Annotated in this window: 57 protein-coding genes and 2 pseudogenes (2 of these 59 only partly in view); 24 read left to right on the top strand and 35 right to left on the bottom strand. The window is 46.1% G+C overall.

Features of this window, described 5'->3' with window-relative positions; genetic code table 11:
• The 6 genes from AC6I8U_RS23510 to urtA form a co-directional block, all read right to left on the bottom strand.
• Positions 1 to 693 carry the 5' portion of an urease accessory protein UreD gene (locus AC6I8U_RS23510; protein ID WP_498018751.1) on the bottom strand. The gene continues 207 nt to the left of window position 1, outside the view, so the window shows 693 of its 900 coding nt (coding positions 1-693); its start codon is at positions 691 to 693; its stop codon lies off the left edge, out of view.
• Positions 690 to 1,385 (bottom strand): urea ABC transporter ATP-binding subunit UrtE, encoded by a 696-nt coding sequence (gene urtE / locus AC6I8U_RS23505; RefSeq protein WP_128648711.1) that lies wholly within the window; start codon positions 1,383 to 1,385, stop codon positions 690 to 692. Before urtE ends, AC6I8U_RS23510 begins: the two co-directional genes overlap by 4 nt.
• A 1-nt stretch (position 1,386) precedes the next feature.
• Entirely contained in the window at positions 1,387 to 2,238 is an 852-nt protein-coding gene (gene urtD / locus AC6I8U_RS23500) for an urea ABC transporter ATP-binding protein UrtD (RefSeq protein WP_498018750.1), read from the bottom strand.
• Positions 2,235 to 3,422 carry an urea ABC transporter permease subunit UrtC gene (gene urtC, locus AC6I8U_RS23495; RefSeq protein WP_498018749.1) on the bottom strand — a complete coding sequence of 396 codons (1,188 nt, stop codon included), beginning with the start codon at positions 3,420 to 3,422 and terminating at the stop codon, positions 2,235 to 2,237. Before urtC ends, urtD begins: the two co-directional genes overlap by 4 nt.
• A gap of 9 nt (positions 3,423 to 3,431) precedes the next feature.
• Positions 3,432 to 5,057 carry an urea ABC transporter permease subunit UrtB gene (urtB, locus tag AC6I8U_RS23490; RefSeq protein ID WP_498018748.1) on the bottom strand — a complete coding sequence of 542 codons (1,626 nt, stop codon included), beginning with the start codon at positions 5,055 to 5,057 and terminating at the stop codon, positions 3,432 to 3,434.
• 109 nt (positions 5,058 to 5,166) lie between these two features.
• Positions 5,167 to 6,456: an urea ABC transporter substrate-binding protein gene (gene urtA, locus AC6I8U_RS23485; protein WP_128648709.1), complete on the bottom strand. Its 1,290-nt coding sequence runs from the start codon at positions 6,454 to 6,456 to the stop codon at positions 5,167 to 5,169.
• A 387-nt stretch (positions 6,457 to 6,843) separates the two neighbouring features.
• Between urtA and AC6I8U_RS23480 the strand changes: the two genes are divergently transcribed.
• Positions 6,844 to 8,220: an MATE family efflux transporter gene (locus AC6I8U_RS23480; RefSeq protein ID WP_498018747.1), complete on the top strand. Its 1,377-nt coding sequence runs from the start codon at positions 6,844 to 6,846 to the stop codon at positions 8,218 to 8,220.
• A gap of 15 nt (positions 8,221 to 8,235) precedes the next feature.
• Here the strand turns inward: AC6I8U_RS23480 and AC6I8U_RS23475 are convergent, their stop codons facing one another.
• Positions 8,236 to 8,715 (bottom strand): hypothetical protein, encoded by a 480-nt coding sequence (locus AC6I8U_RS23475; protein ID WP_498018746.1) that lies wholly within the window; start codon positions 8,713 to 8,715, stop codon positions 8,236 to 8,238.
• On the bottom strand, positions 8,675 to 9,082 hold the full coding sequence (locus tag AC6I8U_RS23470) for a GNAT family N-acetyltransferase (RefSeq protein ID WP_498018745.1): 408 nt from the start codon (positions 9,080 to 9,082) through the stop codon (positions 8,675 to 8,677). Before AC6I8U_RS23470 ends, AC6I8U_RS23475 begins: the two co-directional genes overlap by 41 nt.
• Positions 9,083 to 9,209: 127 nt before the next feature.
• On the opposite strand from AC6I8U_RS23470, the gene AC6I8U_RS23465 reads away from it, so the two are divergent.
• On the top strand, positions 9,210 to 9,884 hold the full coding sequence (locus AC6I8U_RS23465) for a CatB-related O-acetyltransferase (protein WP_498018744.1): 675 nt from the start codon (positions 9,210 to 9,212) through the stop codon (positions 9,882 to 9,884).
• A 125-nt stretch (positions 9,885 to 10,009) separates the two neighbouring features.
• The gene (locus AC6I8U_RS23460; protein WP_498018743.1) at positions 10,010 to 10,420 is read left to right on the top strand and encodes a DUF6515 family protein; all 411 of its coding nucleotides are present in this window, start codon (positions 10,010 to 10,012) and stop codon (positions 10,418 to 10,420) included.
• A gap of 80 nt (positions 10,421 to 10,500) precedes the next feature.
• Here AC6I8U_RS23460 and AC6I8U_RS23455 read toward each other — a convergent pair whose 3' ends face one another.
• The 3 genes from AC6I8U_RS23455 to AC6I8U_RS23445 form a co-directional block, all read right to left on the bottom strand.
• Positions 10,501 to 10,674 carry a hypothetical protein gene (locus AC6I8U_RS23455; protein WP_156110927.1) on the bottom strand — a complete coding sequence of 58 codons (174 nt, stop codon included), beginning with the start codon at positions 10,672 to 10,674 and terminating at the stop codon, positions 10,501 to 10,503.
• Between the two features lie 108 nt (positions 10,675 to 10,782).
• Positions 10,783 to 11,100, bottom strand: a complete 318-nt coding sequence (locus AC6I8U_RS23450) for a hypothetical protein (RefSeq protein WP_498018742.1) — start codon at positions 11,098 to 11,100, stop codon at positions 10,783 to 10,785.
• 97 nt (positions 11,101 to 11,197) lie between these two features.
• Entirely contained in the window at positions 11,198 to 11,950 is a 753-nt protein-coding gene (locus tag AC6I8U_RS23445) for an MBL fold metallo-hydrolase (RefSeq protein WP_498018741.1), read from the bottom strand.
• 276 nt (positions 11,951 to 12,226) lie between these two features.
• On the opposite strand from AC6I8U_RS23445, the gene AC6I8U_RS23440 reads away from it, so the two are divergent.
• Entirely contained in the window at positions 12,227 to 13,261 is a 1,035-nt protein-coding gene (locus AC6I8U_RS23440) for an IS110 family RNA-guided transposase (RefSeq protein WP_498017721.1), read from the top strand.
• Positions 13,262 to 13,691: 430 nt separating this feature from the next.
• Here the strand turns inward: AC6I8U_RS23440 and AC6I8U_RS23435 are convergent, their stop codons facing one another.
• Together AC6I8U_RS23435 and AC6I8U_RS23430 are read right to left on the bottom strand one after the other, a co-directional pair.
• The gene (locus AC6I8U_RS23435; protein ID WP_498017778.1) at positions 13,692 to 14,705 is read right to left on the bottom strand and encodes an IS110 family RNA-guided transposase; all 1,014 of its coding nucleotides are present in this window, start codon (positions 14,703 to 14,705) and stop codon (positions 13,692 to 13,694) included.
• 109 nt (positions 14,706 to 14,814) lie between these two features.
• Positions 14,815 to 15,945, bottom strand: coding sequence for a 1-acyl-sn-glycerol-3-phosphate acyltransferase (locus AC6I8U_RS23430; protein ID WP_498018740.1), 1,131 nt, complete (start codon positions 15,943 to 15,945; stop codon positions 14,815 to 14,817).
• Positions 15,946 to 16,145: 200 nt separating this feature from the next.
• On the opposite strand from AC6I8U_RS23430, the gene AC6I8U_RS23425 reads away from it, so the two are divergent.
• A complete protein-coding gene (locus tag AC6I8U_RS23425) occupies positions 16,146 to 16,748 on the top strand; it encodes an AraC family ligand binding domain-containing protein (protein ID WP_498018739.1) in 603 nt (200 codons plus the stop codon).
• Positions 16,749 to 16,829: 81 nt separating this feature from the next.
• Here the strand turns inward: AC6I8U_RS23425 and AC6I8U_RS23420 are convergent, their stop codons facing one another.
• A complete protein-coding gene (locus tag AC6I8U_RS23420; RefSeq protein WP_498018738.1) occupies positions 16,830 to 17,324 on the bottom strand; it encodes a hypothetical protein in 495 nt (164 codons plus the stop codon).
• A gap of 32 nt (positions 17,325 to 17,356) precedes the next feature.
• Positions 17,357 to 17,869: a nicotinate-nicotinamide nucleotide adenylyltransferase gene (locus AC6I8U_RS23415; protein WP_128648701.1), complete on the bottom strand. Its 513-nt coding sequence runs from the start codon at positions 17,867 to 17,869 to the stop codon at positions 17,357 to 17,359.
• Between the two features lie 117 nt (positions 17,870 to 17,986).
• On the opposite strand from AC6I8U_RS23415, the gene nadE reads away from it, so the two are divergent.
• Positions 17,987 to 18,817, top strand: a complete 831-nt coding sequence (gene nadE, locus AC6I8U_RS23410; RefSeq protein ID WP_128648700.1) for an NAD(+) synthase — start codon at positions 17,987 to 17,989, stop codon at positions 18,815 to 18,817.
• A gap of 222 nt (positions 18,818 to 19,039) precedes the next feature.
• Complete coding sequence (locus tag AC6I8U_RS23405) at positions 19,040 to 19,285, top strand: HP1242/YdcH family protein (RefSeq protein ID WP_446568243.1); 246 nt, start codon at positions 19,040 to 19,042, stop codon at positions 19,283 to 19,285.
• A gap of 51 nt (positions 19,286 to 19,336) precedes the next feature.
• Here the strand turns inward: AC6I8U_RS23405 and AC6I8U_RS23400 are convergent, their stop codons facing one another.
• Complete coding sequence (locus AC6I8U_RS23400) at positions 19,337 to 21,157, bottom strand: MOSC N-terminal beta barrel domain-containing protein (protein WP_498018737.1); 1,821 nt, start codon at positions 21,155 to 21,157, stop codon at positions 19,337 to 19,339.
• Positions 21,158 to 21,354: 197 nt separating this feature from the next.
• Here AC6I8U_RS23400 and pyrC point away from each other — a divergent pair, with 197 nt between their 5' ends.
• The 8 genes from pyrC to AC6I8U_RS23360 all read left to right on the top strand — a co-directional run bounded on the left by pyrC (position 21,355) and on the right by AC6I8U_RS23360 (position 27,788).
• On the top strand, positions 21,355 to 22,383 hold the full coding sequence (gene pyrC / locus AC6I8U_RS23395) for a dihydroorotase (RefSeq protein ID WP_498018736.1): 1,029 nt from the start codon (positions 21,355 to 21,357) through the stop codon (positions 22,381 to 22,383).
• A gap of 110 nt (positions 22,384 to 22,493) precedes the next feature.
• Entirely contained in the window at positions 22,494 to 22,802 is a 309-nt protein-coding gene (locus AC6I8U_RS23390; protein ID WP_498019641.1) for a DUF1289 domain-containing protein, read from the top strand.
• 99 nt (positions 22,803 to 22,901) lie between these two features.
• On the top strand, positions 22,902 to 23,339 hold the full coding sequence (locus AC6I8U_RS23385; protein ID WP_498018735.1) for an acyl-CoA thioesterase: 438 nt from the start codon (positions 22,902 to 22,904) through the stop codon (positions 23,337 to 23,339).
• Between the two features lie 144 nt (positions 23,340 to 23,483).
• On the top strand, positions 23,484 to 23,744 hold the full coding sequence (locus AC6I8U_RS23380) for an acyl-CoA-binding protein (RefSeq protein WP_498018734.1): 261 nt from the start codon (positions 23,484 to 23,486) through the stop codon (positions 23,742 to 23,744).
• 19 nt (positions 23,745 to 23,763) lie between these two features.
• Positions 23,764 to 24,303 (top strand): glutathione peroxidase, encoded by a 540-nt coding sequence (locus tag AC6I8U_RS23375; protein WP_498018733.1) that lies wholly within the window; start codon positions 23,764 to 23,766, stop codon positions 24,301 to 24,303.
• A gap of 226 nt (positions 24,304 to 24,529) precedes the next feature.
• The gene (locus AC6I8U_RS23370; protein ID WP_498018732.1) at positions 24,530 to 26,542 is read left to right on the top strand and encodes an SDR family oxidoreductase; all 2,013 of its coding nucleotides are present in this window, start codon (positions 24,530 to 24,532) and stop codon (positions 26,540 to 26,542) included.
• Between the two features lie 26 nt (positions 26,543 to 26,568).
• A complete protein-coding gene (locus AC6I8U_RS23365; RefSeq protein ID WP_498018731.1) occupies positions 26,569 to 27,111 on the top strand; it encodes a DUF2505 domain-containing protein in 543 nt (180 codons plus the stop codon).
• 44 nt (positions 27,112 to 27,155) lie between these two features.
• A complete protein-coding gene (locus tag AC6I8U_RS23360) occupies positions 27,156 to 27,788 on the top strand; it encodes a TetR/AcrR family transcriptional regulator (protein ID WP_498018730.1) in 633 nt (210 codons plus the stop codon).
• 46 nt (positions 27,789 to 27,834) lie between these two features.
• Here AC6I8U_RS23360 and AC6I8U_RS23355 read toward each other — a convergent pair whose 3' ends face one another.
• The 5 genes from AC6I8U_RS23355 to AC6I8U_RS23335 all read right to left on the bottom strand — a co-directional run bounded on the left by AC6I8U_RS23355 (position 27,835) and on the right by AC6I8U_RS23335 (position 31,898).
• Entirely contained in the window at positions 27,835 to 28,776 is a 942-nt protein-coding gene (locus AC6I8U_RS23355; RefSeq protein ID WP_498018729.1) for an alpha/beta hydrolase, read from the bottom strand.
• 84 nt (positions 28,777 to 28,860) lie between these two features.
• Entirely contained in the window at positions 28,861 to 30,420 is a 1,560-nt protein-coding gene (locus tag AC6I8U_RS23350) for a wax ester/triacylglycerol synthase family O-acyltransferase (RefSeq protein ID WP_498018728.1), read from the bottom strand.
• Between the two features lie 81 nt (positions 30,421 to 30,501).
• Positions 30,502 to 30,873 (bottom strand): phasin-related domain-containing protein, encoded by a 372-nt coding sequence (locus tag AC6I8U_RS23345; RefSeq protein ID WP_498018727.1) that lies wholly within the window; start codon positions 30,871 to 30,873, stop codon positions 30,502 to 30,504.
• 30 nt (positions 30,874 to 30,903) lie between these two features.
• Positions 30,904 to 31,473, bottom strand: a complete 570-nt coding sequence (locus tag AC6I8U_RS23340; RefSeq protein ID WP_498018726.1) for a phasin family protein — start codon at positions 31,471 to 31,473, stop codon at positions 30,904 to 30,906.
• Between the two features lie 152 nt (positions 31,474 to 31,625).
• A complete protein-coding gene (locus AC6I8U_RS23335; RefSeq protein WP_498018725.1) occupies positions 31,626 to 31,898 on the bottom strand; it encodes a polyhydroxyalkanoic acid system family protein in 273 nt (90 codons plus the stop codon).
• A 103-nt stretch (positions 31,899 to 32,001) separates the two neighbouring features.
• Here AC6I8U_RS23335 and AC6I8U_RS23330 point away from each other — a divergent pair.
• Positions 32,002 to 32,155: pseudogene (locus AC6I8U_RS23330) on the top strand (ISAs1 family transposase); the annotation flags it as partial.
• A 350-nt stretch (positions 32,156 to 32,505) separates the two neighbouring features.
• Entirely contained in the window at positions 32,506 to 32,847 is a 342-nt protein-coding gene (locus tag AC6I8U_RS23325; protein WP_498018724.1) for a cytosolic protein, read from the top strand.
• Between the two features lie 153 nt (positions 32,848 to 33,000).
• Here AC6I8U_RS23325 and AC6I8U_RS23320 read toward each other — a convergent pair whose 3' ends face one another.
• The 8 genes and pseudogenes from AC6I8U_RS23320 to AC6I8U_RS23285 all read right to left on the bottom strand — a co-directional run bounded on the left by AC6I8U_RS23320 (position 33,001) and on the right by AC6I8U_RS23285 (position 40,707).
• On the bottom strand, positions 33,001 to 34,461 hold the full coding sequence (locus tag AC6I8U_RS23320; protein WP_498018723.1) for an alkaline phosphatase family protein: 1,461 nt from the start codon (positions 34,459 to 34,461) through the stop codon (positions 33,001 to 33,003).
• A 96-nt stretch (positions 34,462 to 34,557) separates the two neighbouring features.
• Positions 34,558 to 35,682: an ROK family transcriptional regulator gene (locus AC6I8U_RS23315; RefSeq protein ID WP_498018722.1), complete on the bottom strand. Its 1,125-nt coding sequence runs from the start codon at positions 35,680 to 35,682 to the stop codon at positions 34,558 to 34,560.
• Complete coding sequence (locus tag AC6I8U_RS23310; protein WP_498018721.1) at positions 35,660 to 36,355, bottom strand: hypothetical protein; 696 nt, start codon at positions 36,353 to 36,355, stop codon at positions 35,660 to 35,662. The genes AC6I8U_RS23315 and AC6I8U_RS23310 overlap by 23 nt, the downstream gene beginning before the upstream one ends.
• Entirely contained in the window at positions 36,310 to 36,609 is a 300-nt protein-coding gene (locus tag AC6I8U_RS23305) for a TOBE domain-containing protein (RefSeq protein ID WP_498019640.1), read from the bottom strand. Before AC6I8U_RS23305 ends, AC6I8U_RS23310 begins: the two co-directional genes overlap by 46 nt.
• A gap of 366 nt (positions 36,610 to 36,975) precedes the next feature.
• Positions 36,976 to 37,400, bottom strand: a pseudogene (locus AC6I8U_RS23300) (ATP-binding cassette domain-containing protein); the annotation flags it as partial.
• Positions 37,401 to 37,403: 3 nt separating this feature from the next.
• Complete coding sequence (locus tag AC6I8U_RS23295; protein ID WP_498018720.1) at positions 37,404 to 38,414, bottom strand: carbohydrate ABC transporter permease; 1,011 nt, start codon at positions 38,412 to 38,414, stop codon at positions 37,404 to 37,406.
• The gene (locus AC6I8U_RS23290; protein WP_498018719.1) at positions 38,411 to 39,313 is read right to left on the bottom strand and encodes a carbohydrate ABC transporter permease; all 903 of its coding nucleotides are present in this window, start codon (positions 39,311 to 39,313) and stop codon (positions 38,411 to 38,413) included. Before AC6I8U_RS23290 ends, AC6I8U_RS23295 begins: the two co-directional genes overlap by 4 nt.
• 47 nt (positions 39,314 to 39,360) lie before the next feature.
• Positions 39,361 to 40,707 (bottom strand): ABC transporter substrate-binding protein, encoded by a 1,347-nt coding sequence (locus tag AC6I8U_RS23285; protein ID WP_498018718.1) that lies wholly within the window; start codon positions 40,705 to 40,707, stop codon positions 39,361 to 39,363.
• Positions 40,708 to 41,121: 414 nt separating this feature from the next.
• On the opposite strand from AC6I8U_RS23285, the gene AC6I8U_RS23280 reads away from it, so the two are divergent.
• From AC6I8U_RS23280 to AC6I8U_RS23250, 7 genes are all read left to right on the top strand, one after another.
• Positions 41,122 to 42,042: a M14 family metallopeptidase gene (locus AC6I8U_RS23280; protein ID WP_498019639.1), complete on the top strand. Its 921-nt coding sequence runs from the start codon at positions 41,122 to 41,124 to the stop codon at positions 42,040 to 42,042.
• Between the two features lie 195 nt (positions 42,043 to 42,237).
• Positions 42,238 to 43,557, top strand: a complete 1,320-nt coding sequence (locus tag AC6I8U_RS23275; RefSeq protein ID WP_498018717.1) for a BamA/TamA family outer membrane protein — start codon at positions 42,238 to 42,240, stop codon at positions 43,555 to 43,557.
• A gap of 239 nt (positions 43,558 to 43,796) precedes the next feature.
• Positions 43,797 to 44,945: an L-threonine dehydrogenase gene (gene yiaY, locus AC6I8U_RS23270; RefSeq protein WP_394150241.1), complete on the top strand. Its 1,149-nt coding sequence runs from the start codon at positions 43,797 to 43,799 to the stop codon at positions 44,943 to 44,945.
• A 170-nt stretch (positions 44,946 to 45,115) separates the two neighbouring features.
• Positions 45,116 to 45,973, top strand: coding sequence for an AraC family transcriptional regulator (locus tag AC6I8U_RS23265; protein WP_498018716.1), 858 nt, complete (start codon positions 45,116 to 45,118; stop codon positions 45,971 to 45,973).
• A 317-nt stretch (positions 45,974 to 46,290) separates the two neighbouring features.
• Positions 46,291 to 46,512: a hypothetical protein gene (locus AC6I8U_RS23260; protein WP_498018715.1), complete on the top strand. Its 222-nt coding sequence runs from the start codon at positions 46,291 to 46,293 to the stop codon at positions 46,510 to 46,512.
• A 72-nt stretch (positions 46,513 to 46,584) separates the two neighbouring features.
• Positions 46,585 to 50,820, top strand: coding sequence for a phosphodiester glycosidase family protein (locus AC6I8U_RS23255; protein WP_498018714.1), 4,236 nt, complete (start codon positions 46,585 to 46,587; stop codon positions 50,818 to 50,820).
• 12 nt (positions 50,821 to 50,832) lie between these two features.
• Complete coding sequence (locus AC6I8U_RS23250) at positions 50,833 to 51,603, top strand: hypothetical protein (protein ID WP_498018713.1); 771 nt, start codon at positions 50,833 to 50,835, stop codon at positions 51,601 to 51,603.
• 55 nt (positions 51,604 to 51,658) lie between these two features.
• Here AC6I8U_RS23250 and AC6I8U_RS23245 read toward each other — a convergent pair whose 3' ends face one another.
• The 6 genes from AC6I8U_RS23245 to phhA all read right to left on the bottom strand — a co-directional run.
• Positions 51,659 to 51,814: a hypothetical protein gene (locus AC6I8U_RS23245; RefSeq protein WP_498018712.1), complete on the bottom strand. Its 156-nt coding sequence runs from the start codon at positions 51,812 to 51,814 to the stop codon at positions 51,659 to 51,661.
• Positions 51,815 to 51,826: 12 nt separating this feature from the next.
• Positions 51,827 to 52,507, bottom strand: a complete 681-nt coding sequence (locus AC6I8U_RS23240) for a hypothetical protein (protein WP_498018711.1) — start codon at positions 52,505 to 52,507, stop codon at positions 51,827 to 51,829.
• Between the two features lie 246 nt (positions 52,508 to 52,753).
• Positions 52,754 to 55,888 (bottom strand): efflux RND transporter permease subunit, encoded by a 3,135-nt coding sequence (locus tag AC6I8U_RS23235; protein ID WP_498018710.1) that lies wholly within the window; start codon positions 55,886 to 55,888, stop codon positions 52,754 to 52,756.
• On the bottom strand, positions 55,881 to 57,050 hold the full coding sequence (locus AC6I8U_RS23230; protein ID WP_498019638.1) for an efflux RND transporter periplasmic adaptor subunit: 1,170 nt from the start codon (positions 57,048 to 57,050) through the stop codon (positions 55,881 to 55,883). The genes AC6I8U_RS23235 and AC6I8U_RS23230 overlap by 8 nt, the downstream gene beginning before the upstream one ends.
• Positions 57,051 to 57,283: 233 nt before the next feature.
• Positions 57,284 to 57,619 carry a 4a-hydroxytetrahydrobiopterin dehydratase gene (locus tag AC6I8U_RS23225; RefSeq protein ID WP_042470984.1) on the bottom strand — a complete coding sequence of 112 codons (336 nt, stop codon included), beginning with the start codon at positions 57,617 to 57,619 and terminating at the stop codon, positions 57,284 to 57,286.
• On the bottom strand, positions 57,612 to 57,671 hold the end of the coding sequence (gene phhA / locus AC6I8U_RS23220) for a phenylalanine 4-monooxygenase (protein ID WP_394150233.1). 732 nt of this gene lie beyond the right edge of the window; the window shows 60 of its 792 coding nt (coding positions 733-792); the start codon falls outside the window, past its right edge — the gene reads right to left on this strand; the stop codon is at positions 57,612 to 57,614. Before phhA ends, AC6I8U_RS23225 begins: the two co-directional genes overlap by 8 nt.

The raw sequence follows: 57,671 nt of genomic DNA, 5'->3' as shown, positions 1-57,671 counted from the left end.
CAACTGGTAAAAATCTTCATCATCAATTGAAATGTAAAGAGTCCCCATCATTTGATAGCCAAGAAGACCTTTATCTTTCAATAGGTTATCTTCACCCCTAACATTCAAACCTTCTGTAAGTAAACGTTGCCCATCAAGGTAAATCTCTGTTTTACCTACTAAATGCCCTGAGCTAAATCCCTCATTTAGTGCAGGGCGACCAAAACAGTGCATCTCCCAGCCCAAAAACTGTGCATCCTTTTCGAGGTGCACTTGTGTATCCATTCGCACGTGCGCATCGGGAAAAAAGATGTTCTCTTGAGGCAACCACTCAAGGCGCGCTCCTTTTTCTACCGATAAAATCTGGCTCTGCTTAGCATACTTATTTTCAGAGCGGTAAAACTTGGTGGCACCTGGTGTGGTAATCAACACATTAGCGCCCCGTTCTGCCTTCGCTTTAATTTGTAACGTATCACCGCCTACTACACCGCCCGGAGGATGAAGCAGGTAGGTATGGCAGGGATTACCCTCGGGGTAGAGAGGACGCTGTATCGCGAGTGGTCCTTGCTGCGAACGGTGTTTGAGGACGGTTTTGTCACCTCGATTGACAAAACCCAGACTGAGTCTGGCTTTCCAGCCAAACTCAGTTTGTGCGTCAATTATTTGACCAAGACCCGCCTTCGGGTCTTGGGGGACTTCAAGGAGCGTGGTCATACTGTCAAATACTCCTTAATCAAGCCGTCATTTAGAGCTGCCATCTCACCCTCAGCCACTTGGCGACCTCGGTCAAGAATGCAAAACTGATCACCGACTTTTCTTGCAAACGGCAGTTTCTGCTCGACCAATAACACCGTCAGACCCAGTTTCTCATTGAGCATGCGGATGATATCGCCAATCTCTTGAACGATATTGGGTTGGATACCCTCTGTCGGCTCATCGAGGATCAGTAGTTTTGGATTCACCACTAATGCACGACCAATCGCGAGTTGCTGCTGTTGACCACCCGACAAATCGCCCCCTCGACGATGAAGCATCTCCTTTAGCACAGGGAAGAGATCGAAAATAAACTCAGGGATCTTGCGATCGCCCTTGTCTCGAATCGGTAGTCCTACTTCAAGGTTTTCTTGAACCGTGAGCATCGGAAAGATCTGTCGGCCTTGAGGCACATAGCCAATACCCATTCTAGGGCGTGACTCGGCATCGTGTTTTAGTAGCGACTCTCCATTGAGCTGAATATCGCCGCTCTTAACCTTGACCAAGCCCATAATGCACTGCAGCAGCGTCGTTTTTCCTACGCCATTACGTCCCATAAGCACGGTACATTTACCCTCGGGAATCGACATATCAAGATCCCACAAGGTGTGGCTTTCACCATAAAACTGATTGAGTGATTGAATCTGTAGCATGCTATTCCCCTAGATAAACCTGTTTGACCTCAGGATGAGACTGAACCTGATCCATCGTACCCTCTGCAAGCACATGACCCTGGTGAAGTACGGTGACGTGACTCGCGATTGAGCGGACAAAATCCATATCATGCTCAACCACGACGACCGAGTGTTTACCCGCTAGCGAGTTAAGCAGCTCTGACGTTCTGTCCATTTCTTGATGGGTCATACCTGCAACAGGTTCATCGACGAGCAGTAATTTAGGGTTTTGCATCAGCAACATGCCGATTTCCAACCACTGCTTTTGGCCGTGAGAAAGGTTACCCGCGGTCAGCGCAGCGTTATCTTTCAAATGAATCAACTCAAGCACTGACTCAAGCTTATCTTGTTGCTCACCTGATAATGTCGCGGTGTAGGTTCCCCACACTCCACGCACACCTGACATCGCTAACTCTAAGTTTTGCCAAACGGTCAGGCACTCAATCACGGTTGGTTTTTGAAATTTACGACCAATGCCTGCGTTGGCAATCTCCGACTCATTCATCTTGAGAAGGTTAATGTTGGAGCCAAGCCAAACTTGTCCGGTATCTGGCTTCGTTTTACCCGTGATGATGTCCATCATGGTGGTTTTGCCCGCCCCATTTGGTCCAATGATGCAGCGTAACTCCCCTTCCTTGATATACAGGTTGAGATCATTGATCGCTTTAAAGCCGTCAAAGCTTTTATTCACGCCTTCCACATAGAGCAGAATGTTATGACGTGTATCGACAAGAGGATGCTGTTCAGGTTTGAGAAACGAGAACACCTCATCACGTTTGGTGATCTCTTGCACCGAGCTTTTTAGCTGCTGAGCTCTATTTAACGTCGTCATGCGGTTGCCTCCTTGTCAGACTCTTGTGTGGACTTTGAGCGTTTCTTGAGTAGCGCGATTTTTTCGGAAACAAACCCAATCAAGCCTTTCGGGAAGTACATGGTAGACAGTACAAACAAACCGCCCAGCGCAAACAGCCATACTTCAGGGAACTCAACCGTAAACCAGCTCTTGGCATAGTTAATGACCAAGGCACCAACAATTGCGCCAAACAAGGTGGCTCGTCCGCCTAGCGCAACCCAAACCACGATCTCAATAGAGTTCAGTGGTGCAAATTCTCCCGGGTTAATAATACCGACCTGAGGGACATACAACGCACCAGCAATACCAGCGATAACGGCAGACAGTACGAATATCCATAGTTTGATGCCATCAACGTCATAGCCCATGAAGCGTGTTCTCGACTCCGTATCGCGAATCGCCATAGATACACGACCAAGTCTGCTACTGATAACCGTTCTACAAACGATATAGCTGATGACAAGTGCAACCCCAGTCACCATAAACAGCGCGATTTTGGTCGAATCTTGTTGCAGGCTATAGCCGAGAATGTCTTTAAAGTCGGTAAGGCCATTGTTACCACCAAAACCCATTTCATTGCGGAAGAAAGCCAGCATTAAGGCGTAGGTTAAGGCCTGGGTCATTATTGACAAATACACCCCTGACACTCTCGAACGAAATGCGAGATAACCAAATACATAAGCGAGTGCACCCGGTACCAGAACGACCATTAGGCAAGCAAACCAAAACTGATCAAAACCATGCCAGAACCAAGGAAGCTCCTGCCAATTTAGGAATACCATAAAGTCCGGCAATATTGGGTTACCATACACACCCCTATCACCGATTTGGCGCATCAGGTACATGCCCATGGCGTAGCCACCAAGCGCAAAGAAAGCGCCATGCCCTAAACTCAGGATCCCGAGGTAACCCCATACTAAATCCACCGCCAGAGCGAGCATCGCATAACTTAGATACTTACCCATCAGTGAGATAGTAAACGTCTCAACGTGAAGTGGGTGGCCTGCTGGCAATAGTGTGTTCGCTAGCGGTATCAAGACAACAGCAGCTAAGATAGCCAAAATCGTAAGCTGTCCGCCCTTATCTCCACGCATAGCCGATAGAACAAACGACTTAGACTGTGTGCCCGCCGAGTGTCCAGAAGATTGAATTGTTGATTGCATACGTTTTCCTTAACCTTCTGCCGCACGGCCACGTTGTGGGAAGAGTCCACGAGGGCGTTTTTGAATAAACAAAATGATGAACACCAATACCAAGATCTTGGCAAGAACAGCACCCGCCCATGGCTCGAGGATCTTGTTGAATAGCCCCAAGCTCAGCCCAGCAACCAAGGTTCCCCATAGGTTTCCTACGCCACCAAATACGACAACCATAAATGAGTCAATAATGTAGGCTTGTCCCATGTTAGGCCCCACGTTGGTTAGCTGAGATAACGCCACACCAGCAACACCTGCTACGCCCGAACCTAACCCAAACGTCATCGCATCAACACGCTCAGAACGAATACCCATGGCTCTCGCCATCGCTCTGTTTTGAGAGACAGCGCGAACTTGAAGACCGAGTGGGGTTTTCTTTAACACCATCACCAAGCCAACAAAAACCATGATGCAAAACAGAATGATGTATAAACGGTTATAGGTGAGCGACAACATTGGGTTGATGTTCAATGCACCTGACATCCAGTCTGGCGTGCTAACTGAGCGGTTAAGAGGAGAGAAAATAGAGCGAACCGCTTGCTGTAAAATAAGACTGATACCAAAGGTCGCCAGTAGGGTTTCCAGAGGACGACCGTAAAGGTGACGTATCACGCTACGTTCAATCGCGATACCTACCAAACCAGAGACAATAAACGCCATCGGAATGGATAAGATAAGTGCCATACCGATATTGTTTGGCATGAGCTGCTGCATCACGTAAGTGGTGTAAGCCCCAATCATGATAAGCTCACCGTGAGCCATGTTGATAACGCCCATAACACCAAAGGTAATCGCAAGACCAATACCAGCCAGTACTAATACTGAGCCTAAGCTCAAGCCAAAAAAGACGGTTTCTACACCCGAGTAAAATTTCTGACTCTGCTGATAACTATCAAGCGCTCGCTCAGCAGCGGCTACGACTAACTCGTCTTTATCTTTGCCGATAATTTGGTTTAGAGTCTGCAGAACGACAGACTGCTTGTAGCCGGACAAGGTTTCAATCGCAGCAACCTTATCTGAACTCGTGTCACCTGTCAGTGATTGGTCTATCGCCAATGCTAAGTTAAGGATGTTAAGAACATCCTCGTCTTGCTCAACAGTCTTTCGCTGCTGAAGTCTCTCCATGACTGTATCGTCGGTAGTTCCTAAGAAAGCTGTGACAGCGTTCAAACGAATAGATGCTTCAGGGTTCGATAACCCAAGCGACGCGATTTCTAGGCGAATCTTACCGCGTAATCTGTTGTTTACTCGCACCTTGCTAAATTGGCGTGAGGACTCAACGGCCATCGTAGTATCATCCCAAGCGCTTTTCGCAGTGGGTGATTTTTTGATGTTGTCTGAAATGTACAAAGCCTGATACTGCTCGCTCTTCTTGTCTTTGACATAGTAGAGATCGCCTTCAAGCCATGCGGTTAATACCGATTTGGCAACAAGCTCGGACTCGTTTTCAACGATCCAAGCCATTGCCTCTTCTTTTTGAGGGTTGTTTTTTCCGATGAGTGCTTGGGCAAATGTGCCTCGGTCACTAACGCTAGCCAACGCGAAGTGAGTACTCAAAACAAAGAACACCACGACTTTCAATATGTGAATTATGGTTTTCATGAAATGCGTCCTTTCGGCTGCCTTAAGTCTGACGTCAACTTAGGCAGAAATAAAAAGGCGCCTCGCCCTTATTTAGATGGAAATGGGAGAGGCACCAAATAGTGAGAGATTATTGTGCGCTACCTGAACACTTACCTGTTTCAACGTTAAATGCACCACATGAGAATGGCTTAGACCAGCTTGAATACAGCTTCGATGACTCAGGAAGGTAGTTAGACCAAGCATCACCAGCCACAAGACCGGTTGTTTCCCAAACTACATCAAACTGACCATCATCTTGAATTTCACCGATAAGTACCGGCTTAGTGATGTGGTGGTTTGGAAGCATCGTAGAGTAGCCACCAGAAAGGTTAGGCACAGAAACACCAATCAACGCATCTTGAACTTCTTCAGCGTCCGTAGTGCCAGCATTGGTAACGGCTTGTGTCCACATGTTAAAGCCAATGTAGTGTGCTTCCATTGGATCGTTTGTTACGCGTTTTTCACTCGCAATAAACTTCTGCCAAGTTTCAACAAACTCTTCGTTCGCTTCAGTATCAACACTCATGAAGTAGTTCCATGCCGCTAGGTGACCAACCAACGCGGACGTATCCATACCCGATAGCTCTTCTTCACCAACCGAGAATGCCACTACCGGAATGTCTTCAGATGAGACGCCCTGTGCGCCTAGCTCTTTGTAAAATGGTACGTTTGCGTCACCATTGATGGTCGATACAACCGCTGTTTTCTTACCTTCTGAACCAAACTTCTTGATGTCAGAAACAATAGACTGCCAATCAGAGTGTCCAAACGGCGTGTAGCTAATCATGATGTCTGACTCGCTCACCCCTTTCGACTTCAGGTAAGACTCGAGGATCTTGTTGGTCGTACGCGGATAAACATAATCGGTACCTGCTAGTACCCAACGCTCAACTTCCAACTCATTCATTAGGTAGTCAACAGCCGGAACCGCCTGCTGGTTTGGCGCAGCACCTGTGTAAAAGACGTTTTTCGAAGACTCTTCGCCTTCATACTGAACTGGGTAGAAAAGGATGCTGTTTAGCTCTTCAAATACTGGAAGCATCGATTTACGAGACACAGACGTCCAACCACCAAATACCACGTCCACCTTCTCTTTTTCGATCAGTTCACGCGCTTTCTCAGCAAACAGAGGCCAGTTAGAGGCAGGGTCTACAACCACAGCTTCAAGCTTTTTGCCTAATAGACCGCCTTTCTTATTTTGCTCTTCAACCAACATCAAAATCGTGTCTTTCAGTGTTGTTTCACTGATCGCCATCGTGCCTGACAGTGAATGTAGTACGCCGACCTTGATCGTCTCTTCTTCCGCCATCGCAAAACCTGATGCAAAAGCAAGTGACGCGCCCATAGCTGCAAGCTTGAGTTTGAACGTCATGTTCATGTTGGATATCTCCTTATTGTGAATAGTTATTCAACAGTGTGATTTCAAGAAGAGTGCCAATTTAGAAAGCATAAGTAGAAAGCGATTAAATCAATGATATTTATAAGGTTTTAGTTTTTCGCGCACCATTAAAATGCTCTAAGTTCAATTTGGTGCGCTGCATCTTGGTGCAAAGGACGCGCTGTTTTCACTAATTTGGAGATATGTCTCGCATAAGCACCGTTTTGAAGCATGCGTCTTTCGCAAAATCATAAGGTTAAGCTCGAGATGTCAAGACATAACGCCCAGACCACTCTGCGACACACATCACGGTTAACGTGAAAGTAATTCGTTGCATATACCATGGTAAATCAGTAGCTTAAAAAATAAACATGCAGGGAGAACTCTATGGAACAACCGCCTATAAGCAGCTTTATTCGAAAAGTCCTTTTATTAGGTATACCCATCGCACTGCAAAGCCTGCTTATGAGTAGCCTTGGCTTTGTCGATAGCCTTATGATCAGTCAGTTAGGGACGGAAGAAGTCGCAGCGGCGGGAATTGGAGCTCGTATATTCTGGCTTTCAATCGTCTTGGTGTGGGGGCTAGGATCCGGTATGGGGATTCTGTTGGCTCAGTATTGGGGCGCGAATGATGAGCAGGGGCTAAAGCGCTACCTTGCGCTCGGAACTGGCGTTACGCAAGGGCTTGCTTTGTTCTGTTTCACTTTGTGCTTTTTCACACCGCAGCTATTACCTAGCTTATTTGATCCTAGCGAAACGGTTCTAGCGCTTGCCAGTGACTATGTCCAACTACTTGGCATTGCTATGTGCTTATCAGGCCTTGGTATCGCAGCAGATACTGCGCTGCGTTCTATTGGTCAAACCCGCATCAACCTTTACGTTTCAATACTTGAAGTCGGTCTGAATGTTGCGCTCAACTACATACTGATATTCGGTCATTTCGGACTGCCTGCAATGGGGCTCATTGGCGCAGGGGTTGGCAGTGTTATCGCACGTTCAATACGCTTGGTAGTGGTACTGGTCATTATTTATAGATACTTTCCAGTATTGGCTCTGCGTTGGCAAAACGTCATCGATGCCCTCCAGCCTACAATGGTTAGAAAGTTCGTCACTATCACCTACCCCATCATGGGTGGCACCGTAATTTGGTGTGCAGGGAATTTCGCATTCAACATCATTTTAGGTCGTATGGGGCAGACTGAGTTAGCCACGATGGCTGTCATTACACCACTTGAATCGATTGGGCTGTCTGTCGCTCATGGTTTATCAAGTGCCACCGCTATCTTGATAGGTAACAGCCTAGGTGCTAATCAGTTTACGCAAAGTACCTTGTATTCAAGGTGGGCACTTAAGTCTTCCATTGCACTGGGTGCATTGTTGGGCGGCGCACTATTACTCGCCCAAGGCGCGATCTTATCGCTCTACGGAGGGCTAACCACGGATGTAACTGAGCTGATGGTGCTCAGCTTTCCTATTGTCGCGTTGAGTATCATGCTGCGTACCATCAACATTACCCTGATCATTGGTGTGCTACGAAGTGGTGGTGACAGTAAATTCTGCATGAACATGGATTTTGTCTGTCAATGGATGTGGGCAGTGCCAATCACGGCGATGGGAGCCATGGTGTTTGACCTCCCCTTCCCTATCGTACTGCTTCTCATGACCTCGGAAGAAATCGTCAAGGTTGTTCCAGCGGTCTGGCGCGTATACAGCGATCGCTGGGTTAATAATCTAACAGAGAATAGAGAGAGCTCGGCTGCATAGCCGAGCTTTTTAAAGCTAACCTATCTCAAAGGAAGTGACGCCATAGGTGCGGTCTAAAGAGATGCTTGGGGGCTGCTTGGTATACATTCTCGCTGTTTCAAAACAAGGTTTCATGTGGTAAGTCTTAGCCAGTTCAATCGCCAACTCATTGACCTCAGGGACATCAAGAAAAACCGGTTGGTCACTAGACACGCTTGAAACTAAACCAGCATACAACTCATGAGCTACGCCTTTGTTATCAGCAAACAAAGGACCAATCTTAAAACCGCTTCGACATGCCCTTATCACACCTAGCCCTAATAATTCACCGTTTTTGACGTAAGCTAACGAGCTACTATCCGACTGATTCAACCAGGCTTTATCGAATATCTTCCTACAGGCAGGAAAGAATGCATCGAGATAGTCTTCAATAGAGTCAAAGCTTAGCTCTTCTGTTTTAGTGATGCTGTCTCTTTCAAAAAGGCAGACTCTTCGTTTGACCTTCGTATCGAACATTTCTGTGTGATAAAGCAAAGCCAGAACGTTTGTAATTCTCCTGTTGATCAACAACACCATCAAGCGCGACGTTGCAACCATCCAGATACGCCATTCCATGGTCCCAAATTTGGAGACCAAACCCTTGGTGTCGATACTCAGGTTTAACAATATAAAACCCCAGAAAACCGAAGCTGGCATCATACTTCACAACAGAGATACAACCGATTGGTTCACCGTTAAGCTCACCCACTAAAAATCCATTTGGGTCTGCGTTGTAATAATGATAGGCATCTTTAAGACCCGGATTCCACCCTTCTTGCGCTGCCCATTCAACAGCCATGTCCACTTCATCTAACGTCATGGTTCTTATATTAAATTCGGTCATGAGCTTCCTTTTTTCTGACACTCTATCTATTAAACTAGTGACCTTGACAAAGATAGACAAGAATTGATTTGGGTATCGGTCGTTGCCGTGCTAGTTTTTGTGAGGAATCATCAAAAAGGACGGGGCAATGAATCCTTTCCCAAATTGGCTACAAGGTCAGGTCATTAAAGACACCATCACGAATCCGAACATAAAAGCGGGAGCGTATTCTTATTACTCTGGTTACTACCACGGTAAAAACTTCGAAGAGTGTGCTGTTCGTTATCTACTGGGCGATCCTCCCACGCGCGCCGCGTGGGAATCTGGCTTATACGAAGATATTGATAAACTCATTATCGGCAAATTTTGCTCAATTGCTTCAGGCGCTACCTTCATGATGGCTGGCAACCAAGGTCATAGGATCGACTGGGTATCGGCGTTTCCATTTTCTACCGATGAGTTTGGTAGCAAAGTAAAAGACGGTTTTGAACGATCAGGCGATACCCATATTGGTAATGATGTGTGGATAGGAAGCGAAGCTATGATAATGCCAGGAGTCACAATAGGTGACGGTGCAGTTATCGGTTCTCGTTCAGTGATAACCAAACATGTTGCACCCTACAGCGTCGTCGTGGGCCATAACACGGTAATCAAACAACGCTTTTCTGATGAACAAGTCCGCAAGTTGTTGGAAATGCGTTGGTGGGACTGGTCTATCGATCAACTCAAGGGTGCTATGGACTTAATATGTAGTCCCAACATTGGACCCTTGTACGACTATTACTTAGCAGAAATTAAACCAAGTCATACACCAGATAAATAGCATCGAGCTTCTCATTTAGCCCCCATCAAAATCACACGGGCTAATGACTTCTGGCTAACGAAAGCAGGCACCTTTCAATAAACAATGGCTCAATTTCCTAATTGAGTCATTGAACCTAGACAGCCATGACAATCAAAATTCCCCTAACTACACTACTTGCGTGTAGCCTGCTTTCTACATCTAGCCTTGCAGATCCTTGGCATAAAATCATCGGAAAGCCATGGAAAGAGCACAAAAAGAAAGAAGTGCACGTGATACATCATTATCCCAAACACCGGCTTCCAAATGACGCGGTTCTGCTAGCAATCGCCGGGGTTACGTATGCCTTGATCGACGGACACTACTATAAACAAGAGAAGGAAAAGTATGTTTTTGTAGAAAAGCCGCCCAAACGTCGCTATCGACCTGGAAAGATCGTAAGGAGACTACCTGAAGGTGCCACTGCAGTTAACAAACGCGGTGAACAATATTTCGTAGCAAGAGGGAATTGGTTCTTAGCTATCGACAATGGGAAATACGTTGTCGTCGAACCATAAGAGGTGAAGGGAAGGTATAGGCGATACTCACATATGCCGCTTTAGAGAGTATCGCTTACTTCAAATCCATGAAAGGCTGGTTACATTACCCAAGTTAGGCTTAGTAACAAAATCACTGCTGAAGTCGCTAAAAACATCGCTAGGATGGTCGCTATCTCAGCGGCAGTCGAGGTCGATGATACTGACGCTTTTTCGTTGTTCTCTTCTGCGTTTGATTTTTCAGTGTCCAATGTTGATAGAAGTGCTGAGTTCATTCTTCTCTACCTTATGTAATTACATTTCAAAAGACAGAGCGAATTTTACTCAACTTGTGAGCAAGGTCAAATATTTTTAGTAAGTTAATTACGAGATTTTCTCATGACTCAGATAAGTTTTGTTATGAGCTTCCCGGAATTGCTTGCTTGCCAGTAATGGTCAGTTTGCTGTCCAAGTAGGCCGACACCCATTCCAGCGCCAAGAATGGGCACTTTGATGTTAGACATAGAAATAGCGGCATACCCTTGCGCATAGGCGAGCTGCTCAGCCAGCTCTGGGTAGAGTTCACTTAAGCGATTCACAATTTGTACGGTAGAGGCATCTATTTCCTCTCTCATAGGCTGACGTTCTTCAACCGGAATAGAACTACTGCAGCCAGAAATCAAAGCGGTAAATCCTAGTACAAAGCCAACGCCATTTCGCATCAAAGATCCTTTCATTGTGTAAGTAAGTAGGTGAGTCGCAGGCGCACACTATACGCTATCGCGTTATTTACTTTTTGAAACACATCAATCGAGAATACTATTCTTGGATTTTATGGGCAGACTCAATAAAGCGTTCTCGTGCTTTAGCAAATACCGGATTGCCGTGGGCAGGTAGCAGTGTGGAATAGTTCAGTGATGCCTTCTCAATAAGCTCTTTTTTGTCTGGTTTTGCTAGATCGAGCCAACCTACTCCAAATCGACACGGACCAATAAATCCCATACGTGGCATCATCATTTTAGCGACCCAGTTAAAGTACTTGTCGGTTTTTGGCCAGTTTTGCATGCTATCCCCAGAGATAAGCACCCCCTCGTCTCGCTCCAAAAGAATGAGTCCCTCTTTTGGTGTGCACGAAGAAAACTCAAAGTAAGTCGCACCATCAATTGGAAGCGTTGAACCCTCTTTGAGGAGCCTGTCTGCTTTATAGTATTGATGACTCGTCGACGATTTATTAAAGCCTCTTACATAGGGTGAATCGACCGACCATAGCGTAGCACCAAAGGTTTCCTTGTAATAAGGATCATCGAAGCCATGAAATGCAGCAAGCCTGATCACATGTTTGACGTCACCAAGTTCGTCGAGCTGAGCAATACCTTTGTCATTTAACCGAACAGAGTTGATCAAGATTAGGTCGCCGCCCTGCTTGATAACAAGCATATTACGGCTAAACGTCATCGTTAGTGGCCCCCACTTGGGGTGTGGGACTTTCATCGCAACAGAGCCTGTCACGAGATAAATATTATCGAGAACCTGAGTCAGTTCTCCGTGCGGTAGTGGCTCTGGGTATGTCATCCTTGATCCTATTCGGTGAAGTGTTTGATTTCTATCGAATCCTTATACTTATTTAGAGTCTAGTTGCTCCTGGTCAACTCAGCGAACTTTCTCGCTAGTTCCCAAAGCCGTGCGCCAAGCACAAAAATGTATGGTCCGCCCCGTTATTGCAACTACAATTTAGTAATAACGGAGTTGGTTTGCGCTAATGATGAAATGGTCTCCCCCTCCCACTAACGGCGTCATATTGCGCCAAAATAGAACTAGTTCTATTTTATCGGAAATAAGGGGAAGACCATGATTAAGCGTAAAACAATAGGCCTCGATTTAGCAAAAAATAGTTTCTTCTTTGTGGTTTTGAACGAGCATGGAAAGCGGGTAACCCGAAAGAAGTTAAGCAGAAACCAGGTACTACCATACTTGGCAAACCTAGATCTGTCAGTCGTTGCTATGGAAGCTTGCTCCTCAGCCCATTACTGGGGGCGTGAGATTAGAAAACTTGGTCATGATGTTCAACTTTTGCCGCCTCAGCATGTTAAAGGTTATTTACGTGGTCAAAAAAATGATTACAACGATGCTCAAGCGATAGCTGAAGCCTCGCAACACGGAGCTATGCGAACGGTCGCGATAAAATCAATTGAACAACAGGATCAGCAAAGCATCCTTCATATGCGCCGACTTTTAAATGTCGAACGAACCAGGCTAATTAACCATATCCGTGGGCTTTTGAGTGAATACGGTATCGTCATAGCCCAGCGAGCCTCTACGGTTAAAAAAGAAGTCCCCAGAATACTAGAAGATGCTGAAAATGAGTTGACTAATGTGTTTCGCCAATTTCTTAACCGTCAATATTTGCGATTGCTTGATATCGAGAAAGAACTGAGTGCGTATCAGGATTATATAGAAGCCACTGTTAAATCGAATGATACTTGTCAGCGTTTAATTACAATGCCTGGTGTCGGTTCTATCGTAAGTATTTCCTTAACCTCTTGGATGGGAGATGGGTATCAGTTTAAGCGCGGCAGAGATGCTGCGGCAGCTTTAGGATTAATCCCCCGTCAAAACAGCACTGGAGGAAAAAATGTCTTACTGGGTATTAGTAAAAGGGGTGACTCCCACCTCCGCTCTTTAGTTGTTAACGGTGCAAGAGCTGTAGTTGCTCATGCTAAGAAGAAGACCGATAAGCTTAGTATCTGGATTAACCGCTTGGTTGAGCAAAGAGGCTTTAATCGAGCTGTTATTGCGTTCGCGAACAAAATGTTACGGATGGCGTGGGTAATTGTGACTAAGAAACAGGAGTATAAACCAATCGAAAAGTTAGCAGGTTGCTAACTCTTTAATCTGAAATTTTTAATATCACCAAATTTGTGTGATTAGCATTTAAGATGAGACACAGGTCAAACCGACGTACCCAAAACCTGACGAATACATCGGATATTAAGTCCGAGCTAATGATTAGTAGGATGGTACGTGCGAATGATTCATCAAGGTCCGAAGTTATAGCTTCAATATGAGAGACCGAATATATGACCGCTAACCTGTCCCTATCATCGAAATGCTGCTTGCGCAAATGGGGGAGACCATATATGTATTCGGAGTCCACGTTGGGAACACTAACTTCCCCGCTCCACGATGATATCCGCGCCAGATTATCCTTAAAAAAGCCGAAAGCATTAAATGCTATTTTTTGTGACAGGTTACTAATCTGGCCGATTGACCGTTTTTGTCATCACGTTCATTGGCGTTGCAAACTTGGTTATGGCTATGCAGCCTGAAAAGCTTGGCGGTGATACAACACCGCCCAAGCTATTCTCGCCAGCTTGTTGGCAAGTGCTACTAAAACCACATTAAAAGGTTTCGTTGCTCGAAGATTCACTAACCAATCTCCAAACACCTTTCCTGTTGTTTCTATCCTAGAAAGTACGGCCCGAGCGCCATGAATAAATAGAGTCCTTAGGTGTTTATTCCCTCGTTTACTCATGCCTAACAGCTTAGACTTTCCCCCTGTTGAGAATTGTCTAGGAACTAACCCAAGCCATGCTGCCATCTCTCGCCCTCCATCGAAATTAGAAGCGGAACTGATGTTCGCTACGCACAACGTTGCCGTTAAATCACCGACCCCTGGGATGGTCTTCAGCAACTCTGCGCTTTCATTACTTATAGCGATGCTTTTCAACTTTTGGTCTTGCTCAGAGACTCGGTCATTTAAGTACTTGTAGTGTTCATGAATCGAGAGAAGTTCAGCAATAAGACTTTGTGGCAACTCAACATCTTGTTCCGCTAACCATTGAAACAGTGTTTTCATCTTCGCATGCCCTCTAGGGAAGCTGAGTCCAAATTCGAGTAGCAATGCACCAATACGACTCATACATGCGGTTCGTTCTTTCACATAGCCTTCTCGTACACGATGAATAGCAGAAATAACTTGAGCTTCTTCTGATTTAACCGAGACAAATCTCATGGTTGGTCGACTGGCGGCTTCGGCTATCGCAGCTGCGTCGATGAAGTCATTCTTATTGCCTTTGACGTAAGGCTTTACATATTGAGGTGGGATGAGACGAACTCGATGCCCAAAGGCTTGGCACTTTCTTGCGAGCCAGTGAGCACCACCGCAGGCTTCGAAAGCAATCGTTGTGTGTTCGAGTGAGGATAAGAAACGCAGGAGTTGGCTTCGATTAAACTTACGGCGAATAACTTCCTTGCCAGAATAATTATTACCTACTGCATGAAAGCAGTGCTTACCTAAATCGATACCTAAAATGTGGATGGTAGACATATGGTTCACCTCGTTCTGAGAGCCTACTCTAAGCGTAGGGGCTTAAGAGTGAGGCGGACCATATAATTAAGCCGCCAATAAAGGCGGCTTTGCGAAAACTTGTTTGCTTCTATGCTGACAGTTTTTCTTGCTCAAGAAGAATATTCTTCACAGGGTTCGCATAACTATCTATCAAATATTGATGAGCACCTTCTGGTAGCAAATCCAGTTTCTCTTTCAGCATGACGCGAGTTGCTTCTGAGATAGTGTCATCTTCTAAGCCAGCAGCAAGCTTATTAATCGGGAACAAGGTGTAATGCTCATGGATCTGACGGTCGATTTCTTCAGCCAGTGCTTCTGGCGTTTCAAAATCTTGGTCAATGACATCACCAAACACCACTTGTACGCGATCTTTTCGGCCAACAATGCCTTGAACGATACTTTCAATATCTTCAAACTCGCCTTTCTCATAGTTGCCGTGAGTCGCTTTTTCATAAAGCTCTTTCGCTTTTGCAATATCACACGGGTCGTTTTCGTATGAGATAGAGACAGGTACGATTTTCAGTGAACGAATATACTCTGCAAACGGAGCCTTCTGTTTGCGACCTTCTACATGAAACATCTTCAAAATCGCTGGATCGGTAAAGTCATTACCGTCTTTAGCACGCCCTTCTTTTTGAGCAATCCAGATTGAGTTACCTGTATCTAATGAATGCTTGATATAAGAAGACAAGGTACCAAGTGCCTTCATCATTTCACGCGGCCCCTTTAGAGAGCGCTTAACAATGAAACTCTTGTTAAGACGCATTAGCTCTGTCGCACAGGGTTTCTTAAGTAGGTTATCACCGATGGCGATTCGCACAGTTCTGTGATTGTTCTCGTGCAAGCCGTAGTTAACCAATGCAGGATCCATCGCGATATCACGATGGTTAGACACGAATAGGTACGACGTATTTTTATCGAGTTTATCGAGACCTTTGTAGGTAACACCTTTTGTTGTTGCGTCCAAAGTTTGCTCTAGGTACTTTTTCACCTCTAGCTGAATGGTTTCAACGCTATCAAGCTTGGCCCACTTAAACTTTAAGTACACTTTTACAATTGGGCTCATCACCGCTTTAAACCAAGGAGCATGGTTAGAGAAGCGGTGCTGAAGGATCGCGTCGATAAATTCGGCGTCGTTGATCAGACGGTCGATAGCGGCAGGGATCTCTTCGTCATTGTATGGACGAATATCAATATATGGGTCGTTGTGTGTTGTCATGTCTGTTACATCAAATTAAAAGCTGCACTATTCTACGCTTAGTCCAAAAAGACCGCAGCTACCTTAGGTCTATTTTTGTTAAGGTCAGACCACAGTTTCTTCTACTCTTATTGCAATTACCAATGGAAATGTCTGATCTGTGGTTGGCATCATACGCGACTCAAGGTACTCTACGCGCAGATTAACCAGCGAAGACTATCATGAATCACGCCATCGACTTTCATACGACTCATTCATCATTACTCACTATTACGCCTCGTAAGAAGACGCTACATAATCAGTTAGTACATGTAGAGGAAGGAAAAGTTCTGCTAAAACTAGGCAAGAATGAGTACGCTTATAGCGCAGGTGACACTTTTTGGCTGCCATTTGACTGCCTATCAAGCCTGACTTTGCTGCCAGGTAGCGTGTTTAATACAGTGAAGTTTTCTGTGAGATTGGCGGACAAATTTCCGACTCAGGCAGGTCAAGTAATGCCTTCAACACTGATGTCTGCGCTACTAAATTCACTCAGTAAAACCGATGACGCTGAGATTAAAAAAGATCTTTTGCAGGTAATGCGTCACGAAGTTAAAACGTGCAAGCCGGTATTAAAGCAAGATAAGGAAAGCGCGGAGATCACCGCGTGGACACCAAACTCTACCTCGATTACGGGTGAGCTAGCATTGGTATTGCTTGTCAGAGAAGCACGGAAGCAAAAATTGTCTGGTAAAAAGAGCGAGGCGATTTGTCAGTCGCTATTCTCGGGCAACCAAGAGCATTTTAAACAGCTCACCACGACCTTGCTGGGTGAAGCACTTTAATAAAGAACTAATTTAATAAAGCTGACACAAAAATAGCGAGCTCTAGGCTCGCTATTTTTTAATCTCGTACATCCAGCTTCGTTAGAATGGCACTTCAACCTGCATCATCATGTCGCCTTGGTAATCTTGATGCCAGCGATAGTCCAAGCGCAGCCTTGGCTCCTTGCCCTTTTCACCAAAGCCTACACCAATGTGAAGTCCCTGAGCCATCAACCACTCTTGCATCGACATTTCATCTTTACGGCGAGCAATTTCTTCTGGTGCCCACAGCCCAATGCCAACAAAGTTGTTTTCATAGTTGCCTGTCAATACGGGCTCAGACTCCTGGGTAAGAAGCCATTGATCCCAATAAGAGTCTTGCAGCGAATTGGTCGGTTTCTCAGGTTCAATTAACCCACCTAAGGTAAACACCTGATTGCCGATATAACTGAATGGTTTAGTAATGAGAGAGCAAAACGACTCGTCTTCCGTCGTCTTTAAAACAACAGATTTATTCGAGTCACTTTCGCATAATGCGTAAGCGATGGGGCTACTGACGGCCACTGCTAAAGCAATACAAATCCTTGTTGCTTTCATTTATTTATAAATTATCCGTTTTGATTATATGGTCAATATAGCTTATTGGCGACCAAATGTTTAGCGACACTTACTGTCGTTAGGTGATCTACATTCAAACCTTGGGACAAACTGTAACGAATTGTTGTTGACCTGACTTTGACTTTCTCTGGGCATGCTAATAGCGACCAACGTTCGACTATTTTCTGTGCATTATAAAACTTTTCGAAACTGAACAAATTATCCGGCCCCAAAACGAAGGTAAGCTCGGCGTCTGGATAACGTTTCTCTAGTGCTTCTAAAACAGCAAAAGTCGTGACTGAAGTGTTGGGCTGATACAAGGCTTCTTCGATATCTGAGCGCTCTACATTGCTCTGCTCTAGGTCATCAATAAACATATCAACGAGTTGGCAGCGAACATTGTAATCCAGCATACTCTTGCCCCATGCATGAGAGATACTTGGTACCAGCAATACTTTGTCGAAATGGCTAAGGGAGTTAATAACACTCTTGTGCCCTAAGCTAGGTGGGTTAAAGGCACTACCAAATATCGCTATTTTTGTCATATGTATCTCAATAAATCGTATCTATGCATAGATTGAGTGTCACTGTAACTTTTTTTCAGTGATTTTCGTAGGTATCATACAAGAAAACATTTTTGCTTGCAGGAAAAGGGATCCCACATGGAACAACTTATTCGAGACGAGATGCGCGTGCTTCCGTCTATCGACCCACATTTTGAAATCGAACGCCGTGTTGCTTTTATCAAGAATAAATTGCAGCAGTCTGGATGCAAGTCTGTCGTTCTGGGAATCAGTGGTGGTGTGGACTCAACAACCTGTGGCCGTCTCGCGCAACTCGCTGTTAATCAACTCAATGAAGAAAGCGGTACAAACGACTACCAGTTTATCGCGGTGCGTCTGCCATACGGTGAACAAAAAGATGAAGACGAAGCTCAACTAGCACTCTCTTTTATCGAACCAACTCACTCGGTATCTGTAAACATCAAGGCTGGCGTTGATGGTCTGCATGCTGCGTCTCACGTTGCACTAGAGGGAACGGGTCTACTACCAACAGAAGCGGCAAAGTTAGACTTTGTAAAAGGCAACGTTAAAGCTCGCGCTCGCATGGTCGCACAGTATGAAATCGCCGGCTACGTGGGTGGCCTAGTGCTTGGTACTGACCATTCTGCTGAAAACATCACAGGTTTTTACACCAAATTTGGTGATGGTGCTTGTGACTTGGCACCTTTGTTCGGCCTAAGCAAGCGTCAAGTACGCGAAGTAGCGGCGACACTTGGGGCTCCTGAGCTACTTGTGAAGAAAACACCAACCGCTGACTTAGAGGAACTTGATCCACAAAAAGCGGATGAAGATGCACTGAATCTGACTTACGAGCAGATTGACGACTTCCTAGAGGGCAAACCAGTATCTCAAGAGGTGTCTGACAAGCTGGTGGCTATCTACAAAGCGACGCAGCACAAGCGCGAAGCGATTCCAACAATCTACGATTAATTCAGCTTGATCAAGCTCTTAAAGCCAGCAAAAATTTGCTGGCTTTTTTATACCTTGTGATTTACTTCTCTGAAATCAGATCTTGCCATCGGTCAACTTTTAATCGGCTAAAACTTGTGCCATTGTTATAGAGGCACAAGTGATAACTCGCGTGCAAACGCTTCAAGTCACTTGAGCTCATGCCCAAGCTAAAACTATTGTTCACCGATAAAAGGGGTTGCTATGTTAGGCGAAGATCACTCTCTTCTTAAGGAATTTCCAGAACATCAAGAAACGATTTTAGCGCTCACGAAAAGCGATCAAGGCTTTGCTGCAGACACTAAAAACTACAATGCTCTGGATAAAGAAATTCGTGTGTTGGAACTGAATGGTTCACCCATCGAAGATACCGAAATGCATCAACTTAAGCACGACAGAGCGGCTTTAAAAGACTCATTGCATCAACGTATCGTGAGTGCTTCAAAATAAGCATGTAAACAAAGCTGGTGCCAGTTGGACACTGGCACCCACAAAGTTTAATTAACTGACGAGTTCCACATCCGTTTTCGGCACTGAGCAACACGCCAACACCTTACCTTCCGCTATCTCCGACTCTTGTATTGCAGGAACATCTGGCTGATGCACCAATCCTGACTCCACCGTCACTTTGCATGCGCCACAAAAACCCGCTCGACAACTGTGTGCAATCGAAAGTCCAGCGTCCTCTGCCTGCTCTAACAGAGTTTTCTTATTGTTGCCTTCAAACACATTTCCATCAACGCTAATTTGCACCGCTTTGACTTGCTCTTCGGTTGCTGTCGCAACACCAAATGCCTCTTGATGATAATGATCTTCAGTCAGACCCTTTTTCATCATCAAGTTTTTCGCCTTCTGCATGAAGCCATCAGGCCCGCACACGAACACTTGTCGTTGATTCAAATCTGAGATGAGCTTTAGGTGAGAGAGACTAAAGCGCCCTTTCAGGCCTTCCCAATCTTCACTCGGCTGAGTCAGTGAGATCATCACTGTCAGTTGGTCGTGTTTATTCTCGAGTAACTTAAGTTCATCAGCAAATGGGATATCATCAATAGTCGAACATTGATGGAAAAACACCACGTTGTTCACTGCGTCCCTATCTGAAAGATCACGCAGCATTGACATCATTGGCGTAACACCGCTACCCGCAGAAAGCAGTAGTAACGGTTCGTGATCCTCATTCGCCATATGGAAGCTACCGTTTGGTAGATCGGCGGTTAGAGTGTCGCCCACTTGAAAATTGTCGAACAACCAATTTGAGACACTGCCGCCATCGATTCGTTTGACCGAAATAGACAGACGTCCTGGACGGGATGGACTCGATGATAGGGTATATAAGCGCTTAACGGTCTGGCCATCGATATCAAGTTCAATCGGAAGATGCTGACCGGCTTTATAGGTTGGCATCGCTCCTTTTTGTGGCTCGAGCCAGAAAGTCTCAAAGTTACGCGCGACATGTTCACGTTCTACGCAGACAAACTCCTGTTTCTGAGCATCGAGATCCTCGTAGAACTCTTTATCTTTATACTCAAGCACCTCAATTTCATCGCCCGCGCGTATCATACCTTCGTTTTTGGCCACTAAGTTCTGACCGAAGAATACGCCACCCCGTTCATTAGCGCGGAAACGAGAAAAGGTTTTTAACGGCTCTTTGCTTTCGCGGAACTCGCCTTTATCCACATCAACCGTTGTCAAAATACAGCGCTCACAAGGTTTTACTGCTTCAAACTCTACCTCACCAATTTTAATGCGCTTCCAAGAGTCCTCAATAAATGGTTCATCCGAGCCCACCACTAAGTTGGTTCGAAACTGCTCCATAGAATGCGTTTCACTACTGCGACGATTAAGCTCATCTAACGATCCTTGGCTGATAATAAGTAGTGGATAGCCATCAGCAAAGCTAACGTTATGACCTAGCTTCTCGCGAACACGATTAGATTGCTCACCAGTAAAAAGCAACTCGACACGCTGCTCAAGGACTTGGCTAAACCAATCGTCCGCTTCATCGGTCGTGGTATAAGCCGCGAAGTTATCGTTCCACACCGTCGCTGGCGTTTCTTGTAACTTGAAGCTGCTGTATTCCAGCTTCAACGGAGCCATACCTGGGTAGGTAAAGATGATACCGGTCGGCAGCAGACTCGAAGCCACCTTGACCATATTTGGGTACTTACGCGCAGTCACCATAGCACCATCTGAGAGCGCTACCATGAATCGGCGATCAAAACACAAGCCTTGTTTTTCTACCCAAGAAGAAGAGAGAGAAATTCCGCCAACGGATTTAACAGGATAAATATTGATTTGGGAAAGCAGAGGAGATTTTGACACGACTGAGCCCTTTTATTTTTGTCTTCCTAGTTTTGTGCTCAATGGTAACGTCTTTTTTCTCAATGTCCCAGAAACATAGTGAAATCTTACTCGTTTTCCTCTATCATCCTGTCGCCTAAACGTAAGCGATTGCATTCACACTTTTCGCTGCTGTTTAGGCTCCGTTTCAAGAAGAATCTAACTTGGTGGGAGCCCAAATGACTACATTGACTATTACTCGTCCTGACGACTGGCACGTACACCTTCGTGACGGCGACGTTCTTAAAGATACTGTTCGCGATATCAGCCGCTACAATGGTCGCGCACTGATCATGCCAAACACTATCCCACCTGTCATCGATACCGAAATGGCGCTAGCGTACAAAGAGCGCATCATGGCTGAGGAGCCTTCTGAGCAGTTTGAGCCTTTGATGGCCCTTTATCTGACTGACAACACCACTCCAGATGAGATTCGCAAAGCAAAAGCATCTGGTGCAGTAGTCGCCGCAAAACTCTATCCTGCGGGCGCAACAACAAACTCTGATTCTGGCGTAACGTCGGCAAAGAACATCTACCACGTCCTAGAAGCGATGGAAGAAGTGGGCATGCTTCTACTGGTTCACGGTGAAGTAACCACTCACGAAGTTGATATCTTCGACCGTGAGAAAGAGTTCCTAGACACGGTTCTTGCTCCTATCGTGAATGACTTCCCGAACCTTAAGATTGTTTTAGAGCACATCACAACGGCAGATGCGGCGAACTTTGTTAAGAACGCGAATGAGAATGTGGCAGCGACTATCACGGCGCATCACCTTCTTTACAACCGCAACCACATGTTAGTTGGCGGTATCAAGCCACACTTCTACTGCCTACCAATCCTTAAGCGTGGTACCCACCAGCAAGCGCTTATCGAAGCAGCAACCAGTGGCAGCAAGAAGTTCTTCCTTGGTACAGACTCAGCGCCACACGCAAAAGGCAAGAAAGAAGCCGCTTGTGGTTGTGCGGGTTCATACACCGCACACGCGGCGGTTGAGCTTTACGCAGAAGTCTTTGAGCAAGAAGGCAAGCTAGAGAACCTAGAAGGTTTCGCAAGCCACAACGGCCCTGACTTTTACTGTCTACCTCGTAACACAGACACTATCACGCTTGAAAAATCAGAGTGGAACGTACCAGAAACTATGCCATTTGGTAGCGACATCGTTGTGCCAATTCGTGGCGGCGAAACAGTAAACTGGAAAGTTAAGTAAGCGTTAAAAAACGCCCACTAACACTGGATATGCAAGGCTCCCTAATCAATAATGGGAGCCTTATTTTTTAAGCCCAATTGAGATTGCTGTTCATGTCCCAACAAGTTGTTATCGTCACTCCATGCCGCGCTGCCTGTAAAAATGAAGGCGGGATCTGCAGTGGATGCCATCGAACCATAGATGAACTTTCGCAGTGGCGTTTTATGGATAACGAGCAGCGTCAAGACAAGGTAGATCAACTCTCCGGGGAGCAATCCACGCACCAATGCCAGCAATGTGGTGAACCCGCCTATTGTGATATCTCAGCAGGAAAGTCATCTTGCTGGTGTTTCGAGATAGAAAAGCGTGATACCTCAAGTTTGCAAAAATCGGCGACATGTTTGTGTCGTAAGTGTTTGAGTAAGTTGCCGTTGAAATAGCTACAACCGTCAATCTTCTTGATGTACTCCTCCTAGGTTGTTGCAAGCTTGTTAAAAACCAAATAGAGTAAAAGCCCAACACAACAAGGATAATAACAAATGGAATCATTGCTTGAAGGTTTTCCGGTCATTACAGAAATCCCCGTCGCTTGGGGGGAAATGGACGCTCTTAATCATGTCAACAACGCGGTCTACTTCCGCTATTTTGAAACCGCACGCCTCGACTATTTCCGCCATATTAGTTTAATGGAAGATATGGCTGTCACCAATGTTGGCCCCGTACTCGGCGACACCTACTGCCGCTATAAACTGCCCGTCACCTATCCCGATACCCTACTGGTTGGCTCTCGTATTACCCATGTCAAAGAAGACCGATTCACAATGGAGTATCAGATTGTCAGTCACAAGCTTGGTAAAGTAACGACGACGGGCACGGCAACCATAGTGATGTTTGACTTTAACACAAACAAGAAAGGGCTGATTTCTGAGAAATTGATGACGGCGATTGAACTGACGCGAAATGGGACGGCCAGTTAGGTTTCTTGAATAACATGCTAAGGAAGGTTTGTTAGTTTGCTGGCTAGATCACGTGTTTAGGGTATTTTGTCAGCACTGGTTGCTGTACACTGGTCTAACCAGCACTGGTGTTGATCCTCAAATTCTCGAGAAAAGGACTTTTCCATGAATGATCTCTCCTCCCAATTCGAAGCGGCAGCCGAAGTCGTGAAAACGTTGAAGCAACGACCTGATGACGAAACTCTGTTGTCACTTTACGCCTACTACAAGCAAGGTAGTTCTGGGGATGTTCAGGGCAAGCGCCCCGGTTTTTTCGACTTTAAAGCTAGCGCCAAGTATGTCGCGTGGGAAGGCCTGCAGGGCATGCAACCAGATAAGGCTAAACAGGCTTACATCGAGCTGGTCGAGCGATTAACAAGCCCTTGATTGATCGAAAGGCGTTTTGATGCTTAGTAAACTCCAATATTTCGCTGCTTTGATCTGTGTTCCTTGGCAAGGTCGCGACGGAAATGCACACGATTTTAGTTTCGATACCATTGTAGGTGATGTACTGTCATTAGCTGACTACAAAGGGAAAGTCGTCTTGGTTGTCAATACAGCCTCAGAGTGCGGTTTTACCCCGCAGTACATGCAATTACAGGCCTTGTGGGAAAAATATCGTGACCTCGGGTTAGTGATAGTCGGGGTTCCGAGTAATGACTTTGGTGGTCAGGAAACAGCCTCCAACGCCAGTATAAACAGCTTCTGTGAACTTAACTTCGGGGTGACTTTCCCACTGACCGCTAAGACCAAGGTCACAGGTAAAGGTTTGCATCCTTTCTATGCTTGGGCCACACAGCAGGTGGGTTTACTAGGTAAACCTCGTTGGAACTTTCACAAACTCCTTATCAACAAAAATGGTCAACTGGTTGACTGGTTTTCATCGACGACCAAGCCCGACGCCCGAAAAGTAGTAAATGCGATTGAACGCGAGCTAGCAAAATAACCCAATAACTAGCCACACCATTGGAGTAACTCACGCCAAAACCCTCTGTCCCCACATCCCATTTCACAAATTACCAACTTAAGCATCTAGTTTCTGTCATTTATGTGCACCAGTTAACAACCAGTGGTCTTACCAGATTGCTATGCTTGAAAAGCAAAGGAAAATCAACTTTACCAGCGCAATTGGCATGGTTTACTTAATTTCTAAGGCTGCTCAAGGAATGAACATGAACTATTTTATCACTGGAGCCAGCGGATTTATCGGCTTAAATCTCTTACAACGACTAATCAAACGACCCGGAACCTTTTACCTTCTGGTCCGAAATGACGACAGCCAAATTAAGATCTTAAATGCGGCAAAACAACATGGGTTCCCTACAGAGCGCTTAGTGTTTGTCCAAGGCGATTTGACACAACAGAAGCTGGGAATCGCTCCTCAGTGGATCGAGCAACTCAATAACTCAGTGACACATTTCTTTCATCTGGCAGCCGTTTATTCATTCGAAGCAGACAGTGACACCATCGACAATGTCAATATCGATGGTACACGCCATGCGCTTCAGTTAGCAGAGGCATTGAATGTAGGCTGCTTTCACCATGTTAGCTCAATTGCCGTCGCTGGCCAGTATCGTGGCTGGTTCCACGAAGATATGTTCGAACAAGCTCATCCAGAGGGCCACAATTACCTAACCAGTAAACTGGCATCCGAGGCACTGGTGCGTGAGCAGCTTGAAATTCCATGGAAAATTTATCGACCGGGAGTGGTGATCGGAGACTCTAAAACCGGCGCAGCCATGCGTATCGACGGTCCTTACTATTTCTTTAAGTTAATTCAAAAAGTACGTGACTTGTTACCGCAATGGATGCCTATGTTGGGGCTTGAAGGGGGACGTTTGAATCTGGTGCCGGTCGATTTTGTCACCGATGCCATGGATCATATTTCTCATCAGCCAGACTTAGACGGCCAGTGTTTCCATCTAACCGATCCTGAGCCGTACAGGGTGGGCGAGATAGTAAACATCTTCGCACGCGCAGGGCATGCGCCGAGGATGGCAGTGCGGGTTGACCTTCGTCTCCTAGATCTATTGCCTGAAACACTACGCAAAGAGCTAAGTAATCAGCCTATATTAAAGCGCCTGGGTCACTCCCTATGCCAAGAGTTTGGGATCCCACCAGCTGTGTTGGCGTTCTTTACTACACCAACGCTGTTTGACTGCCGCAACACCCAGCGGGCCCTAGCGGGCAGTGATATCACCTGTCCTAGGCTCGAGGATTACGCGCCAACAATTTGGGATTACTGGGAGCGAAACCTAGACCCTGACCTGCACCTAGCACGCAGCCTAAAGGCACGACTAAAGGGTAAAACGGTAATGATCACAGGCGCCTCATCGGGCATAGGTAAGGCGACAGCCCTCAAGCTAGCAAAGGCAGAGGGGCAGTTGTTACTGGTGGCGCGTAACCCCCATAGACTGCAGGAAACAGTTCGCGAAGTCGAAGAGCTCGGCGGCAACGCGGCGGCCTACTATTGCGACATAGCCGATCTTGAAGCCGTGGATGTCACGATGCAAATGATTAGTCAACAGTTCGGCAAAGTCGATGTATTGATTAACAATGCAGGCCATTCTATCCGCCGCCCAGTAATAAACTCGCTAAACCGGTTCCACGATTATGAGCGGCTAATGCAGATAAACTATTTTGGCGCACTCAGGCTTATCAACGGTTGTTTACCGGGTATGATCGCCAATAGCGGTGGCCATATTATCAATATATCTTCCATTTCAGTGCTGACCAATCCACCGCGCTTTGCGGCTTATGCAGCATCTAAAGGGGCTTTGGAAAGCTTCACCCGTTGTGCGGCTCCCGAGCTCATTGATTACAACGTGCACATGACGACGGTCCATATGCCTTTGGTTGACACTCCAATGCTTGAGCCAGTTGAAACCTATCGTTCCGTTTCAACCCTCAGCCCTGAAGAGGCAGCTGAGATGATTGTTAAAGCTGTAGTCGAGCGACCGAAGCGCGTCGCAACTCGGTTAGGTTTGTTCGGTGCATTGGTACACGGGCTATTCCCAAAACTGGGTGAGCTAATCATGAATACTTATTTTCACATGTACCCAGACAAGCTAGATCAAAAATACCGTCCAGATCTGCCTGAAGCTGAGGCTGCTCATGAAAATCAGCAACAGATACAGCGCGAAATACAAACCCTATCTAGTTTTATCCGGGACATCAACCTGTAAACTTGTGTTGGTTAAACAGCAACATAATGAGTAAACCGATAACAGACGACCAAGGAGTGGGAATGAAACGAATCGAACTGGTCCATGCCTATGCGGCATCCCTAGATGAAGTGATCCGCTTTTTCAGCGAGACCGATCTGATTGAAGAGAAATACACAAACCTCGGAGCACACCATACCCAGATCTTGGAACTGGCAGAAACTGAAGATGGATTCAAAACCCGAACTGAGCGTCAAATTCCAGCTAAGGTACCGGGAGTACTTAAAGCGGTGCTTGGTGCTTCGAATCAAATTCGTCAGCAGGAGCAGTGGCATTGGCTGGACGACGACACCATCTCTTGTGATCTGGTGGTGGAAATTGTCGGCGTGCCAGTGACAGTGCTAGGTGAAATGCGACTTATTGCCTTTGATGACAATCAGCGCTGTGAAAACCGTGTCACCATCTCGGTATCGTCGTCACTACCACTTGTTGGTGGTACGCTGCGGGATTTCGTAGCCAAGGACATCAAGCGTCTTGCCGAAGCCGAATTTGAGTTTATCCAGCAGGAAATCGCCGTCAACGCAGCCTAGTCAGGAATCTACCCGCGTGAATTTAACTGATGTATGGAGGTCGAATGAAGACCAAGCCCAAGATCATTGAGACAAGCCGATGTCTGTTTAATCAGCACGGGGTTGAACCCATATCTAGCCTGCAGATCGCTACCGAGCTTGGGATAAGCCCTGGCAACTTATATTACCATTTTCACGGCAAGGACGAGATTCTTGCGGTATTGATCAACGAATGTGATCAGTTATTTTCTGAAGATTGTCAGGCATTTTTACATGACGTTGAGAGCTTAGAACACTATTGGGGGTTTCTACACCGTCTAATGGAGCATTTCCTGCGTTACAAATTTATCTTCCGAAGTCTAGATCACCTGCATTGTGACTCTCCGGCCCTTGGCCGGCGTATTCGTGCCCTAGTTCGACGACTCAAAGGACTGATTATGACCATGTTGGAGAGACTGTCCGACCTTGGCGTTATTAAAGTCAATCAAGCCGAACGGGCTATTCTGGCAGACAACCTGTTGCTAGTTGGCCTGCACTGGGCGCATTATCAAGCTCTGCAAGATCCTGGTATCGAGGAGCAAGCCTTGTTGCGAAAAGGCGTGATAAGAATGTTGACCCTCGTTTCTCCCTACATGGCGCCAGAACATGAGGCGGCACTCGTTCAGCATCAGCTCTGGGCTGAGCAACTCACGACCTAAATTGAAACCACGTCATCGACAACGAGCTCTCGTTCGTTAAAAAAGACTATTGCTCTGTTTTGTCTAAAGGATCTTCAGCGCTTATTGCATCATGTTGACGCAGAAACTGGGCAATGCTTTCAATCGCTTCTTCGGCCTCTTGGATTTGACTAAACAGCGGATAAACATGCGGCATACCTTTACCCACTATGAGCTCAACTGGGTGCTTAGCCTGTGTCAAATTATCAAACAGACGAGTTGAATCATCCAGAAGCACCTCCTCAGAACCCACCACGATCAGCGTAGGAGGGAGCTTTAAGTAGTCGGCATAGATGGGGGAAATCAAAGGATCCCGAGGCGGTGCACCATTAAGGTAACTGTTGCGCATAAGGAGCAATGAGGGCAGATCGAAAAATGGGTCGTCATTACGTTTCTCATAGGCGCTGTTTCCCGTCATCTCCATATCTGACACTGGTGAGAGCAAAACAGCAGCAGCGGGTAATGGCAGGTTATCCTGCTGGGTTTGCAACATAGTGCCAAGGACTAGGTTTCCACCAGCGGAATCACCCATTAGTATTATCTGACTACTGTTGTAACCTTCATTCAACAGAGCGCGGTAAACCGTGTAGCAGTCATTATGGGCAGTTGGATACGTGTGCTCCGGAGCCAAACGGTAGTCAACCATAAGACCTCGAGCAGAAATCTTATTACATACTCTGCCAATGAAGCTGCTGTGGGTATTTGGGCTGACAAAGCAAAAGCCGCCACCATGGAAATAGAGCAGCAGTGTGCTGTCGTCGGATTCTGGCATGTCGACCCATTCGCAGGGTATACCCCCCCAAGTACAAAGGGAGCGTTTCATTAGCTTGGGGGCGTTAACAAGCGCGCCATATTGGTCGATGTCAGTGATCAGCTCTCGCATCTCATATACATCGTTACAGCGAGCCATGCGCTGGCGCATAACGCGCTCCAGCACCTTATTGAATGCCCGGCTTTTCCAATGTGCCATTGTTTACCTCCCTTAACTGATTAGAGGAACCCGTGCTTTGTTCGAATTTTCAATCATATAGCTAAACAAGTCCGCCCTCTAATCCTACTCCTTGGCAGGCTCGGCCTCTCTGACTCTCCTGCGACGTTGCCGAGGAAGAGGTGATACCTTTAATTGCTTTAGTTCGGCAAGCAGCATCTCTGCCTCATATGCCAAATTTCGCGTGTGATCATCGGCCAGAGGGTTAAACAGACCAACATTCAACGCTGACATCGCGGTATCCAGTACATCTTTCTCGAGGGACGCCAATGCTTCTTCTAGGTAGTCAGGTATTTTTTCGGCATGAGGCAAACTAGAAGGACAACTGACCAAACCGAAATGCAGATGATCATCATAGCCGAACATGGTGATGTTAATGGTCTGCCCTGGGATCAGTAGAGACAGCGGATAGCATTCCTGCACTTCGGCACCGAAGAAGTAACGCCGCTGGGTTGGTCCTGGCACATTGGATATGATTAGATTGGTGGCAGGTGGAACCAAGTGGTTTATATTGAGCTTGCCACCTAACAATGCTAACCCGTTAACCAAAATAGAATAATTAATGTACCCCCCTGGTGACACCTCTTGTGCCTGATACTTCACATCACGTGTTGACTGCTGGATTGCAGCCAAGCGTCTAGTAGGCGTATCCTGTGCATAACCTAGTTCAACCAGACCAACCGCGAATTTATTGCCACCTCTATTAATCGCCCCCTCCTCCCGCAAATCTATCGGCATTAACGCGACAAGAGGCTTCTCAAGACAAAGTCGGTGGTTCTGAAGGTGACGGTTCAATGCAATATCACACACGCATAACATTACGTCGTTTAGTGATGCGCCGGTGAGGCGGCTAATCTGCCGAAATTGGCTAATTGGAAGTCGACCCAAACCAACAGCGCGCGATTTATGATGCTTCTGGTTAAATGGGGTTTTAGGTGCAGTAAAAGGAACTTTCAGATCTGGACGCTTACCGCAAAACAGCTTTGAAACCATACCGGTTCCCAAGCTGACCAAACCCATTGAAGCACTAAGCTGACGCCTCAGTTCACTGACTGAGCCAAACAACTGCGTAATCATCTGCTGGTTTTCTTCCTGCTGTCGCTTGTGAGATTTCTCCAGATCTTGCTGCCAGAATGGCGTACCCAGTATGTTGGGATCCTGTGAAGTGCAGAAATCAAACAGCTTACCGACCTTCATACCATCGGCAATGGCATGGTGTACCTTTAGGCAGAGTACCACCTGGTTATTCTCTAAACCACCAATCACCCACATTTCCCACAATGGCCTAAAGCGATCCAGTTGATGGCTGTGTATTCGTCCCACTAGATCCAGCAACTGCTCACGGCTACCTGGTTGTGGCAGCATCGACAAATGAACATGCTGGGTAATATCCAAGTCTTTGGTTTCCTTCCAGTTTGGCCATTCGGTCAACGACATGTTCAAGCATCTGTTGAATGGTGACTTGACCTCGCTAAAAGAGAGCAACTGACTGTATAAGTCGCATGCGAACTCTGCACTCTCGCAGTCTTTCGGTGGCTGCAAATGTACTAAGCCGGTGACATGCATTGGTGTGTTACCAGACTCAAACAACACGAACGCAAGGTCGATAAGAGAGAGTTGATTCATATACACCTGTCACCCCGAATCTATTAAACAAATGAAAAACGGTGGGGGCCATGCCCCACCAAACGGCCAGCCAGCAGCAGGCTATTCTTTTGCTTGCTGTTTCAGCATTGCTTCGACGATGGTGGTCAACTTCTCAATTTTCTCATCTAATCGATCAAGCTTGCTCCGGTCGATACCGCTAACACGATACATAACGTCATTCATCTGATCTTCGAGGTGAACAGCAGTTTTATCGCGAGTTAGATCGATCTTATCTTTCGCAGCCTGTTCGACTTCTTTACCACGTTCTACTAGTTCGTCAAACACGCGGTTGGTTTTGTAGTTCAGAGACTGAGCCTCTTCAACACTGCGACTATACATTCCTAGTCCTGCCAGCCAGATATTACGTGTCATAGACTCACCGCATTCAACGATTTTAGTGGCGGTTTGGTCAACTGTGCTAGATTTGCTCATGATGTCCTCCCAATGAACTCGTATGACGGGTTATTCCGCTTTTTCCGTTGTTGCCGCTTTTGACTTACGTGCCGGTTTATTAGCCGTCTGCTCCTCACTAGCCGTCGCTTTTCCCTTACTAGCCGCAGTTTTTCGCCTAGCAACTCCAGAGGTTGAGCGCGGTTTGGAAGTTGATGCTTTAACTGCGCTAGCAGATGTGGACGTTGTAGCATCTGGCTCATTTTCTTCCAGACTACTGCTCTGTTTTAGCAACAGTTCGACCTGTGCAGTCAATCTGTCCAACTTGTCATCAACGTTGTTTAACTTGAAACTGTCGATTCCGATAACTTTCTGTACCACTTGATGGAATCGCTCTTCCATTTCCACAGCGGCTTGGCTACGGCTGGTATACAGACACTCTTTCTGCTGTTTTTCGATGGTACGGCCGCGCTCTAGCAGATCTTCGAATACCGAGCGGCCACGACTCGAGATTTCGTTGACCTCCTCGGCGCTCTTGGCATAGGCGCCAAGCCCTGCAAGCCAAATGTTGTACATGATAGTTTCGCGCATGCTCTCGACGCTTTTGTCATCGTCGGCTGCTCGACGTGAGAAAATACCCATCTTTCCCTCCTTAAATTGAATAAGGCTAAACTCTTATTCCAGTGTCATGATAGGTAGGGAAGTTAGAGTTGGCTTTCTAATCGCTTGTCTGCGCACAATAAAAACGAAAAAAACTTGATGGGATTTGCGTTGGATCAATTTTTAAAAAAGAACTAGCTAAGTAGTTCGTCCAAGCGAAGGGATATGTGTTGTTCGATGGAGCAGGCAAACAGACTGGCTGCAAACCCGAGACGGATGTTCAAGCTCAGCTTGTCGGAGGCTGGCAGCAACCAACCACGAGCAGAACGGTGCTTAAAGTGCAAGTGCTCTTCATCCCAATGCCAACATAGGCCAAACTCCTTCTCCAACTCATTGGCCACTTGTTCGGCAACAGTTCTGACTTGGCGGTAGGATAATCCGTGATTACGTTCGATAAAAATCACCATAGTAAATCAGAGCACCTCTTCCTGCTTGGTTTCGACAAATCACTGTTGTTTATTATAATTAGCGCAAAGCGCGGAAAAGATCCAGCAGGCGTTATTTTAGGGTGAACAAAAGAGCAATGAGATTACAGCTATCTCTGAGCTAATAAAGATGCACGATATCAAGGGAACCCTAGTAACCATTGATGCTATGGCCTGTCAAACCAAGTTAGCCAAAGCCATTTTAGATCAATGGTGGAGACTACGTACTTGCCGTAAAGAGCAAGCTGCGATGGCAGTCAGAGAACATTGAGGCATTTTTGCGTTGCTCATCCCGTCAGCACTCCTCTGGACAGATATGCTCCGCATCTCTACATTTTTGCCATAGCCTACCTAGTCGTCATTCTCACAAAAGTGAGAATCTCCCCAAGTGCGTAATGTTCTGAAAAATAAGGCTAAGTCGCGTAAATTGCAATCAATGTTCGCAGTGGAAGATCCCCTTTTTCAAAGGGATGACGGCAATATATTGGCTATGGGCAAATGCGCGGTATCCCCCCTAAAGCCTCTACCCCCTACAAAGCTCCCCCTAGTTAGTGATAACATTCCCCTATCAGAATTACAGAGACTCTCTATGTTTATCCATCGTGTGGACGACATCGACTGGTTGGTGAACACCGCCTTTGAAGAGTTCAAAACTATGTTTATCGAAGATGCCAGTACTATCCCTTCTTGCTTTTCTACCAGCAGCGAATTGAGCCTGATTGAGCAAGCCAAGCGCACCTATGGGTATCTGCCCTCGCTTGACGGCCAAGTGACGGATACCGGGACGTTGCAGCGACCAAACAACGAAGACGATTTGAACCCACAGCTTGCCTGTCTCGTTGAGGGACGTGGTCGAGTGTTTATCTATCACGGCGGTTATGTGGCTTTTGTGGATGACGAGAAGACCTTTATTACTCGATTACTCGTTTAGACTAAAGACTATTAGTTTGATTAAAGTCTGTAAGCTAAGTTGGCAATCTACGTTCTCGTAAAAGAGCTTTTTCCAAGAAAAAGCTCTTAATATGAGTGGTCAAATGCGAGCTATGCGACGGCATCAAAGAAGCGATAACCAATCGGTGTATGTTTAACCTAGACCTAAATAGTGTGTATCACCTACCCAGTCTATCGTGAGTGAGTTTTTTACTCCTTCTAGCTCCTTTCTAACGAAAGTTGGTTGTTTACCCAAGTGTTGACAACCATCATCAAAAGCTTCTTTTAATAGCCGACCATTAGAGCCTTCCAGTCCATTTATACCTAATAACGACAGAATTGTAGGGGCAACATCTACCAACCCAGAAGGGGTGTGTACCTCTTCGCCTTTCAAAACGTTCATACCCGAAAGCATCAGTACTGAATTCACTTCATACGAGCTCAACCCACCATGCTGACCCGAACCGACTGCCGTGCTGCAAGTCGTCGCACCTACACCGGGTACTCCATATTTGTTGGGCTCACTAGAACTTGAGCAGACATAAAAGAGATCAGCAGAACGTGAGTGCTCAGAAAACGAATCCTCTAGTTTAAATGCCCCCTCAACGTCGACCAACGAGTTAGAGAAAACGTACTCAATTTCTGGGGCCTCATTCAACTTGTTCACGATTTCCTGCATTTTTGGCTTCCCAGATTCGGTCAATCGAAGCTCTCCAGAACGACCTTGCGTGAACACCACGTCCACGTCAGGCGTATCCGTAGTATTCGCATTTACACCAACCTCTGCTAGCAATGAACTCAAGTCTAAGTGCCTGTCAACACTAATATGTCCATGATCCGATAAAACAAAAAGTACGGTTTCATCTTTGGATTCGTCACTTTCAATCCACTCTACGATTCGCGCAAATTGGTCGTCACACGCTTTTAACGCGAGCTCAGATTCAACAGAGCCAAGGCCATGTGTATGAAATGAGGCGTCTGGCTCTGTTAGCCACAGCAACGCAACGTCTGGGTTCTTCGTTTTTAATACGTGTTCAATGAAGATATCGGTAAGCTTTTCAACGCTATTAACCTTTGGTGCAGCCTCGCTTGGAATATCTCCAAACACATCGCTAACTTCAACAACGGCCTGAGGGGTTAAAGCGCTTTCTGCACCATGCAAAGTATAAGTCCAATGCCCATTTTTCAAGGCTTCATTATTAGCTAAGTAAGCTGCCCCGGACGAACCTCCATGCACAGTGTAATAACTCTTTCCTCCAGCTGCCAGACAGTCTCCTAAAGCAGCACTTGTCAGCAAAGGCGTCTTTAAATATTTAGGGGCTGCATCAAGCCAATCAAAACTGTGGGTTTGAAAAAGCTCAAAACCCTCAGTGCCATCAGCTTTGGCCACGTTGAACTCGTTATTTACAATACCGTGTTGGCAAGGGTATGAGCCAGTAGCGAAGCTACTTGAAGCCACACGAGTGACGGTAGGAAACACACTACGACTCTCTTTAAACCACGTCGCGTTTGTTATCCCATGCTTGTATAAGTGCGGCATTGAGCGCTCTGAAATAAGATCAGGCCTCAGGCCATCAAAAGTGACGATAATTATTCGTTTTGCCTTATCTGGCATTGTTCTATTCCTAAGTTTTTATTGTTTTGCTCTAGTCCGAGAGTATCGATTCAAAGTTTGTAATGCATAATGTACTGGGGCGAAGCAACCTCTATTCTAAGTAAACATCGTTTGAACCAAAGGTAAATAAGCAGCGCCAAATGAAGGCGACTCTATCTCTGACTCTGATGTTTGAATAGGTACATCGAACACAACTTCTTGTTTGAGAGTCTCATTGGTTAACTTAATCTTGCTGACTATCGAATGAACTAGACTACGATTTAACCCTCCACCAATAACAATTCGAGGCGGGTCGATAATCGCAACAATCATCTCTATTAAGCGACTCAATGTCTCTGCAGCTCTTTCACACCAATCTTCAACACATGGGGAGTTGATGATATTGTCCTCAAGATCGTCATATCCATTCCAAAGGATCCCCTGTTGAGCTAACAGTTTTTGGAGCTTGTGCGTCGTAGGTCTACTCTCTTTATCAACAAGTAACGTAATTTCGCCTGCATGAGAGTTACAACCTAGCTTTGGCTGGCCATTTTCAATTGCGACACTGCCGATTCCTTGCCCCAAGAATAAGTAATAGAAATCCTGCCCCATCTTGCCAGCCCCACAAAAACGTTCTCCTATCGCTGCACTCACTACATCATTACCCACAAACAAAGGAACCGGAAAGGCTGCTTGAAATGCAGCATGAACATCCAATTGCCCCCAAGCTTCTAAATGACTTGGGAAAAGATACCGCCCTTCTTTATTCTTTATTCGAACTGGTAGAGATACTCCAACGCCAACAACATCATTCCAGTCCAACGAGGCGGCCTGCAGTAATTCAGAAAGGCACCTCTGACAAAGTTCAATCGTTTCTGTTGGCGTGAGGCTATCATCACTAACTGTCAGACTTCGCTGGACGACACCGGTTATATCTAACAAGGTGGCCGATATAAATCCATGCCCCACCATAACCCCTACACTGAACGCAAACTTTGCGTTAATGATGTAATTCACTTTCGGTTGGCCTCGTCCTGACTTAACGATCCCAGTCTCCGTTAGAACTGTCATGTCTACCAAGGTTTTGATTATTCGAGAGACAGATTGGAAGGTTAACCCACTGATATTCGCTATCTCGGGACGACTAATTGGCTTTTGGGCGCGATTGATTATCCCAAGGATCTTTTTTTCATTATCGCTAAACTCTATGTCTCGACTTCTATGCAATTTGGTTCTTCTCATTGATTTCTATGTATCGAAAACGACTTTCTTTGATTAGCCAATCGAGGGGGTGTCTTACCCATGTCTGCGGATCATTTGCAGCAAATGCATCCACTGCACGCAAGGAAACAATATGCCAGCCTTGCTCCTCGGCTTGGCGAATACACCGACTTGCATGCCAACACTGAGCAATCAAATTGGCTTTTCTGTGGTCTGTTAGTTCTAGTGCTTTCGATGCAACTTCGACAGTTGTCATGTAGTTTGCGTTCTCCGGCAACGTCACAGGAGTAATACGTGTGATAAGTGACGGGTTTGCTTCAACCACCAAATCCGCTATCTCCCACTGCAGTACTCCCTCTATCGTCGGATAGTCTCGCATTGCTTCCACCACTAGAGAGGCTAGTTCTTTATTCACTTCTCGCCCCTCACCGTAAGAGAAAGCCAGCAATGGAGATCTATCATCCAACACGCCATAAGAAGGTTGATAGTAAGTAAAATTATCAAAATAATAATCAAGGTACTGGGTGACAGATGATTCCACTTCAATAGCACGGTCTTCATAATGACTCCCCGCCTCGAGCAGCCAATCTTTTGAATTGGTCGACACTGTCCCACCAGACCAATGAACGGTAACTTGATGCTCCACCTCTAAGCCGCCTTCTCTGTGTGAACTGTCTGGTCTGCTAGTGAACACAAACGCAGCCCTGTAGTCGCACAGAAAAAGTGCACGTGCTCAGGCGACAATTCAAAACTTACCGTTTCGCCAATAGAGAATTCATTACTATGAGCAGGAATTACCGCTCTTAACTCACCAAATTCGGTATCCAATCGAAGCATCCATTCTCGACCAACAATATAGGCATCGCTGACGCGTCCAGTGTGGCCTTGGCTGCCGATGACTATGCCTTCTGGCCTAATTCCAATTTGGACGTCCGAAACATCATCCATTTCTTTAAGCAACTGAATCTTACTATTTCCAACGACTAGGGTTTGACCAGCCGTTCTACCCGTCAACAAGTTGATTGCCGGGCTACCTATAAATTCAGCAACGAAACGTGACTTCGGCCTCAGGTAGACATCATCGGGTGTACCAACTTGTTCCAAAGCCCCATGATTCATCACGATCACTTTGTTGGCCATCGTCATTGCTTCAAGCTGATCATGCGTAACCATCACCGTTGTAATACCTAATTCCGTTTGCAGCTTTTTTAACTCCTCGCGCATGGAGTGTCTTAATGTGGCATCTAGATTAGAGAGTGGCTCATCTAGAAGTAATAATTGGGGGCTCTTAATTAGGCCACGGGCGAGTGCAACCCTTTGCTGTTGTCCGCCAGAAAGTTCAGAAGGCATTCGCTCAAGCAGATGATCAACTTGTACTTTTTCAGCAACCTTCTGCGCCATTTCCCGTGCTTTTTCTTTAGGAATTGCAGGTTTAATATATCGAAGCGGAAAAAGTATGTTTTCCAACACGCTCTTATGCGGATATAACGCATAAGACTGAAAGACGACACTCAAATTTCGGCTACGAGCCGGGAGATTATTGACAACTTTTCCATCGAAGTGAATTTCCCCCCATTGCATTCATAAATTCCAGCCATGAGCATCAACGTTGTCGACTTACCGCACCCTGATGGCCCTAATATTGCGACAAAGTCACCATCATCAATAGTAAAGTTAATATCATTAAGGGTTTTGGTTGAACCCCAACGCTTTTCAACATTATTAAATTCAATTTTCATTATTTAACCTTTAGTGCCGCCGACTGAAATTTGTGACAAATATTTTTGACATGACATATAAAGTACAAGACTTGGTATTAAGTAAACGACTGCAACAGCTGTCAGCAAGCCATAATCAGCTCCCATAGAATCTTCCGCATAGAAGTTAAGAAATTGGCTCATTACCCAATGGTTACTATCGAAGATGAAGGAGGTTACAAATATGTACTCTTCCCATCCTTTCAAGAAGGAAAATACGCCAATAGCAATCACTCCGTTCTTAACTTGTGGAAGCACTACATCGATGAATGCTCTAATGCGAGATGCCCCATCAGTCATAGCGCTCATTTCAATATCCCATGAAACATTATCAAAAAAGCCTTTCATCAAGAAAATGGCAAAAGGTAACTCTAATGCAGTCGTGACTAACACAACTCCAAATAACGAATCCAACAAGCTTGACCAGTGCAGAAGAAGAAATATAGGAATAATGAGTGTTAATGCTGGAAATGCATGTAGCACTACTAACCCTTTCATATAAGCTGCACGGCCCGTAAAGTTAAATCGTGATAAATAGTAGCCCGCCATCGTCGCTATGGTGCAAACCAGCACTGTTTGACCACCGGCTAGAATGAAAGAGTTTTTCAAAGCCTCATAGACTGACGGCACGGTATTCGACTCTCGGAGAAACTGATAGCTCGTCAAGCTAATCTCACTGCCAACTCTTGATAGTATTCCCCATACAGCGACTACAACTATTGAAAGCAATACCGCACGTCTAAGTTGCTTACTCTCAATCAAATAGTTAGTTAGTAGAACGGCAAATAGAGCAGGTAAAAACACACCCATTATTTTTGCAATGGCAAAGCCGTTAACACTCCCCGTTTCACCAGATGTGAATGATACAAATAACATCCAGAAATAAGGAACTATCACCGGAATGGTCAGTAAACTAATTAAACATAGTACTAGCCACTGCCCTTTGTTTAACCTTGTAAATATGCCTTCAGTAAACGTTAGATTCCACGTATTCATTGCTTCACCTCAATCTTTGGTGCTTGAAGCAAGGTTTTCATATTTGTAAACCGCCACATAAGAAGCGAATAACCCACCCCAATTACTACTAAAACTAATGCTAATGTTGCTCCGTAACCATATTGCCCGGATTCAAACGCTTGCTTATACACATATAAGGAGTACACCGTAGAGTCATAAAATGGGCCACCATTAGTAATCAATAGCGCATACTCAAACGTGACGAGCAAAGACAACGATTGAAAAATAGTAACGAAGCTCAGTGGCCACCTAATAGCCGGTAAGATGATGTGCCTTACCATAGACAAACTCGAGGCTCCATCCACCCGCGCAGCATGAAATAGATGTTTAGGTATCGATTTGATTGCTGATGTAAAGATCAACATTCCCATAGAAGCACCGATAATACCGTTTGCTAAGATAATCGTTAGCATCGGTGAGTCTTGTCTCAAATCAATTGGCGTTTCGCCACCTATGGCAAACCACAACTGATTGATTAGTCCGTACTCATTTGGGTCCGCTGCCCATATCCATAAAAGCGCATAAATTACGCTGGGTGCCATTCGCGGTAAAAGCCACAAAGTGGTAAATATTTTCCCTATGCGTTCAGGTAGACACGCGATCGCTAAAGACAGAAGCAGGGCGAGACCTACGTTGAATAAAACGAGTGTGCATACAACGAAAATCAATGATTTACCAATGAGTTCCCACAAAAGTCGATCGCCGAATAATTGCTTAAAATTATTTAGACTGAACTTTTCAATGGAAAGATCTCTTCCCATATCAGAAAAAGCAATGACAAAGTTGACTACGATAGGCGCAACAAAGAGTAAAAAAAGTAATAGTGTCGCCGGTCCTAAAAAGAGGACAGCGTTTCGATCTACTGTTGGATTTTTCATAAGAGTTAATTATGGGAGCGAGTGAATGACGTCACTCCCAAAGTATTTTATTGAATGATAACGTCGTCAGACATTTCGATATTCATGCGTTCGACAATGAATTTAGTTCCATCTGCAGAGTTTAAACGTCCTGTTTCTACAGCCTGAATTCCTCTGAACAGAATATCGTTGTATTTCGCTAGTGAAGGGTGAATAGGCATAACCATTACCTCGGAGCTACCTAGAAGTTCTGAACCCGAGCGACTAATCCAAGCTTTCTGATAAGCTTCGGATTTTTGTTCTTCATTATGGATTGCCAGAAAGCCAGCCCCTGTAGCCAAAGGCGTGTAATTCTCAGCCTTTATAATTTCACCGATAAGACGTACCGATAGTTCCTCGTCATTTGCTTTAGGGCTTACCGTCATTACCAGTGGATGCGTCATGTTATATGGCTTCTCACCTTTTACTGCGGAAGGTACATTCATCCAACCTACATTCTCAAAATAGCTTTCTTCCGTATTCTCAGAGATCCCCATATTAATCATGTTTGGAACCCCCCAAATACCATGAATTTTGACAAACGCATCCCCTTCACCAAAAGCTCGATGTATGACATCCCAACTCATTGAGGTGTTGTTTCTAGGTGTTACCTCGTCATTGGCATTGGCTTCGATCCAAGATAAAAACGCTTGCAGAGCCTTTTGATCAACCACAAGTTTGCCACTGACTGGATCTTGGGGCTCAAAACCAAAGCTACGCATATTCATCAGAAAGTCAGGGCCAGTGTTTGGTCGATGTAACATGCCATATTTTACGTCACTTTTTTCAACGACTTCCTTTGTAAGCGCTGACAGATCGTGAACGGTGAAGTCGCCGTTATCCACTTTATGTGGGAGCGACTCGATATACTCGTTACTCTTGCCGATGTCTCTTAGCATTTGCTTATTAAAGAACACCATTCGAGCTTCAGGCAAAAACGGGATTCCCCATCGTTGCTGCTTATAAGTCACAGTTGGCCATATCCAGTCAACCATATCTCCAAACAACTGTGGATTTGCATCAATTTCTTTATCAAGTGGAATAACAGCATCAGACTCTGCAAGAGAGGCAATCCATTCATGGGCACCGACATAAATATCTGCCCCACGATTAACTGAGTTAGAACGCAGGTATTGGAGTATGTCCTCATCCCATCCTCGAGCACGATTCAGTTGCATTTCTACATTTACTCGACGCTCATCGCCCTCTGCCTCTAGTTCTCTATTAAGACTCTCGGCTGCTTTTGCTACCGTAGGTTCCATTTGGGATAAATTTTGATCCGAGCGCATCCACATTTTGAGATCTATAACCTCTGCAAATACGGTAGGGGCAATCAAGCAGCTTCCAAGAATAGAAGCAATTAAAGAACGTCTCATTGTTACAACCTCACAGCTAGAACAGTCATTTAGAATGGTATGCATCGTAGGTTTTATTTATTTCAATTTTATTTAACTCACGTTAATTAATTAATTGACGTTCGATCTTCCAATGAATAGCTTCACGTAAAAACAGAACAACTCATAAAATCACTAAATACTAAATGGAAAGTAAACTAAGAAAATAATATAAAGTGCATAGTTCTAATTATTAATGGCTTCCCTTTCAGCGAATAGAAAAAATGTCGTCCAACGCACTAACACCATCGCCTTAAACGGTAGTTACTGAGAACTAGTACATCTCAGTTCTGATACCGGGTTGTAGTTTTGTCACAATCTTCACTTCTCTTCGATTGCCACTACGCTTCTTCGCCGCTATGCTTTCTCGCACATTAGATGTTGAGAATGGAAACCATGCAAAATAGCTTTCAATACCCAATCGGCACACCCGGTCAAAAATGGACAGACAAAGAAGTACAACAATGGCGTGAATCGACCTCGGTAAAACGACTCTACAGTGAAGACGTTCTGCCAAAGATCGACGCGCTTCGCGATGCGCTTGAGGTCGTACAGTACGGTGCACTGTCATACGACGAACAGCGTTTTCCTTTGTTCGCGTTGAAGACTAAAACTTGGGATCCGAAAAAGCCTACCATTCTGGTTACTGGTGGTGTTCATGGCTACGAGACGTCGGGCGTACACGGTGCACTTCAGTTCGCCAAAGAAAACATCCACAGCTATGAAGATATTTTCAACATTGTCGTTGCACCTTGTGTAAGCCCTTGGGGTTACGAGACCATCAACCGCTGGAACCCTAACGCAGTCGACCCAAACCGCTCGTTCTATAAAGATTCACCTGCAGAAGAGTCTGCTAATGTGATGGCATTCGTTGAGTCGTTAGACACAGAGGTTTGGGCTCACGTCGATCTTCACGAAACCACAGACACCGATGAGAGCGAGTTCCGCCCTGCCCTTGCTGCCCGTGACGGCCTCGACTATATCGAAGACAATGTTCCTGACGGTTTTTATCTAGTGGGTAACACTGAAAAGCCGGCTGAAGCTTTCCAAAAAACCATCATAGGTTATGTCGAGAAGGTTACGCACATCGCCCCGGCTGACAGCAAGGGTAAGATCATCGGCTCAGATGTGGTCCAGCATGGTGTAATTAATTACCCTCTCAAAAAGCTAAGTTTGTGCACGGGTATGACTGACTGTGAATACTCAACCACAACTGAAGTCTACCCAGACAGCCCTAAAGTCACGGACAAAGAGTGTAATGATGCTCAAGTGGCAGCGGTTGTTGGTGCGCTAGAGTATTTGAAACAAGTACTTTAAACCAAATCGTAAGATCTAAGTCGTAAAACCCAAGCCTGACGCTTGGGTTTTCTGCATTTGACGAACAAAACACCATTTTTTGTAAATCTCTCACCAAAAAACCGACAAAGTCACTAATAGTTATTTTCTCGCATCAAAAATAACGCTAGGCTATAGAGATAATTACAATCATAAGTACAAGGAAGTCGTCTTCTTATGAGCTTTCGCAGAGGTTTAGCGGTTGTTACTGCTTTGACTTGTTCCGTTGCCACATCCGTGGTTGAGGCAGCGACCCCTACTAGCGTCAAATCGCGCATTGACCGTCAAGAAACACCTGACCAGATCCGTGAATCTATGGTTCTTCCTTACCTATTTAGCACCGAGACCATGGGGCTAAACGTTGGTGTGGGCGGTATGATCAAAGGTATCCACCAAGATCAGATGACCATAGGCGGAACCGTGTTTGGTGGTGAAACCAGTCATGCTATCGCTGGCGGTGTATGGAACTACATGATTCCAGGAACCGAGCGGGTATTTTTAAGTGCTTATGGTATGTTTGGTTACTACCCTCAGCAACGCGCCTACACAACAGGTCCAGAGACTTATCCCCCAGGCTCCCCGTTACCAGGCAGTAATGATTCTTCCAACACTCAGTTTTTCCAAGCCGATGGCGCTTCCAACTGGTTCGACATAAAAATGGAATATGTGCTGCCAATTGGGGCGACAAGGAATGACGGTCGCGTAGACTATAAAATCCGTAATGGTTTGCTCGTTTCTGAGCCTTCTGGCGGTAAGGAATGGAATCCGCTGGAAAGTGGTTCAACGATATTCGTAGCGCGTCAGTTCAACCGATATCAGTCGTTCGAGTTTAACGAAGGTAAGCTTGATGGCACCATTCACGCCATGGAGTTCGGCCTGCTTTACGATAATACCGATTTCGCACCCAACCCCTCGTATGGTAGCCGACAGTATGTCGCCACCTCCCACGACTGGGGATGGTTTGAGTCTAAAAAGCAATGGTCTTTCCATGAGTTAGACATGAGCAAGTACTTCTCTCTTGGTAAGTCTGACTGGGCGTCACAGCGCGTTATTGCGTTAAACTTATGGACAGGTGTGTCGCCGACTTGGGAAGTGAACACTGACGCTCAAGGCAACCGTCGTGTGGAGGGCAATCCACCTTATAACGAAGGCGCTACACTTGGCGGCTTCACCCGTTTAAGAGGCTACGACAACAACCGTTTCCACGATAAGGCCGTGCTCTATGGCGCAGCAGAATATCGTTACACCCTTGCCTATAACCCACTTAAGAATGTGTCATGGCTAAACTTCCTCCGTGTAGACTGGATACAACTCGTAGGCTTTGTAGAAGTCGGTCGAGTTGGGTCGTCTTATACCGCGAATGAACTGCTTACTGATCTTAAATATGATGCCGGTGGCTCAGTTCGCGCGTTAATGGCTGGCTTGGTGGTGCGTGCAGATTTGGCGAAATCACCTGAGAGTACGAACTTTTGGATCATGGTCGACCATCCGTTCTAACGACTCAGACATATATATCAAAATAAGGTCTCAATCATCGAGACCTTTTTTGTACCCCAAGGAAATAAATATTAACGACCTACATCACATTGCCCCAGCAATTTAAAAAATCGACTATTTCTATAAAACCAGCGCTAGTTTGCGCATTGCAACCACTGTTAACCTGAGTTCAGAAGATAAAGTAAGACCTACACAAAGGTCCCAAATTGATAATTTTTAAAAGTTAAACGAGGTAGAACATGTCTAACGCATTCTATATTCCATCTTTGAACCTTATGGGTGCTGGTTGTCTAGCTGACGCTGTGAAAACGATTGAAAGCCACGGTTTCCAAAAAGCCCTGATTGTGACAGACGGCGTTCTAAACAAAATTGGTGCAGTCAACAAGCTAACAACGCTATTGGATGAAGCGCAGGTTGCTGCTGTGGTTTATGACGAAACGAAACCAAACCCAACCATTGAGAACGTTAACGACGGTCTCGCTCTTCTTAAAGAGCACGGCTGTGATTGCGTTATCTCATTCGGCGGCGGTTCACCACACGACTGTGCAAAAGGTATTGCGCTTCTTGCGACAAACGGCGGTGAAATCAAAGACTATGAAGGTGTAGACGTTTCTAAGAAACCTCAGCTTCCTCTAATTGCTATCAATACAACGGCGGGTACAGCATCAGAGATGACTCGCTTCTGCATCATCACTGACGAAGCTCGTCACATTAAGATGGCTATCGTGGACAAAAACGTCACGCCAATTATCTCAGTGAATGACCCAGAGCTAATGCTAGCGAAACCAGCTTCACTTACAGCAGCAACCGGTATGGACGCACTGACTCACGCTATCGAAGCGTACGTGTCTATCGCAGCAACACCTGTTACCGATGCATCCGCTATCAAAGCCATTGAAATGATTCAAGCTAACCTGCGTGAAGCGGTAGCAAACGGCGACAACCTAGAAGCACGTGACAACATGGCGTACGCGCAGTTTATGGCTGGTATGGCGTTTAACAATGCCTCCCTTGGTTATGTTCACGCTATTGCTCACCAGTTGGGTGGTTTCTACGACCTGCCACACGGTGTTTGCAATGCAGTACTGCTGCCACACGTTCAACAGTACAACGCACAAGTTGCACCAGCACGCCTAGCTGACGTGGCTCGCGCGATGGGCGTGGACACAACTGGCATGAGCGATGAGCAGGCAGCAAACGCAGGTCTAGACGCTATCCGCCAGCTATCTAAAGACGTAAACATTCCAGCAGGTCTAGAAGAGCTTGGTGTCAAGCGCGACGATTTCGACGTACTTGCAGAAAACGCTCTGAAAGATGCATGTGGTTTCACTAACCCGAAACAAGCAACCCATGACGAGATTGTTGGCATTCTGGCAGCGGCTCTATAACGCATTTAGAAAACTCTAGTTTCGAGTAAAATCCCAAAACTGCAGGTCAATCGTTTGCCTGCAGTTTTGTTTTATAAATGGCGAGGGTTTAACTAGCACAGATCAATGTCGTGCTATTTTCTCCTGTCTATTATGGGATGCACCACCGTAATAGGAGTAAAACGCCACTCATGCACACGTTAAGCAACTTTAGTCGCATCGCAGAGCGAGAGTATGCACTGAATGCAGGTCAAATTAACTTACTTTATTACGATCTCCCAAAAGACTTTCACGACGAATATCGCTCCTATGAAGCCCCTCGCCTGTGCACCATCCTAGAGGGCACCAAATCGGTCAGAGTTAACCAATCTGAGGCATTTGATTATCAAAGTGATGAGTTCGTCTTATTGCCACCGAATTCAAATATTCACATGAAGATGCCGGAATACACCAAAGCCTTGGTGTACGAGTTCAATGAACCGCTCATCGAGAAGGTCGCGCAGCGAGTTTCTGACTGCCTAGAGTTCGACACCGCACAATCGTTAGATCCGCAGAGCTTTGTCGTTAATCCCATTGAGAAGCGGGTTGGCGCCCTGCATGAGAGAATGCAAGAAATTCTGCGCGAGCAAGAAGCTGGAATGGACTTTCTGATTGAACTCACGGGGCAAGAGTTAGTGTTTGAGCTACTTCGAAAAAACGCCTGTCACAGCATCATCAACGGCAATCAATCACACCCTATTAAGCGTGCTATCCGACTAATGAGCTCGCCAGAAGGCATGCAACTATCCCTGTCTCAAGTTGCAGAAGAGGTGGGGTTGTCGCTTTCCAGTTTCTCACAGAAGTTCAAATTGATGACGGAACAGAATCCAAAACAGTACTTAACGCAGCTGCGCTTAAAAGCGGCAAAGCGCCATTTAACCTCGATGTCTGTTACCGACGCTGCCTATGAAACGGGCTACGACAACATCTCGCACTTTATTCGTTTGTTCAAAGGTGAGTTTGGGCAGACGCCCAAGCAATTTCAGCGATCTTTAACACATCTCAATTGATCTCAGGTGCAAACGATTCACTCAAGAGTCGTTTGTTCACTAGAATCATCTGAAAGCAATAGTTATTGAATGTAAGGCTATATTTCACCACACGCCCATCTAGTCTATACCTAAGTAACTTATTATTGTTTTACTTTACAGTGGGTTACAACGTGGCAAGTAGAAAGCTGAGAAACACTAGGCCTGTTGCGGTGAAATAAATCCGACACATAAGCTCTAAAAAACTGTCATTAATGGACATTACTCTGCATCGCAATTTTTTCAATGTAGAGAGTAACTTAATGTCGTTATTACCACATACTCCTCCAATGAGGAGTATGCTTTCGATCAGTTTGGTCTCGGCGCTTTTGGTGGGTTGTAACACCAATACCGAAGACCGTGATTATGTCGATGGCACACCAGGTCGAGAAGACTTCGTACCTAACATTATTGAGGTACCGAGTGACTTAGTCGATAGAATCAAACCAGCCATTCCTCCCCGTGTCATGGACGTTACCGCCCATCCTAATGAGCAAGAGCCAACAGAAATTACCGACTAACACGAGTATCACGTTAACGACGACCTAACACTCACTCGCGGACTGCTAAATCACACTCGTGACTCTGCCATCATGACAATGGATTTTCGAAATGGCTCAGGAATCGAACTGGTGCCCATCGAACGCTCTACCGGTCAGTTCAGCATGGAAACGACCACAGATTCCGTGAACTACCGAATTGACCAAGGCGACAATATCATTGGCGCCATAAACGCAGACCCATACAACATGGTCAACGGTTGGAACCTAGGCGTTGTCACGATGGATGGCCAAAATTTTACCGGTTGGAATGTATCCAGTGAGGCGGTGATTATTGTTAATCACGATGATTCACTGGAAATTTGGGAAAACACTCCCGAGTTTGAACTGACGTGGGGTATCAATAAGCAATATCAAGGTCTAGTCTCCAACGTCTTCTATTTCGATAAAGAAGGCTATACCAACCACAGTTATAGCCAGGATAACGGTAGCTTAAACGTTTATCCGGGTGATCGTTATCGTGGCACCGTCGACCTAACGCAAAGCTATGGAGCTTTGGTCAAACCCCAAATCAACGATGTATCGATTACTGCTAACGATGATGGTTCAGCTATTGCGCAGTTCGCACCGTTCGAAGGCGAGATTGTTGAAGTAGTCAGTGGTGAACGCAACTATACCGTTCCCTCAGGCCATGTCTTGGTGACAACAGAAGAAGAGCAGCTGTTTGTTGGTGACCAAATTTCTACTGCATTCAACACCGAAGATCCGCGTTGGGTAGACGTAAAACATGCACTCGGAGCTGGCTTTAGAAATGTCATGTTGGTTAAAGATGGTCAATTGCATACCGATAACAACGAAGAAGCAATCAGTGGGCGTACCGCCTTTGGCATCAAAGCAGATGGCACGGGCTTTTTCTTAGTCGCTGACAAACCAATTGGTACATTTAGTGATGGCATCACGTTGAAAAAGCTTGGTCAGATTATGCAAGCGTACGGCGCGGTTGATGCGGTAAACCTCGATGGCGGTGGTTCCACCACCATGACCATGCGTATGCCTGGAGAACGATACAATCACGTTATCAACGTACCATCAGATGGTTTGGAGCGTGTAGTTGCCTCTAAGTGGGGCTTAAAGCTCGACCCTTTAAAAGCCTCTTATAACGACGGTATCGCCGTTTTCCCGAAAGAGATGACAATTCTAGCGGGCACAACTTACCGCCGCTTCAAAGCCGTAGGCTATGACGGTGACTCACTTCATGAGTCTGGCGAGTCTGTTGAATTCGGTATCAACGATTCTGCTATCGGTCTTATTGATGTCCGCTCTGGTGCATTTAAAGCGGCGTCAAGCGAAGCTGAAGGCTTTATCGTTGCAAACCTTGGTGAGAATCCTCTAAACCAAGATCACCTGAAAGGCGTAGCGAAAGTTAGCGTCGTCACTCATATCGACGAAATGTACTTTGGAAGTGACAAGATTACGCTGGGTCGCGGTGAATCAACACCAATACTGCCAACGCTCATTTCTGGCGACAAGGTAGTCACCTATGAGCCCGCGTCTCTTAGCTATGAGCTTAGTAATACTCATAGTGGTCGAATCGACCCTGAAACGGGCATCTTCTATGCGGCTGATGTTCAAGGTGGCGAAGTCTCTGTAACCGTTATCTACAAAAAAGGTAAAGAATCACTATCTGCGAACATCGACATCAGTATTGGTCTGCCGCCGATAGTGCTCGAAGACTTTGAGGGCGATATTTCTCATTTCACCGCAACGGGTGCACGCGCTCGATTGGTTGAAATTGAGCAAGTCGATTCACCTGTTTTTGATGGTGACTATTCTCTAGAACTATCATGGGAAGCTGATCCAGCGCAGCCAGGAACCTTCGGTGCTTACCTTGTCGATGAGCATAAAATTACTGAACTGCCAGGCTACCCTCGCCAACTTGGTGTGAATGTTTATATTCCAGAAGAGTTAGCAGGAAAAGTCTGGTGGGTGCGCGGACAACTCCGTGATGGTGAGGGCGCTGCGGTTGGCATCAACTACAACAACGAAGGTGAAGCACTACCAAACCGCGGTTGGCACTTTATGACCGCAGATATCCCACAAGGTTTACCTGAGCCATTGACGTTCGATCAACCATTCCGATTCCTAGTGCTTCAGACGGCTGAGCGAATCGATACCAGCGTTGTATTGGACAATTTTACTGCCATTTACGATCTCGATACTGACCTAGCAGGTCCATCGGTCATCGTGACTCCGGCAGAAAACGAAACCATCAACAGCAAAAACACCACGCTTCGTCTGCAAGTATTTGACCCATCAGGTGTAGACTTCGACCATATTGAACTTTCACTGAATGGCGAACCAATTAGTGATGCGGAGATCCAAAACAACGGTGAAGACGCTTTCTGGGTCGAGCTAAATAACCTTGATGATGGCTGGCAACGCATTGACTATCGAGTGTTCGATAAAATTGGCAATGCTTCGACAGGCGACACGCTATTCAACGTAGACACCGGTGATTCTCGCATCTTTATTGGTGGCGAGCATGACGTCATTTTTGCAGGCGGTACCTTTAACCTACCAGTGGAAGTGGTGAAGCCAGAGACATTCCGAAACTTCACATTAACGCTGAACTACGACACAACTAAAACGTCACTTAACGTACTCGCGGAAGATATGGAGTTCGACAACGTCACTGAGTATCCAGGCTTCTGGCAAGGCACATTTAGCGGCTTCTCTGAGAACGTACATACCTTAGCGCAGATAGAACTTACTGTTGATGGATACGTGCAAAACAGTGCGGCATCACTGGTTGTCAGTGGTGAGCTAGATGGCAAAGACTTCAACTACCCAGTATTGAAGAAAGACATCGGCGGCAAGTTCGTTGTCATGCAAGATCACGTTATTGCCAACCAACAAACGCGTATCTTCATTGCCGATGCCAATGGTGAAGCCGCACCGGGCGTCGATGTTGAGCGAGTCTACTATGACGTTGCGAACGATGAAGTGATCGGCACCGAAGCTATCGGCACAACCGATGACTATGGCTTGGTTCGCTATCTACCAAGAGATGAAGACGACTCTAGTGTTGAACTCATTCTTCGCGCTTATGATCAAGACGGCGCATCGTTGATGTCGACGGTTATGTCTCTGACGGAACAGCTTAGTACAGCGCCTCGCCATGTGTTCTTTACACCGGGTGTTGATTCCAGTGAAGTACAGGTGACATGGTTTACCGATACAGCGATGGATGCAACTTATGCTTACTACGGCAGGAATGGTAACCCTAATCAGCACGCGTCGATGACGGAATCGGAGATCCTGCCGTTCTTCTATGGTCCAGAATCCGGCGTTGTTCGCGTGCATCACGCTACCTTTACAGGATTGGAGCCGAACACGGAATACAGCTATTACGTTGCCAATAACTTTGCACGCAGTGAAACCTTCACGTTCCGCACCGACCGTCAGGATGATGAGGTTCGTATTCATCTGTTTGGTGACACTCAAACGACCAATGATTACAACGAAAACCACGGTTCACCGTTGGTCAGCGAAATCTTTGACAAGATGAGCGCTCAGCTTCCAAACCCTGATCTCATCATGCACGTGGGTGACCTTACCGAGGATATGAGTGATTACCAGTTGGTACGTCAATTCTTAGAAGCACTGGAAGGACAAGGCCGATTTGGCTCGGTGATGTTTGTTCCGACTATGGGTAATCATGAGGTCTATAACGAGGGTCGATACAAGTACGAGTCTATCTTCAAATCGCCAGCTAATGGTCCATTCGAAGCTCCGAACAAGCAATCTGTGTACAGCTTTGATTACGGTAATGCGCGCATCGCTGTTGTCAACACAGAACTGTTCACCGATGAAGAGTGGCAGAACATGATGAACTGGCTTGAAGACGATATGGCTTCTTCAAATCAAACTTGGAAAGTTCTGATGTTGCACCGTCCACCTTACGAGGGCAACAAAGATTCAGGCAACGAATGGTCGAAACGCTATGTGCCATCTGCTGTCGACAGAGCGGGCATCGACCTAGTTGTTGCCGGGCACGACCACATGTACTCGAGAAGCGTTACTATGGCAAGCGACAGACCAAATCCATCAGGCGCAACGTACCTCATAGCAGGCTCGGCTTCGATGAAGTTCTACGATGCCGATTTTGGTGGCATCGTGCCTTTTGCTGATGTGCTTTACGACGAGAATGTTCATACCTACACAACACTGCATATCCAAGGCGAGCAAATGGAAGTGCAAACGCGCAATATGAATGGTCAGCTTATTGATCGAGTGACATTAACCACACGTGAAAGTCGCGGTTTTTAAGGAGCACATACGATGAAAAAGAACACTATTGCACTAAGTGTACTGTCTATAATGCTTCTCGCTGGATGTAACGAAACCGAGTATAGGGATAACCCGATTCCGGTCGACGCCAACACGCGAGGCTTTTGGACACTGTCTTCCACTGAAGATTGCGAGCTATCAGACTACTGCTACGTTGATTACAGCGAATACAACAGCAAGCTGTATCCAATAGACAGCGGTGACAGAATGCTGACTGCTCTCGAGGCTAAAAATGCAGAAGTATCTGTGTCAGGACGTCTTGAGAATGCGATTAAGTTGGTGCCTTTTATGGACGACCAAGGTCAGATGGAAGGCCAACCCCGCTTGCAAACCGATCAGTATGGCGATTTTGAATCACGTCCTTTAGGAGACGAGTTTACGATCCAGATTAGAGCCACTGGGGAGGAAGGGTCCATTCTTTCACTATGGAATGATGACGGTTTGGGCTTGCATCTGGAAATCATTGATGATGTCTTTATGGCGACCTTTGAACAGCACCAACGTAAACTGTTCACCAACATAAAGGATGCTGATTTTCATGAACTCATGCTTCGCTCTGATGGAACGACAGTGACCTTGACTCACGCTTGTGAACAAGTTGCTGAGTTTACTCGAACACCAGGGCAACCCATCCTAAGCAGTGCACCTTTAAAGCTAACAGCCTATGAGATGCGCGGCGGTTACACGGACGCAAGCCAGTACATCGGAGCTATCGATATGATTCGAATCTCAGATCGCTTTGAATCCAACGTATTCTGCTAGTTAGAGACTTTTGCCTACTAAAAACGGCTCCCTAGGGAGCCGTTGTTTTACTTGATTATTGCTCTGCGTCATCAGCACTGCGTCTCGTTCTAGGTCCTAGTCTGCGAAACTCGAACCACAACCACATCGAGGCAGCGCCAATCAAGTAAGCCATGATAAAACTGCGATCATCCATGACACACATCCTGACGATGTCTAGTGTGTCTGCCACGATCTCACCCCATTAGAAGTAGTAGTTAGCTTGCAACCAGCCTGTGGTGTCTTTCTTCATATACTTAGTTTCAGCAGTATGTTCAACTTTAAAGCCCACCGAAACCACGTCTGTCAGCATATAGCCACCACCAACTTCCACTTGAGGTACCCACTCTTTAGCTTGTTGGACGTAAGTAGACTTAGGGTTGGCATAGAGCCAGTGACCAGCATCAAAAGCATACATTCCGTACAGACCAGCTTGATATACCGTTGACTTAAACGTCTCTTTACCCGCTTCATCCGCAGACGTTCGACCGACGGAAAGCATAGGGAAAAGCATTACGTTATCAGTAATCTGGAACTTATAGATCATCCCAGCTAATGCTGTTGTACTATTGCGATCTCCTAAAACATCTACGCTAAAGCCTAGCCCATCAGTGACATGGAAATAGCGACCACGGTAGTTATAGTCGACTTTACCGTCGGCAGTTTTCTTGTCAGCAACACCAAGATCCAATTGGAAGATGTTGTTACCCATACCCAACATGCCATTAAGCTGAGTCGCGTCACCTGAGCGAGATACACCAAGCGTCGAGAATGACGCAGTAGGATCGCCGTAGTTGATATCCTCAGCATCAGCTTGAGTAGAGTTTGACGCCCATGCGCCCGCAGTCAGCGCACATAGCGCCATACCAAGTATCGTTTTTTTCATGATATTACCTAATCAAGAAAAGTCCGTTTAATTAGGTCATCCGTGGTCATTAAAGCCTATGGTCAATTTGCCATGGGTGTTGACGTTGTTTTCTTGCGCTAACTTTAGGGAGTTGCTAGAAATGACTCAAAGCGGGTAATATTTAATTTTCGAATAGTTGGTGCTGAATGCGTTAAAAATAAAGGCGTGAAGGAAAGCCCTCACCGAGCGACAGATTCTGTGCTCGGTGAGGTTTATTGCGGGCAGTTAGCTAGATGGAGAGTTTTCAGGCTGACCACTTTTAGCTGGGAAGTAAAGGTGCTTGAGTTTAGTCAATACCTTGCCGATATCCTCTAGCATCACATACAAACAAGGCACGGCGATAAGCGTAACCACCGTGGCGTACATCACCGCGAACCCAAGAGCAACAGCCATTGGTTTAACGAATGCGGCTTGTAAGCTGGTCTCGAACATAATTGGCAACACGCCGAAGAACGTGGTGATTGAAGTGAGAGTAATCGCCCGGAAACGCGCGCACCCTGCTTCAACCACAGCCGTTTTAGCGCAATCACAGCGCGCTTTGATTTGGTTGACATAATCGGTCATTACTAGGGAATCATTGATAACAACCCCTGCCGCCGCGATTAAACCAAACGTCGACATCATCGACATATCCAAGCCATAGAAATAATGGCCCCAAATAGCGCCCGTTAGACTGAACGGAATCACAGACATAATAATGAACGGCTGAGCGTAGCTCTTAAGCGGCACTGCAAGCAGAATGTAGACCGTTATCATGCCAGCAATAAAGAAAACAATTTGCTCCGCCTTCTGCTTTTGCTGCTCTTCGATGGTACCACCAAGCTCTGTCGTTACGCCTGGGAACAGCGCTTTGATCTCTGGCAGCACATTGTCTTCAATGTTTTTGACCGCTTGATCCGGCTCTATCACCGACTCATCAATAGAACCATAGATATAAACTGTCCGGAAACCATTCTCACGTCGGATCTGGTTAATACCTGGCTTACTCTCGATATCGACGACATCTCCCAGCATCACCTTCTTGCCAGATGGTGTATTAATTAGTGCATAACGCAGTGATGAGAATGCCTCACGAGTGAGCTTTGGATAACGCACCATGACTCTCACTTCTTCGGTATTTCTCAATACACGTTGCGCCTCACCGCCGTAGAAGCTTCCCCCGACTTGCGCGGCCACACTAGCTAAATCTAGCCCGAGGTCGTAAGCGACAGGTTTGAGAGAAAGTTGTACTTCACGACTGCCAGTGTCCATTGATGAGCTGACATCAAATAGACCCGTTTGTAAACGAAGCTGTGAAACCAACTCCCTACCTGCCGCATTGAGCACATCCATGTCTGGACCATACAGCAGATAACCAAATTCATCGCCCCCATCACCTCCGGTCACATTGTCATTGATAATGATCGACTTGAGGCCAACAATAGTAGGCAGTTTTTCACGCCAACGCCGCGACAGCTCAAACGCATCGACAGGGCGAACTTCTTCATCCACCAGAGGTAAGATCAACATGCCTTCTGTGCGGCTTGTATTAATCGTCATCATATCTCTGATGACTGGCATGCCGTACTCTTCTTCGACCTCTTTATCAACGGCGCTGACCACTTTTTCTAAAGTTAAAAGCGCATCAATCGTCTGCTCATCGGAGACGTTACTGTTCATCTCTATTTTGATAATTGGAAAATCAGAAGGAACCTTCGGGCTCGGAATCATACGAACATGCCCCGAGGTCATCATAGCAACACTTACCAGCAATATACCGACAAACCCCGCCATTACTGACCAACGCCACTCAACGCAGCGGCTCACCAAGCGTTTGTATGGTCCATTAATCAGTCGGAAGAAAGCGCGGTTGAAACGTGCCCGATAACTGTTCTCTTTGACCGGAGTAAACTTGGTGTGCGCAAGGTGAGCAGGCAAAATCAGCTTGGATTCAATAAGACTGAATATCAAACAGAAGATCACCACGATAGACAGCCCATAGAAGAAGGCTTTTTCAGGTCCAGTGGAAAACAAGAATGGCACGAACACGGCAATCGTGGTTAATACACCAAAGGTCGCAGGTGTCGCTACTCTCTGCGCGCCACGCACGACATTCGTTACGCCTCCACCACTTTTCTCGACTTCGGTGTAAACACTTTCTCCTATCACTATGGCGTCGTCGACCACGATCCCGAGCACCATAATGAAAGCAAACAGAGTAATAATATTAATACTGACATCGAACAACGGCATCAACATTACCGCGCCGAGAAAACAGACTGGCAGCCCCACCATTACCCACATGGCTAGACGGAAGCGCAAGAAGATAGTCAGTAACACAGCAACAAGCACTGCACCTTGCAACAGATTCTTAAGCATCATGTCGAGACGGGCATTCAGGTAATACGTCATGTCCATCAGCGTATGGATTTGCACGCCATGTGGAAGCGTCTGGTTTCTTGCTTCAATGTAGCGTTGAACCGTTTCAGCGACCGGAACCATGTTCTGCGTTTTGGTCGCTTTTACCGTGAGGTAAATGCCATTTTCGCCTGAGAACTTGAAGTAGTGCTGCCCCTCTGTAAACGCATCTTTGATGGTCGCAATGTCTCCAAGAAGTACCTTGGAGCCATTCGCCCCTAACTTAACGGGAATCTGCCTGAACTCGTAACCATCATAGTACTGATTCTCGATGCGAATAGAGACCAAGCCTGTACTGGTTCGCACCTGACCTGCAGAGAAGTTAGCGGAATATTTTTGAATCGCAGTGACGACATCATCAAGGGTTAAATCATAGGTTCGAAGCTCATCGGGATGAATCTCGATGCCGATCTCATCGGGTGGTGAGCTTACTTCTACCAGAGACACATCATTGAGCTGCAACAGCTCTTTTTCTATCTGCTTTGATATGGTCTTGAGCTCCATCAAGGACGTATTCCCAGATAGCACCATACCAATAACGTCTTGCTTGAACTCTATCTGGGTAACCTTGATAGGCTCCATCGCCTTAGGAAAACTCGCGATCGCATCGACCCGCTGTTTTACTTTATCCAACACTTCCATCAGGTTGGCTTTCGTATCTATTTCGAGCGTTACCTGCCCACCGCCACGATACGCGTCGGTGACGGCTTTTTTGATTTCGGTGACGTCTTTTAACGACTCTTCCACTTTAATCAGTATGGTTTCTTCAATCTCTTGCGCTGATACTCCTGGGTAGGATGCCGTCACGCTGATGTAGTTAATTTCAAAATTTGGGAACATCTGACGTTGGATCAAGAAGTAACTCACCGTACCCATGATCAGCACAAACGCCATCAGCAAGTTGGCGGCGACCGAGTTATTGGCAAATAAGGCGATAATGCCGCGTTGAGCTTTGTTACTCACTGGCTTCTCCTTGCTGCGCAATTGCCTCTACTTCATCGTTAGAACGAATCACTGTCATACCAATTTGCGGGAATTCAGGCACAGTTAGCACCACCTCATCACCGTTTTCAATGCCCGAATCAATGAAGAAGTTAGCTTGCTCTTCGCGCAGTACATGAACCGTTTTTGGAACGAGTTTGTCCTCTTGATCAACCACCCAGACACGCTCGTCGACCACCAGCTCTTGGGGAACTTTGAATAGATTCGCAACCTCTCTACCATTAAAGCGAACCTCTACATAGGAACCAAATGGAAGTGGAGTAACGCTCGTTTTCAGACCATAAGGATCAGCAATACGAATCACCATATTCGCCATACGTGTTGCACTGTCTACTACGCCCAAGTCACGAACAATCTGCCCATCTCGTACCGTTTCAACACGACCTTTAGCGATGATCTCTGCTTTAACACCAACAATGTCGCGCGGCAAGAAGGGCGCATCAAAGCCAGCAATAGGCACCATGACCTCTGCATACTCAATGTTGTTGATGTCAGCGACTTGCGAACCCGCCGTAATATATTGACCCACACCTATATTACGAGAGACCACTAGCGCGTCGTACGGAGCAACAACCTCGGTATTTTCCAAATCACGCTTTGCTCGTCTCAGCCCCGCTTGCGCAGATTTGACTCTGGCTTCTGCGCTAAGAACTTGTGGAATTCGTAGGTAGAGATCAGAGACCTGAGTATCTTTGATCTTTTTCGCCTGACGCTCTGCCACGTTTGCTTTGGCGCGCTCTTCAATCAACGTGGCCTGTGCCTGCGCTAACTCTGCTTCAGCTTGAAGTACAGCCGCTTGGTAGTCATCCTTTTCGATGGTGAATAGTACCTCGCCACGTTTTACAACACCGCCAGAAACAAAGTTAGGGTGCCAACTCGTCACTTCACCAGACACCTGTGTTGAAAGCGCTGTGCGCTCCAAAGGCACCACTTCACCAAAGCTTGAGATCTGAACCTGGTGAGCTTCTGCCTGCATGATCTGCGTCTTAACACGCGGGGTGGTATCGAGTTCTTTTTGCTCTTCAATCTCCGGAGCGGTTTCTTGAACCAACATGTAGCCCCCACCAGCGACACCGAGGATGGCGAAAGGAAGTATCCATTTAATACTGCGCTTGAACATAATTTCCCTTTTGTAGATCTCTAGTTATTGTTCTCTAGCCTCAAAGTATTGTACGCAAACTCACTAACATTAACTGTAAGGATTCATCATCTTTTTTGACCAATATCGCTTTCTTGTTACGCTATCCCCTTACAGGGTTACCTATCAAATTATTTGTACACCTAAAACGCAAAAATCCCCGCTAAGGCAGGGATTTTGATTAGTATGACTGTAGCAACTGGTCGAAAAAATAGATTCTAATCAACCATCATCGCATCACATTTCGCCGCACAGATAAAATCATTCTGATGCAAACCCTTGATAGAGTGACTCCACCAGGTTACGGTCACCTTACCCCACTCTAGCAGTATAGAGGGGTGGTGAAACTCATCTTCTGCGAGCTCCGCCACTTGGTTTGAAAATGCCCAAGCCAGCTTGAAGTTTTTAAACTTATAAACCTTCTCCAGCTGTGGAATGCCATCACGGTCCACAATTTGCCAGTCGTTTAACTCCGTCAGCAACTGTTGTTGCTCGTCTTTGCCAAGCGCAATTGCATCACTGCTGCAGGCTTCACAGCGTAACTCATTAAGCATGTGTTATGTCCTTTGGTTCAAAAAGTGGAGGAAGTAGCCCAGATTCCATTGC

The sequence above is a fragment of the Vibrio sp. KUL80 genome, assembly GCF_059725495.1.
The sequence above is the reverse complement of the archived record's forward strand: the minus strand, read 5'-3'. Positions and strand labels throughout refer to the sequence as shown.

Coding starts and splice junctions, on each gene's coding strand:
- urtE (WP_128648711.1), bottom strand. CDS start 1,385: ATGCTACAGATTCAATCACTCAATCAGTTTTATGGTGAAAGCCACACC.
- urtD (WP_498018750.1), bottom strand. CDS start 2,238: ATGACGACGTTAAATAGAGCTCAGCAGCTAAAAAGCTCGGTGCAAGAG.
- urtC (WP_498018749.1), bottom strand. CDS start 3,422: ATGCAATCAACAATTCAATCTTCTGGACACTCGGCGGGCACACAGTCT.
- urtB (WP_498018748.1), bottom strand. CDS start 5,057: ATGAAAACCATAATTCACATATTGAAAGTCGTGGTGTTCTTTGTTTTG.
- urtA (WP_128648709.1), bottom strand. CDS start 6,456: ATGAACATGACGTTCAAACTCAAGCTTGCAGCTATGGGCGCGTCACTT.
- AC6I8U_RS23480 (WP_498018747.1), top strand. CDS start 6,844: ATGGAACAACCGCCTATAAGCAGCTTTATTCGAAAAGTCCTTTTATTA.
- AC6I8U_RS23475 (WP_498018746.1), bottom strand. CDS start 8,715: ATGTTCGATACGAAGGTCAAACGAAGAGTCTGCCTTTTTGAAAGAGAC.
- AC6I8U_RS23470 (WP_498018745.1), bottom strand. CDS start 9,082: ATGACCGAATTTAATATAAGAACCATGACGTTAGATGAAGTGGACATG.
- AC6I8U_RS23465 (WP_498018744.1), top strand. CDS start 9,210: ATGAATCCTTTCCCAAATTGGCTACAAGGTCAGGTCATTAAAGACACC.
- AC6I8U_RS23460 (WP_498018743.1), top strand. CDS start 10,010: ATGACAATCAAAATTCCCCTAACTACACTACTTGCGTGTAGCCTGCTT.
- AC6I8U_RS23455 (WP_156110927.1), bottom strand. CDS start 10,674: ATGAACTCAGCACTTCTATCAACATTGGACACTGAAAAATCAAACGCA.
- AC6I8U_RS23450 (WP_498018742.1), bottom strand. CDS start 11,100: ATGCGAAATGGCGTTGGCTTTGTACTAGGATTTACCGCTTTGATTTCT.
- AC6I8U_RS23445 (WP_498018741.1), bottom strand. CDS start 11,950: ATGACATACCCAGAGCCACTACCGCACGGAGAACTGACTCAGGTTCTC.
- AC6I8U_RS23440 (WP_498017721.1), top strand. CDS start 12,227: ATGATTAAGCGTAAAACAATAGGCCTCGATTTAGCAAAAAATAGTTTC.
- AC6I8U_RS23435 (WP_498017778.1), bottom strand. CDS start 14,705: ATGTCTACCATCCACATTTTAGGTATCGATTTAGGTAAGCACTGCTTT.
- AC6I8U_RS23430 (WP_498018740.1), bottom strand. CDS start 15,945: ATGACAACACACAACGACCCATATATTGATATTCGTCCATACAATGAC.
- AC6I8U_RS23425 (WP_498018739.1), top strand. CDS start 16,146: ATGAATCACGCCATCGACTTTCATACGACTCATTCATCATTACTCACT.
- AC6I8U_RS23420 (WP_498018738.1), bottom strand. CDS start 17,324: ATGAAAGCAACAAGGATTTGTATTGCTTTAGCAGTGGCCGTCAGTAGC.
- AC6I8U_RS23415 (WP_128648701.1), bottom strand. CDS start 17,869: ATGACAAAAATAGCGATATTTGGTAGTGCCTTTAACCCACCTAGCTTA.
- nadE (WP_128648700.1), top strand. CDS start 17,987: ATGGAACAACTTATTCGAGACGAGATGCGCGTGCTTCCGTCTATCGAC.
- AC6I8U_RS23405 (WP_446568243.1), top strand. CDS start 19,040: ATGTTAGGCGAAGATCACTCTCTTCTTAAGGAATTTCCAGAACATCAA.
- pyrC (WP_498018736.1), top strand. CDS start 21,355: ATGACTACATTGACTATTACTCGTCCTGACGACTGGCACGTACACCTT.
- AC6I8U_RS23385 (WP_498018735.1), top strand. CDS start 22,902: ATGGAATCATTGCTTGAAGGTTTTCCGGTCATTACAGAAATCCCCGTC.
- AC6I8U_RS23380 (WP_498018734.1), top strand. CDS start 23,484: ATGAATGATCTCTCCTCCCAATTCGAAGCGGCAGCCGAAGTCGTGAAA.
- AC6I8U_RS23375 (WP_498018733.1), top strand. CDS start 23,764: ATGCTTAGTAAACTCCAATATTTCGCTGCTTTGATCTGTGTTCCTTGG.
- AC6I8U_RS23370 (WP_498018732.1), top strand. CDS start 24,530: ATGAACTATTTTATCACTGGAGCCAGCGGATTTATCGGCTTAAATCTC.
- AC6I8U_RS23365 (WP_498018731.1), top strand. CDS start 26,569: ATGAGTAAACCGATAACAGACGACCAAGGAGTGGGAATGAAACGAATC.
- AC6I8U_RS23360 (WP_498018730.1), top strand. CDS start 27,156: ATGAAGACCAAGCCCAAGATCATTGAGACAAGCCGATGTCTGTTTAAT.
- AC6I8U_RS23355 (WP_498018729.1), bottom strand. CDS start 28,776: ATGGCACATTGGAAAAGCCGGGCATTCAATAAGGTGCTGGAGCGCGTT.
- AC6I8U_RS23350 (WP_498018728.1), bottom strand. CDS start 30,420: ATGAATCAACTCTCTCTTATCGACCTTGCGTTCGTGTTGTTTGAGTCT.
- AC6I8U_RS23345 (WP_498018727.1), bottom strand. CDS start 30,873: ATGAGCAAATCTAGCACAGTTGACCAAACCGCCACTAAAATCGTTGAA.
- AC6I8U_RS23340 (WP_498018726.1), bottom strand. CDS start 31,473: ATGGGTATTTTCTCACGTCGAGCAGCCGACGATGACAAAAGCGTCGAG.
- AC6I8U_RS23335 (WP_498018725.1), bottom strand. CDS start 31,898: ATGGTGATTTTTATCGAACGTAATCACGGATTATCCTACCGCCAAGTC.
- AC6I8U_RS23325 (WP_498018724.1), top strand. CDS start 32,506: ATGTTTATCCATCGTGTGGACGACATCGACTGGTTGGTGAACACCGCC.
- AC6I8U_RS23320 (WP_498018723.1), bottom strand. CDS start 34,461: ATGCCAGATAAGGCAAAACGAATAATTATCGTCACTTTTGATGGCCTG.
- AC6I8U_RS23315 (WP_498018722.1), bottom strand. CDS start 35,682: ATGAGAAGAACCAAATTGCATAGAAGTCGAGACATAGAGTTTAGCGAT.
- AC6I8U_RS23305 (WP_498019640.1), bottom strand. CDS start 36,609: ATGGATGATGTTTCGGACGTCCAAATTGGAATTAGGCCAGAAGGCATA.
- AC6I8U_RS23295 (WP_498018720.1), bottom strand. CDS start 38,414: ATGAATACGTGGAATCTAACGTTTACTGAAGGCATATTTACAAGGTTA.
- AC6I8U_RS23290 (WP_498018719.1), bottom strand. CDS start 39,313: ATGAAAAATCCAACAGTAGATCGAAACGCTGTCCTCTTTTTAGGACCG.
- AC6I8U_RS23285 (WP_498018718.1), bottom strand. CDS start 40,707: ATGAGACGTTCTTTAATTGCTTCTATTCTTGGAAGCTGCTTGATTGCC.
- AC6I8U_RS23280 (WP_498019639.1), top strand. CDS start 41,122: ATGCAAAATAGCTTTCAATACCCAATCGGCACACCCGGTCAAAAATGG.
- AC6I8U_RS23275 (WP_498018717.1), top strand. CDS start 42,238: ATGAGCTTTCGCAGAGGTTTAGCGGTTGTTACTGCTTTGACTTGTTCC.
- yiaY (WP_394150241.1), top strand. CDS start 43,797: ATGTCTAACGCATTCTATATTCCATCTTTGAACCTTATGGGTGCTGGT.
- AC6I8U_RS23265 (WP_498018716.1), top strand. CDS start 45,116: ATGCACACGTTAAGCAACTTTAGTCGCATCGCAGAGCGAGAGTATGCA.
- AC6I8U_RS23260 (WP_498018715.1), top strand. CDS start 46,291: ATGCTTTCGATCAGTTTGGTCTCGGCGCTTTTGGTGGGTTGTAACACC.
- AC6I8U_RS23255 (WP_498018714.1), top strand. CDS start 46,585: ATGACAATGGATTTTCGAAATGGCTCAGGAATCGAACTGGTGCCCATC.
- AC6I8U_RS23250 (WP_498018713.1), top strand. CDS start 50,833: ATGAAAAAGAACACTATTGCACTAAGTGTACTGTCTATAATGCTTCTC.
- AC6I8U_RS23240 (WP_498018711.1), bottom strand. CDS start 52,507: ATGAAAAAAACGATACTTGGTATGGCGCTATGTGCGCTGACTGCGGGC.
- AC6I8U_RS23225 (WP_042470984.1), bottom strand. CDS start 57,619: ATGCTTAATGAGTTACGCTGTGAAGCCTGCAGCAGTGATGCAATTGCG.